This window comes from Hydrogenophaga sp. NFH-34, from assembly GCF_021401345.1.
In the GTDB taxonomy this organism is placed as follows: Bacteria; Pseudomonadota; Gammaproteobacteria; order Burkholderiales; family Burkholderiaceae_C; genus Hydrogenophaga; species Hydrogenophaga electricum.
The window spans coordinates 336,877-394,547 of sequence record NZ_JACBGE010000001.1; the positions used below are offsets into that span (position 1 = coordinate 336,877).

Annotated in this window: 49 protein-coding genes and 1 other RNA gene (2 of these 50 only partly in view); 41 read left to right on the forward strand and 9 right to left on the reverse strand. The window is 66.3% G+C overall.

Annotation, left to right across the window (positions count from 1 at the left end; genetic code table 11):
* Window positions 1–725, forward strand: the 3' portion of a protein-coding gene (gene phoB, locus L0977_RS01635) for a phosphate regulon transcriptional regulator PhoB (RefSeq protein ID WP_234262880.1). 7 nt of this gene lie to the left of the window's left edge; only the last 725 of its 732 coding nucleotides appear in the window; its start codon lies off the left edge, out of view; it ends in the stop codon at window positions 723–725.
* Window positions 722–2,041 carry a phosphate regulon sensor histidine kinase PhoR gene (gene phoR, locus L0977_RS01640; protein WP_234262881.1) on the forward strand — a complete coding sequence of 440 codons (1,320 nt, stop codon included), beginning with the start codon at window positions 722–724 and terminating at the stop codon, window positions 2,039–2,041. The genes phoB and phoR overlap by 4 nt, the downstream gene beginning before the upstream one ends.
* A gap of 43 nt (window positions 2,042–2,084) precedes the next feature.
* Here the strand turns inward: phoR and L0977_RS01645 are convergent, their stop codons facing one another.
* The 4 genes from L0977_RS01645 to trxA all read right to left on the reverse strand — a co-directional run bounded on the left by L0977_RS01645 (window position 2,085) and on the right by trxA (window position 6,185).
* On the reverse strand, window positions 2,085–3,785 hold the full coding sequence (locus tag L0977_RS01645; RefSeq protein WP_234262882.1) for a hypothetical protein: 1,701 nt from the start codon (window positions 3,783–3,785) through the stop codon (window positions 2,085–2,087).
* 163 nt (window positions 3,786–3,948) lie between these two features.
* Window positions 3,949–4,203 carry a type B 50S ribosomal protein L31 gene (locus L0977_RS01650; protein ID WP_234262884.1) on the reverse strand — a complete coding sequence of 85 codons (255 nt, stop codon included), beginning with the start codon at window positions 4,201–4,203 and terminating at the stop codon, window positions 3,949–3,951.
* 153 nt (window positions 4,204–4,356) lie between these two features.
* On the reverse strand, window positions 4,357–5,619 hold the full coding sequence (gene rho / locus L0977_RS01655; protein WP_234262885.1) for a transcription termination factor Rho: 1,263 nt from the start codon (window positions 5,617–5,619) through the stop codon (window positions 4,357–4,359).
* 230 nt (window positions 5,620–5,849) lie between these two features.
* Window positions 5,850–6,185, reverse strand: a complete 336-nt coding sequence (gene trxA, locus L0977_RS01660) for a thioredoxin TrxA (RefSeq protein ID WP_234262886.1) — start codon at window positions 6,183–6,185, stop codon at window positions 5,850–5,852.
* Window positions 6,186–6,295: 110 nt separating this feature from the next.
* Here trxA and L0977_RS01665 point away from each other — a divergent pair, with 110 nt between their 5' ends.
* The 30 genes from L0977_RS01665 (at window position 6,296) to L0977_RS01810 (ending at window position 42,241) form a co-directional block, all read left to right on the forward strand.
* A complete protein-coding gene (locus tag L0977_RS01665; protein ID WP_234262887.1) occupies window positions 6,296–9,028 on the forward strand; it encodes a PD-(D/E)XK nuclease family protein in 2,733 nt (910 codons plus the stop codon).
* Window positions 9,025–12,426, forward strand: coding sequence for a UvrD-helicase domain-containing protein (locus tag L0977_RS01670; RefSeq protein ID WP_234262888.1), 3,402 nt, complete (start codon window positions 9,025–9,027; stop codon window positions 12,424–12,426). The genes L0977_RS01665 and L0977_RS01670 overlap by 4 nt, the downstream gene beginning before the upstream one ends.
* The gene (locus L0977_RS01675) at window positions 12,423–13,751 is read left to right on the forward strand and encodes a TIGR03862 family flavoprotein (protein WP_234262889.1); all 1,329 of its coding nucleotides are present in this window, start codon (window positions 12,423–12,425) and stop codon (window positions 13,749–13,751) included. The genes L0977_RS01670 and L0977_RS01675 overlap by 4 nt, the downstream gene beginning before the upstream one ends.
* A gap of 125 nt (window positions 13,752–13,876) precedes the next feature.
* Complete coding sequence (locus L0977_RS01680) at window positions 13,877–14,887, forward strand: Bug family tripartite tricarboxylate transporter substrate binding protein (RefSeq protein ID WP_234262890.1); 1,011 nt, start codon at window positions 13,877–13,879, stop codon at window positions 14,885–14,887.
* Between the two features lie 192 nt (window positions 14,888–15,079).
* Window positions 15,080–16,027, forward strand: coding sequence for a lytic transglycosylase domain-containing protein (locus L0977_RS01685; protein ID WP_267966275.1), 948 nt, complete (start codon window positions 15,080–15,082; stop codon window positions 16,025–16,027).
* A 27-nt stretch (window positions 16,028–16,054) separates the two neighbouring features.
* Window positions 16,055–16,444, forward strand: coding sequence for a TrbC/VirB2 family protein (locus L0977_RS01690; RefSeq protein WP_234262892.1), 390 nt, complete (start codon window positions 16,055–16,057; stop codon window positions 16,442–16,444).
* Window positions 16,441–16,767, forward strand: a complete 327-nt coding sequence (locus tag L0977_RS01695; protein ID WP_284308740.1) for a type IV secretion system protein VirB3 — start codon at window positions 16,441–16,443, stop codon at window positions 16,765–16,767. The genes L0977_RS01690 and L0977_RS01695 overlap by 4 nt, the downstream gene beginning before the upstream one ends.
* A gap of 24 nt (window positions 16,768–16,791) precedes the next feature.
* A complete protein-coding gene (locus L0977_RS01700; RefSeq protein ID WP_234262895.1) occupies window positions 16,792–19,251 on the forward strand; it encodes a VirB4 family type IV secretion/conjugal transfer ATPase in 2,460 nt (819 codons plus the stop codon).
* 34 nt (window positions 19,252–19,285) lie between these two features.
* Window positions 19,286–19,690 (forward strand): hypothetical protein, encoded by a 405-nt coding sequence (locus tag L0977_RS01705; protein WP_234262897.1) that lies wholly within the window; start codon window positions 19,286–19,288, stop codon window positions 19,688–19,690.
* Between the two features lie 5 nt (window positions 19,691–19,695).
* A complete protein-coding gene (locus L0977_RS01710) occupies window positions 19,696–20,283 on the forward strand; it encodes a hypothetical protein (protein ID WP_234262898.1) in 588 nt (195 codons plus the stop codon).
* Window positions 20,280–21,974, forward strand: a complete 1,695-nt coding sequence (locus tag L0977_RS01715; RefSeq protein ID WP_234262899.1) for a DUF2235 domain-containing protein — start codon at window positions 20,280–20,282, stop codon at window positions 21,972–21,974. Before L0977_RS01710 ends, L0977_RS01715 begins: the two co-directional genes overlap by 4 nt.
* A gap of 42 nt (window positions 21,975–22,016) precedes the next feature.
* Complete coding sequence (locus L0977_RS01720; RefSeq protein WP_234262900.1) at window positions 22,017–22,412, forward strand: hypothetical protein; 396 nt, start codon at window positions 22,017–22,019, stop codon at window positions 22,410–22,412.
* Window positions 22,413–22,421: 9 nt separating this feature from the next.
* Window positions 22,422–22,898 (forward strand): hypothetical protein, encoded by a 477-nt coding sequence (locus L0977_RS01725; protein ID WP_234262901.1) that lies wholly within the window; start codon window positions 22,422–22,424, stop codon window positions 22,896–22,898.
* 225 nt (window positions 22,899–23,123) lie between these two features.
* Window positions 23,124–23,486 carry a hypothetical protein gene (locus tag L0977_RS01730; RefSeq protein ID WP_234262902.1) on the forward strand — a complete coding sequence of 121 codons (363 nt, stop codon included), beginning with the start codon at window positions 23,124–23,126 and terminating at the stop codon, window positions 23,484–23,486.
* 12 nt (window positions 23,487–23,498) lie between these two features.
* Complete coding sequence (locus L0977_RS01735; protein ID WP_234262903.1) at window positions 23,499–24,221, forward strand: hypothetical protein; 723 nt, start codon at window positions 23,499–23,501, stop codon at window positions 24,219–24,221.
* Window positions 24,222–24,322: 101 nt separating this feature from the next.
* Window positions 24,323–25,993: a type IV secretion system protein gene (locus tag L0977_RS01740; RefSeq protein WP_234262904.1), complete on the forward strand. Its 1,671-nt coding sequence runs from the start codon at window positions 24,323–24,325 to the stop codon at window positions 25,991–25,993.
* 44 nt (window positions 25,994–26,037) lie between these two features.
* On the forward strand, window positions 26,038–26,817 hold the full coding sequence (locus L0977_RS01745) for a hypothetical protein (protein ID WP_234262906.1): 780 nt from the start codon (window positions 26,038–26,040) through the stop codon (window positions 26,815–26,817).
* Between the two features lie 58 nt (window positions 26,818–26,875).
* A complete protein-coding gene (locus tag L0977_RS01750; RefSeq protein ID WP_234262908.1) occupies window positions 26,876–28,543 on the forward strand; it encodes a hypothetical protein in 1,668 nt (555 codons plus the stop codon).
* Between the two features lie 42 nt (window positions 28,544–28,585).
* Window positions 28,586–29,017, forward strand: coding sequence for a hypothetical protein (locus L0977_RS01755; RefSeq protein WP_234262909.1), 432 nt, complete (start codon window positions 28,586–28,588; stop codon window positions 29,015–29,017).
* Window positions 29,018–29,063: 46 nt separating this feature from the next.
* The gene (locus L0977_RS01760; RefSeq protein WP_234262910.1) at window positions 29,064–29,975 is read left to right on the forward strand and encodes a virB8 family protein; all 912 of its coding nucleotides are present in this window, start codon (window positions 29,064–29,066) and stop codon (window positions 29,973–29,975) included.
* 55 nt (window positions 29,976–30,030) lie between these two features.
* Window positions 30,031–30,789, forward strand: a complete 759-nt coding sequence (locus tag L0977_RS01765) for a TrbG/VirB9 family P-type conjugative transfer protein (RefSeq protein WP_234262911.1) — start codon at window positions 30,031–30,033, stop codon at window positions 30,787–30,789.
* On the forward strand, window positions 30,789–31,868 hold the full coding sequence (locus L0977_RS01770; protein ID WP_234262912.1) for a TrbI/VirB10 family protein: 1,080 nt from the start codon (window positions 30,789–30,791) through the stop codon (window positions 31,866–31,868). Before L0977_RS01765 ends, L0977_RS01770 begins: the two co-directional genes overlap by 1 nt.
* A 50-nt stretch (window positions 31,869–31,918) precedes the next feature.
* On the forward strand, window positions 31,919–33,115 hold the full coding sequence (locus L0977_RS01775; protein ID WP_234262913.1) for a hypothetical protein: 1,197 nt from the start codon (window positions 31,919–31,921) through the stop codon (window positions 33,113–33,115).
* A gap of 82 nt (window positions 33,116–33,197) precedes the next feature.
* A complete protein-coding gene (locus L0977_RS01780) occupies window positions 33,198–34,688 on the forward strand; it encodes a hypothetical protein (RefSeq protein ID WP_234262914.1) in 1,491 nt (496 codons plus the stop codon).
* A 13-nt stretch (window positions 34,689–34,701) separates the two neighbouring features.
* Complete coding sequence (gene virB11, locus L0977_RS01785) at window positions 34,702–35,745, forward strand: P-type DNA transfer ATPase VirB11 (RefSeq protein ID WP_234262916.1); 1,044 nt, start codon at window positions 34,702–34,704, stop codon at window positions 35,743–35,745.
* Between the two features lie 86 nt (window positions 35,746–35,831).
* On the forward strand, window positions 35,832–36,230 hold the full coding sequence (locus L0977_RS01790) for a hypothetical protein (protein WP_234262917.1): 399 nt from the start codon (window positions 35,832–35,834) through the stop codon (window positions 36,228–36,230).
* A 20-nt stretch (window positions 36,231–36,250) separates the two neighbouring features.
* The gene (locus tag L0977_RS01795) at window positions 36,251–37,234 is read left to right on the forward strand and encodes a hypothetical protein (protein ID WP_234262920.1); all 984 of its coding nucleotides are present in this window, start codon (window positions 36,251–36,253) and stop codon (window positions 37,232–37,234) included.
* A complete protein-coding gene (locus tag L0977_RS01800; protein WP_234262921.1) occupies window positions 37,231–39,225 on the forward strand; it encodes a type IV secretory system conjugative DNA transfer family protein in 1,995 nt (664 codons plus the stop codon). The genes L0977_RS01795 and L0977_RS01800 overlap by 4 nt, the downstream gene beginning before the upstream one ends.
* A 126-nt stretch (window positions 39,226–39,351) precedes the next feature.
* A complete protein-coding gene (locus L0977_RS01805) occupies window positions 39,352–39,876 on the forward strand; it encodes a hypothetical protein (RefSeq protein WP_234262923.1) in 525 nt (174 codons plus the stop codon).
* Window positions 39,877–39,988: 112 nt separating this feature from the next.
* A complete protein-coding gene (locus L0977_RS01810) occupies window positions 39,989–42,241 on the forward strand; it encodes a hypothetical protein (RefSeq protein ID WP_234262924.1) in 2,253 nt (750 codons plus the stop codon).
* A 218-nt stretch (window positions 42,242–42,459) separates the two neighbouring features.
* On the opposite strand, the gene ffs is transcribed toward L0977_RS01810, so the two are convergent.
* Window positions 42,460–42,556, reverse strand: an RNA gene (gene ffs / locus L0977_RS01815) — signal recognition particle sRNA small type.
* A gap of 87 nt (window positions 42,557–42,643) precedes the next feature.
* Between ffs and dnaX the strand changes: the two genes are divergently transcribed.
* From dnaX to L0977_RS01835, 4 genes are all read left to right on the forward strand, one after another.
* On the forward strand, window positions 42,644–44,779 hold the full coding sequence (gene dnaX, locus L0977_RS01820; RefSeq protein WP_234262925.1) for a DNA polymerase III subunit gamma/tau: 2,136 nt from the start codon (window positions 42,644–42,646) through the stop codon (window positions 44,777–44,779).
* A gap of 67 nt (window positions 44,780–44,846) precedes the next feature.
* Complete coding sequence (locus L0977_RS01825; protein WP_234262926.1) at window positions 44,847–45,179, forward strand: YbaB/EbfC family nucleoid-associated protein; 333 nt, start codon at window positions 44,847–44,849, stop codon at window positions 45,177–45,179.
* Window positions 45,180–45,234: 55 nt separating this feature from the next.
* A complete protein-coding gene (gene recR / locus L0977_RS01830; protein WP_234262927.1) occupies window positions 45,235–45,831 on the forward strand; it encodes a recombination mediator RecR in 597 nt (198 codons plus the stop codon).
* 311 nt (window positions 45,832–46,142) lie between these two features.
* On the forward strand, window positions 46,143–47,072 hold the full coding sequence (locus L0977_RS01835; protein ID WP_234262929.1) for an ABC transporter substrate-binding protein: 930 nt from the start codon (window positions 46,143–46,145) through the stop codon (window positions 47,070–47,072).
* Between the two features lie 20 nt (window positions 47,073–47,092).
* On the opposite strand, the gene L0977_RS01840 is transcribed toward L0977_RS01835, so the two are convergent.
* Together L0977_RS01840 and gloB are read right to left on the reverse strand one after the other, a co-directional pair.
* Window positions 47,093–48,682 carry a transglycosylase SLT domain-containing protein gene (locus tag L0977_RS01840; protein ID WP_234262930.1) on the reverse strand — a complete coding sequence of 530 codons (1,590 nt, stop codon included), beginning with the start codon at window positions 48,680–48,682 and terminating at the stop codon, window positions 47,093–47,095.
* 3 nt (window positions 48,683–48,685) lie between these two features.
* Window positions 48,686–49,459 carry a hydroxyacylglutathione hydrolase gene (gloB, locus tag L0977_RS01845; protein ID WP_234262931.1) on the reverse strand — a complete coding sequence of 258 codons (774 nt, stop codon included), beginning with the start codon at window positions 49,457–49,459 and terminating at the stop codon, window positions 48,686–48,688.
* A 127-nt stretch (window positions 49,460–49,586) separates the two neighbouring features.
* On the opposite strand from gloB, the gene L0977_RS01850 reads away from it, so the two are divergent.
* The 5 genes from L0977_RS01850 to L0977_RS01870 all read left to right on the forward strand — a co-directional run bounded on the left by L0977_RS01850 (window position 49,587) and on the right by L0977_RS01870 (window position 55,832).
* Entirely contained in the window at window positions 49,587–50,471 is an 885-nt protein-coding gene (locus L0977_RS01850; RefSeq protein ID WP_370465323.1) for a class I SAM-dependent methyltransferase, read from the forward strand.
* A gap of 24 nt (window positions 50,472–50,495) precedes the next feature.
* Complete coding sequence (rnhA, locus tag L0977_RS01855; RefSeq protein ID WP_234262958.1) at window positions 50,496–50,930, forward strand: ribonuclease HI; 435 nt, start codon at window positions 50,496–50,498, stop codon at window positions 50,928–50,930.
* 180 nt (window positions 50,931–51,110) lie between these two features.
* Window positions 51,111–52,319, forward strand: coding sequence for an efflux RND transporter periplasmic adaptor subunit (locus L0977_RS01860; RefSeq protein WP_234262933.1), 1,209 nt, complete (start codon window positions 51,111–51,113; stop codon window positions 52,317–52,319).
* Window positions 52,320–52,349: 30 nt separating this feature from the next.
* A complete protein-coding gene (locus L0977_RS01865) occupies window positions 52,350–55,442 on the forward strand; it encodes an efflux RND transporter permease subunit (protein WP_234262934.1) in 3,093 nt (1,030 codons plus the stop codon).
* Window positions 55,443–55,547: 105 nt separating this feature from the next.
* Window positions 55,548–55,832 (forward strand): hypothetical protein, encoded by a 285-nt coding sequence (locus L0977_RS01870; RefSeq protein WP_234262936.1) that lies wholly within the window; start codon window positions 55,548–55,550, stop codon window positions 55,830–55,832.
* Between the two features lie 22 nt (window positions 55,833–55,854).
* On the opposite strand, the gene moeA is transcribed toward L0977_RS01870, so the two are convergent.
* Together moeA and mobA are read right to left on the reverse strand one after the other, a co-directional pair.
* Window positions 55,855–57,150 carry a molybdopterin molybdotransferase MoeA gene (moeA, locus tag L0977_RS01875; RefSeq protein WP_234262937.1) on the reverse strand — a complete coding sequence of 432 codons (1,296 nt, stop codon included), beginning with the start codon at window positions 57,148–57,150 and terminating at the stop codon, window positions 55,855–55,857.
* Window positions 57,147–57,671, reverse strand: the 3' portion of a protein-coding gene (mobA, locus tag L0977_RS01880) for a molybdenum cofactor guanylyltransferase MobA (RefSeq protein WP_234262939.1). It continues 147 nt past the right edge of the window; only the last 525 of its 672 coding nucleotides appear in the window; its start codon lies off the right edge, out of view — the gene reads right to left on this strand; the stop codon is at window positions 57,147–57,149. Before mobA ends, moeA begins: the two co-directional genes overlap by 4 nt.

A 57,671-nucleotide genomic window follows, 5' to 3' on the forward strand; every position in this document is an offset into this window, starting at 1 on the left:
AGCTGCCTCGTGTGCTGGTGGTGGAGGACGAGCCGTCCATTGCCGAGCTGATCGCCGTCAACCTGCGCCACAACGGCTTTGCCCCCACGGTGGTGTTCGACGGTCAGGCCGCGCAGCGGGAAATCGACGCCGTGTTGCCCGACGTGATCCTGCTGGACTGGATGCTGCCCGGTGAAAGTGGGGCCGTGCTGGCGCGCCAGTGGCGCAAGCACGAGCGCACGCGCACCGTTCCCATTCTCATGCTGACGGCCCGCAGCGACGAGTCCGACAAGGTTCAGGGTTTGGACGCCGGTGCCGACGACTACATCACCAAGCCGTTCTCCACGCAGGAGTTGCTGGCCCGCATCCGCGCCGTGCTGCGCCGGCGCGCTCCGGAAGTCGTCAATGACTCGGTGCAGGTGGGCGAACTGGTCCTCGACGCGGCCACTTACCGCGTCAGTTTCCAGGGCCAGGAACTCAAGGTCGGACCGACCGAATTCAAGCTGCTGCACTATCTGATGAAACACGCGGAACGTGTGCACACCCGTGGTACGCTGCTCGACAGGATCTGGGGAGATCATGTCTTCATCGAGGAGCGCACCGTGGACGTGCATGTGAAACGCTTGAGAGAATCGCTGGGCGAGGCCGCCGTCATGGTGGAAACCGTGCGCGGAGCCGGCTATCGCCTGACTGCCCAGAATCCTTCCGCCCGCACGGCCCAGAATTCCCGCGTCGGCGCCGCATGATCCCGCGGCTGATCGGCCTGCTGCTCCTGGTATCGGTGGGGGCGGTCTGGGGCCTGTCCCACGAATCCGCCGTGTGGACGTTCGTCGGGGCGCTGGTGGGCGCGCTGGTCTGGAGCCTCTTCGACGGCTACCGGGCGCGGCGGCTGCTGCAGTGGCTGGGCAAGGGCGACCTGTCCCAGCTGCCGGGCCTGTCGGGCCTGTGGGCCGAGGTGCTCGAACGCAACCGCAAGCTCATCCGCAAACTCGAAAAGCGCGCCAGCAACAGCGATGCACGGCTGGAAGATTTCCTGGCAGCGATCCAGGCCTCGCCCAATGGCGTGGTGCTGCTCGATTCGGCCGGGCGCATCGAGTGGTGCAACCTCACAGCGGCCAACCACCTGGGGTTCGACCCGCAGAAAGACCTGGGGCAGTACGTGCGCAACCTGGTGCGCGCACCGGCCTTCAGCGCCTACATGGCGGCGGCCGATTTCCGGCAGGAGATCCAGGTCGACGGCCCGGGGCCGCGACCGACACAGCCGGCCAAGATTTCCCTGCAGGTGCACCCCTACGGCAAGAAGCGCAAGCTCATGATCTCGCGCGATGTCACGGCGGTGCAACTGGCCGAGGCGATGCGGCGCGACTTTGTGGCCAACGTCTCCCACGAGATCCGCACACCGCTGACCGTGCTGAGCGGTTTTGTCGAAACCATGCAGAGCATCGAGCTGGAAGAGGCCGATCGCATGCGCTACCTCGGGCTCATGAGCCAGCAGGCGCAGCGCATGCAGACGCTGGTGAGCGACCTGCTCACGCTCTCGCGCCTGGAAGGCAGCCCCGCTCCCGGCGCGGGCGAGTGGATCGACAGTGGCGAGCTGCTCACCCATGTGCTGCAGGAGGCCCAGGGCCTGTCGTCGGCCATCGCCGATCCGCCGCACGTCATTGAGGCCGATCCGGGCGCGGCGTTCTGGGTGTCGGGCGCAAAGACCGAACTGCTGAGCGCCATGTCCAACCTGCTGAGCAATGCGGTGCGCTACACGCCGGGCGGCGGTCGCATCCACGCCGGCTGGCACATCCGAGCCGACGGCTGCGGCGAGTTTTTTGTCACCGACACCGGCCCCGGCATTGCTGCCGAACACCTGCCCCGTCTGACCGAACGTTTCTACCGCGTCGACCGCAGCCGCTCGCGCGAAACCGGCGGGACCGGGCTCGGGCTGGCCATCGTCAAACACGTGGCGCAGCGCCATGGCGGGCAGGTCGAGGTGGACAGCACGCTGGGTGAAGGCTCGACCTTCCGCATCGTGTTGCCGTCTTCGCGCGTCCGGGCCCGGCCACGCGACTGAGCCACACCCACCACGGCTTCCGCGTCTGGTCTCGGGTGGGCCGTCAGTGGCGCACGCGCTGGTAGATCAGCAGGCTTTCTTTGCGGTCGGTCAGGCGCCGCACGGTGGCCCGAAATGCCCAGTCGGTCAGTTGCACGCGCTCATCGAGCGTGGGCTGGCTGTCGGGATCGACGACCAGCGTGCGACAGGCTTGGCCACTTTCCGCGCTGTCGGTGCGGACCAGCGTCAGGCGACCGTGATAGCCGAGTGCGGCGATCTGCGCCTGACTCAACCCGTCCACCAGCACGCAATTGCCCGGGGGCACCAGGGAGGCGATGCGCCGGCTGATCGGGCCGTAGCTGCGTGCATGGTCGAGCAGAGGCAGCCACAGGCTCATCAACAGCAACCAGCACAGCGTGCTGCCGGCGGCCGGCAGCACCAGACTCTTCCACAGAGCTTTGCGGTGCGCACCCACGCGCCACGCCACCAGAACCAGCCAGGCCCCGGTGGCCAGCGCGGCCACCAGCAACAGGCCGAAGGAGAACTCGGGCACGAAGCCTGGGGCGAGGCGGGCCACGTTGGCCGCGGGTTTGGCCGGCACCCCCGTCATCATGGAGAGCCAGACCACCCACACGATCAAGGCACAGCTGCTGAAGAACAGCAGGGTGAACCAGTCGATCAGGGCCGACATGCTGCGTCGCAAGGTGGGCAAGGCGAATGCGGCCAGGGCGGCCCAGGCGGGCAGCGACAGCAGCAAGGCCCGGTCGAAGCCCGGATTGAAGGCGCTGTCGAGAACAAGGCAGGCCACCACCCACAGGGGCAGCGCCAGATGCGGCGCGCGCCACTGGCGGCGCCAGCGCCAGAGCGTCCAGAGTGCCAGCGGCCAGGCGGGCCAGGCGAACCAGAGCAGCAAACGCGACCAGCGTTGCCAGCCGGCAAAAGTGGTATCGGTCAGCGCGAACCAGGACTGGGGCAGTGCCCAGACCCCCAGCCCGCACAGTACGGCAGCCGCCAGAAGCATGGCCATGCGCTGCAGACGGATCCGGCCGGCGGCAGCACCGGGGGGTTGCGGCGCGATCACGAGCAGCAGCGGCAGCACGGCACCGAGTGCGAGCGCCAGCCAGGGGGCGCCACTCGACACCAGGGCGCCCAATCCGAGCACCCAGCCCAGCCAGCCGGCGCCGGACCACAGGCCATCCGGCAGCGCCAGCCGGGCGGCGCCGTAGAGCACCGCCGCCGTGGCACACAGGCGCACCAGATCCGGGGTGGTTTCGTGGCCCAGTTGCGCCAGGCCCAGGCTCGCCATCAGGGCCAGCAGGCCGGCATCGGCCAGGGCGCGGGCGTAGTCGGTGGGATGGGCTTCGCCACCGAATGCCAGGGTCACCGGCTGGGCCGCCGGTTGCCGGGCGAGGTGGAAGACCGCGTACCAGGTCAGCGCCAGCGTCAGCGCGAGCAGGGCCGCGAACGCCAGACGCACCGCCAGATCGGGCGAGAGAAATGGCAGGGCCTGGATGGCTGCCGCCCCGAGCCAGAAGGGCAGGGGGCCGGTCTCGCCGAGCGGCACGCCGAGCACCTGCGGAATGCCGAGCCCAGAGCCGCTGGCCATGCCCAGCATGGCGCCGAAGGCTTCGACATCGTTCACCTTCCAGGGCTCGCGGCCCAGAAAGCCTGGCAGCACGTAAGCCAGGCAGAACATCAGCAGGATCAGGCGGGGCAGCCTGCGCACGGCCGACTGGGTGACGATGGCGGGGGTGGTGGCGTTCACTGCGCGTGACTATACAAGTCTGGAGAGGGTGGGCGGATGAACGGGCAGGGCAACGGCGCCCAGGGGGAGATGTGCGGCGGCTGGCGCCACAAAGCAAAACAGCCGGCGCTGGGGCCGGCTGTTGCGTGACTGCGGACAAGGGCGCCGGACAGGCCGGCACCGATCACTTGGCAGCGGTCTTGGCGTAGCGGTTGCGGAAGCGCTCGACGCGGCCACCCATGTTGTCCACGCTCTTTTGCGTGCCGGTGTAGAAGGGGTGCGACTCGCTGGAGGTATCCAGCTTGAACAGCGGGTATTCCTTGCCGTCGAACGTGTCGGTTTCCTTGGTCGGCACGCACGAGCGCGTCACGAACTTGAAACCGTTGGACAGATCCACGAACAGCACTTCGCGGTAATCGGGGTGAATGCCTTCTTTCATGGCAATTCCTTGGTTCAGGTGCGACAGCCGCGGAAGAACCGTTCTTCCGTACTTGCCACAAGTTGCAAAGCTTTCGATTGTACCACCCCTGTTGCGCACGACCCCTCAAAAGAGCGTGCCACGGGGGGAGGCCGCGTCAGCGGCACAGGGGACTTATCCCCCTCTGCGCATCATGTCGAAGAACTCGGAGTTGTTCTTTGTCGCCTTCATGCTCTTGAGCACCATTTCCATGGCCTCGATCTCGTCCATGTTGTACATGAACTGGCGCAGGATACGGGTCTTCTGCAGGATCTCGGGGGCCAGCAGCAGTTCCTCGCGGCGGGTGCCGCTGCGGTTGAGCTGGATCGAGGGGAAGACGCGCTTTTCGTACAGGCGGCGGTCGAGGTGGATTTCGCTGTTGCCGGTGCCCTTGAATTCTTCAAAGATCACTTCGTCCATGCGGCTGCCGGTGTCGACCAGCGCGGTGGCGATGATGGTCAGCGAACCGCCTTCTTCCACGTTGCGGGCGGCGCCGAAGAAGCGCTTGGGGCGCTGCAGGGCGTTGGCGTCGACACCGCCGGTCAGCACCTTGCCGGAGCTGGGCAGCACGTTGTTGTAGGCGCGGGCCAGTCGGGTGATGGAGTCCAGCAGGATCACCACGTCCTTCTTGAGCTCGACCAGACGCTTGGCGCGCTCGATCACCATTTCGGCCACGTGCACGTGGCGTGCCGCCGGCTCGTCGAAGGTGGAGGCGATCACGTCGCCGCGCACGGTGCGCTGCATTTCGGTCACTTCTTCCGGGCGCTCGTCCACCAGCAGCACCATCAGCTCCACCTCGGGGTGGTTGGCCGTGATGGCGTGGCAGATGTGCTGCATCATCACCGTCTTGCCGCTCTTGGGCGGGGCGACGATCAGCGCGCGCTGGCCCTTGCCGATGGGCGAGATGATGTCGATGACGCGGCCGGTGATGTTTTCTTCGCTCTTGATGTCGCGTTCCAGGCGCATCTGCTGCTTGGGAAACAGCGGCGTCAGGTTTTCGAACATCACCTTGTGCTTGTTCGCCTCGGGCGGCAGGCCGTTGATGGCGTCCAGCTTGTTGAGCGCGAAGTAGCGTTCGCCATCCTTGGGGATGCGCACTTCACCCTCGATCATGTCGCCGGTGTGCAGGTTGAAGCGGCGGATCTGGCTCGGCGAGATGTAGATGTCGTCGGTGGACGCCGTGAAGCTGGTGTCCATGTTGCGCAGGAAGCCGAAGCCGTCGGGCAGTACCTCCAGCACGCCGTCGGCGTTGACCTGCTCGCCGGCCTTGGCGCGCTTCTTGATGATGGCGAACATCAGCTCCTGCTTGCGCATGCGGCCGGTGTTCTCGATTTCCAGGGCTTCAGCCTGCTTGAGCACTTCGGACACGTGAAGTGCCTTGAGTTCGTTCAGGTGCATCAGAATCGCTCCGCAAAAGGAGTCTGGTGTGTCGAAATCAGGGGGAGGGGGCGCTTGGGTCCGGGAACCGGGACGTTGCGCTGATCAGAGAGGCTGGACCGCGAGGGTCAGCAATTGCGCGGATTATGACAGGAAAAACCGCTCCGGCTGGCGGGGAATCTTGCCAAAAAATGCCGCCAGCGGCGGCAGGCAAGCCAAACGGGCGGCCCAGGCCGCCCGCATCACGGCGCTCAGGCCGCCAGTTGCTGGTCCAGGAACGCGGTCAGCTGGGCTTTGCTCAGCGCGCCCACCTTGGTGGCGGCGACCTGGCCGTCCTTGAACAGGATCAGCGTGGGAATGCCGCGAATGCCGAACTTGGCGGGGATTTCGCGGTTTTCGTCCACATTGACCTTGGCGATCTGCAGCTTGCCGTCGTAGCTGCCGGCCACTTCGTCGAGGATCGGGGCGATCATCTTGCAGGGGCCGCACCATTCGGCCCAGAAATCCACCAGCACCGGCGCCTTGGCGCTCAGCACATCGGCCTGGAAAGTGGCATCGGAAACGTGTTTGATCAGATCGTTGGCCATGGTGGGTCCTACGCGTTTTTCTCAACAGGGGGGATGGGCACGGATCGTGGCAGGCATACTCGGCCGGCCAGCCGCAAAACAGGGTTGATTGTGACAGAAACGCTATTTCCATGACGCCGGCCAGCCCACCCATCCCTGACGCCGCCGGGGTCGGCAGACCCGGCCCGAACGACTGTCTTTTGCCGGTCGACGCCCAGTGGGACGCGCTGCTCCTGCGTGTGCGCCAGTGCATCGATGCCCACGGGGCCGACCCGGGCCGGGTGCTGGTGCTGGTGCCGTACGCCCAGATGATGGATGCCGGGCGCCGTGCCTGGGCCCGCCACCAGCCGCAGGGCTTTGCACCCCGCTTTGAATCCACCCGCAACTGGGCGGCCAGCCTGCAGCCCTTCTTGCCCGGTCCCACCGACATGGCCGCCGACGGCGCGCGCGACAGCCTGGTCGCAGCGAGCCTGCTGGATCGCGTGGCCGGTCGCCAGCTCGACCCTGGGCTGCGCGCCACGCTGGTGAGCCGCCTGGTCGACACCGCGCGCCAGCTCGCGCCGCTGGCCGCGGCCCGGGCGCCCGCCGACCGCGCGCGCTGGGAGGCGGAACTGCGCCCTCAGCTTGCCACCGGCAGCGCCCTGTTGCAGTGGGAAGGGCTGGTGGCCTCGGTGGCGCTGGCTTGGGCGGGCTTGTCGGGCTACGCCACCGATGCCTTGTGGAGCGACCAGGCCGCACCCGGTGTGGCGGCGGACCTGCTGCTGCTCTTGCCCGGCTTCCAGAACGATCCACTGGCCGAAGCCTTGCTTGCCCGTTGGGGGGGGCGGGGACTGTCTCTTGAATGGCCGGAGAGCCGCCCCGACCCAGTGGCCATCGGAGCCATCGCACCATGGCCCGAGCCCGTGTGCCTGCACGCCTGCGACGACGCCGAGGACGAGGCCGGCCGCGCCGCTGCGTGCGTGCTGGCCCACGTGCAGGCAGAGCGGCAGCCGGTGGCGCTGGTCGCCCTGGACCGGTTGCTCACGCGCCGCATCGGCGCGCTGCTGGCCGGGGCCGGCCTGAGCGTGCGTGACGAGACCGGCTGGAAGCTGTCCACCACGCACGCTGCGGCCCGCGTGATCAGCCTGTTGCGCGCGGCCGATCGCCATGCGCGTACCGACGCGGTGCTCGACTGGCTCAAGCAGGCGCAGCGCTGGCCGGATGCCGCGGTCGATCCGCTGGAGCGCCTGGTGCGCCTGCATGGCCTGCCGGCCTGGCGCAGTGTGCCGACCCATCCGGACACCATGGCCGCGGTGCCCGACGGCGTGGTCGACTTGCTGGCCGGTTTGCAGGCTGCGCGCCCGCTGCGCGCCTGGCTCGAAAACCTGGCGCAGGCGCTGCGTGACAGCGGTGACTGGGATGCGCTGGCGCAAGATGCCGCCGGCCAGCGTGTGATCGAGGTCCTGCGTCTGCAGGCGGGCGCGGCCCACGAACTGGCCGCGCTGACCGGCGATGCCGCCGAAGGCGATGGCCAGGCCCCGCCGCCGCGCCGCTGGTCACTGCCGGCGTTCACCGCCTGGGTGCGCGACGCGCTGGAGGCCGCCAGTTTCCTGCCCGAGCAGGCCGGGCGCCCGCAGGCCCAGGTGGTGGTGCTGCCACTGGCCCAGTTGCTGGGCCGGGCGTTTGCCGCCACGGTGGCGCCCGGTTGTGACGAGGCGCATCTGCCCGTCAGCCCCGAGCCTCCTGGCACCTGGCGGGCCGATCAGCGTGCCCTGCTGGGCCTGCCCGACCGGCCGGCCCTCGCGCAAGCCGCGGCCCAGGCCTGGGCCCATCTGCTCACCCAGCCCCGGCTGGATCTGCTCTGGCGCTGTCAGGACCAGGGCGATGCGGTGCTGCCCGCGGCCTGGGTGCGGGCCCTGGCCGGTCCCGCCAGCGGTGGTCGCACGGCGGTTGAGGCCACCGACCCGCGGACCGTGCGCACACTGCCGGCGGCGTTGCCGCCCGAGCCGCTTCCGGTTGCGGGCGACCTGCTGCCCGAGGCGCTTTCGGCCAGTGCCTACCAGGACTTGCGCGACTGCCCGTACCGTTTCTTCGCGCTGCGCCAGTTGCGCCTGCAAAGTGCCGACGAGATCGAGGCCGGCCCCGACAAGCGTGACATGGGCAACTGGCTTCACGCCGTGCTGCGCACCTTCCACGAAGGCCGCGAGTCCGACGACCCGGCCCGCAACGAGGCCAGCGACCGCACGCGCCTTGACAGCCTGGCGCTGGTGGAGGCCCGTCGCATGGGCCTGATGGCCGCCGAAGGCCAGCCCGCCAGCGACGACAGCGCGGCTTTTCTGCCGTTTCTGGCGTCGTGGCCCGCGCTGCGCGACGGGTACCTCGCCTGGCTGGCGGGCTACGAACAGGGCGGCAGCGGTCCGCGTTTTCACCAGGCCGAGCAGGCCATCACGCAGCCGCTCGGACCGTGGCGCCTGTACGGCAAGCTTGACCGTATCGACCGCGCTGCCACCGGCGAGGGGGCCGGCTTCGTGGTGCTCGACTACAAGACCGAGCCGCGTCTGCGCACCCAGGACCGGGTCAAGGAGCCGCTGGAGGACACGCAGATCGCCTTTTACGCCGCGCTGATGGGCGCTGCACCGGGCGATCTGCCGGTGCGCGGCGGCTACCTCAGCATCACCGACAGCCGCGACCCCGCAGAAGCCACGCGCTTTGTCGAGCAGACCGAGCTGGCCGTGGCGCGCGAACACCTGCTGCACGGCATTCGCCACGACCTCGAACGCATCGGCGCCGGGCATCCGCTGCCGCCGCTCGGCGAAGGCCGCGCTTGCGAACACTGTGCCGCACGCGGCCTGTGTCGGCGCGATTTCCGGGAGGGGCTGGCATGACGCATACCCCGAACACGGCCCAGGCCGCCTACCGCATCGATGGCGAACTGGTGGCGCGCCCGGCGTTCTACGCCGTGGCCTGCGATCCTGCGCGCAGCGTCGCCGTGGAAGCCTGCGCCGGTGCCGGCAAGACCTGGATGCTGGTCTCGCGCATCCTGCGCGCCTTGCTCGACGGTACCGAGCCGCAGGACATCCTGGCCATCACCTTCACCAAGAAGGCCGCGGGCGAGATGCGCGAGCGCCTGCAGGACTGGACGGCGGCTTTCGCCGGGCAACCCCAAGCCGCGCTGGCCACCGAGCTGCAATTGCGCGGCATGGCGGCGGCCGACGCGCAGCGCCGCGCTGCCGATCTGCAGGGCCTGCACCAGCGCCTGCTCGCCCATGGCCGGCCGGTACAGATCCGCACTTTCCACAGCTGGTTCGCATCGCTGTTGCGCAGCGCGCCGCTGGCGGTGCTGGACGAGCTGGAGCTGCCCGCCGAGCACGAACTGTTGGAGGACGATGCCCAGGCCGCCGAACTGGCCTGGCCGCGCTTTTACGCCAGCGTGGACGCCGACGCCGGCCTGCGGCAGGACTTCCTTGACAGCGTGGCCCTGCATGGTCGCAGCCAGACACTCAAGGCCCTGGCCAATGCCCTGGCCAAGCGGGTGGAGTTCGCCCTGGCCGACCGCGACGGCGTGGTGGACGGCTCTGTCGAGCCTTTCGCGCAGCGGTATCCGGCGCTGGCCGCCTTCGAGGTGCCGGCGCAGGCCTTGGCCGGCGAAGCCTGCCGTGCGCGCTGGCTGGGCTGGGCGCGCGAACTGGGTGTGGAAAAGAACAAGACCCCGCAAAAGGCCGGCGACGCCGTGGTCGATGCGTTTGCCGACGCGGACGACACCTCGGTGCCGGCCCTGGCGCGCCGCCTGCGGGCACTGCGCAAGGCCTTTTTTGTCGCCAGCGAAGACCGCCTCACCAACCACCTGGCCAAGTTCCCCGCCGCGCAGGCGGCTGAAGCCGAACTGCAAACCCTGCTGGCCGCCGACCGCCAGCACGCCGCCTGGCAGCACCAGCAGCGCATGGCCCGGCTCACGCGGGCGCTGATCGCCGCGTTTGCTGCGCTCAAGCGCGAGCGCGGCTGGGTCGACATGAACGATGTGGAGGGCGCCGCACGCCGTCTGCTCGCCGACGCCGAACTCTCGGGCTGGCTGCAGCAGCGGCTGGACGCCCGCGTGCGCCACCTGCTGATCGACGAGTTCCAGGACACCAACCCGCTGCAATGGCAGGCGCTCTATGGCTGGCTCTCGGCGTATGCCGGCGCAGGCAGTGGCGAGGCGCCGCGCGTGTTTCTGGTCGGGGACCCCAAGCAGTCCATCTACCGCTTCCGCCGTGCCGAACCCCAGGTGTTCAAAGCCGCCCAGCACTTCGTGGTGCACGGACTGGGTGGGGCGCTGCTCAGTTGCGACCACACCCGCCGCTGCGCCACCGGCGTGGTGGACGTGCTCAACACCGTGATGTTGGGTGCCGAGACCGACGCCGGCTATGCGGGCTTTCGCCCCCACACCACCGAAAGCGCCGAAGCCGGTGCGGCGCTGGCGCTGCCACCGATTGAGCGCCCCGAGCGCGGCCACGATGCTCCGGCGGCCGCCGACACCGGCGAGGGCCCCGCCTGGCGCGACAGCCTCGGCACGCCGCGGGTGGTGCCGGAGGAAAAGCTCAGCGCGCTTGAAGCGCGGCAGGCGGCCGACTGGCTGGCCGCGGAAATCGGCCAGGGCGTGTTGCAACCACAGGACGTGATGGTGCTCTCCCGCAAACGCGAGCGCCTGGGCTGGCTGCACGACGCTCTGGCCGAACGCGGCATTGCCGGCGAACAGCCCGAACGCCAGGACCTGGCCGACCACCCGGTGGCGCAAGACCTGATCGCGCTGCTCGACGCACTGGTATCGCCGGCGCACGACCTCAGCCTGGCGCGCGCGCTCAAGTCGCCCGTGTTCGGGCTCGACGACGCCGCGCTGGCCCGCATCGCCCGGCTGTGCCGACGCGCGGCGGCGAAACCGGCGGCTGGCGGTGGGGAATCCTCGCGCGCCGATTCCCCGCGTTGGTGGGCGGTGTTGCAGGCGCTGGCCAGCGGCGGGGAGGGCGCCTCGGACGATCCGGTGGTGGACGCTCCACTGGCCCAGGTGGCGCGCACCCTGGCGGGCTGGCGCGCGTGTCTGCAAACCCTGCCACCGCACGATGCCCTCTCGGTCATCTACCGCGAGGGCGATGTGTTCGCGCGCTACGCCAGTGCCGTGCCGCCGCGGCAGCGCGAGAGCGCGCGCCTGGCGCTGCAGGCCGTGCTGGCGCAGGCGCTCGCGCAGGATGGCGGGCGTTTTCTCACCGCCTACCGCTTCGTGCGCGCGCTCAAGGCGGGGGGCATCCGCCTGCCCCAGCCGGCCCGGCCGCAGGCGGTGCGCCTGCTCACCATCCACGGCGCCAAGGGCTTGGAGGCGCACACCGTGCTGCTGCTCGATACCGACGCACCGCCCCCGATGGCCGAGAGCATGGGCGTGCTGGTGGACTGGCCGGGCGAGGCGGCGGCGCCCACGCGCTTCGTGTTCCTGGCCAGCGAAAAGACCCCGCCCGCCTGCGCTGCCGATCTGCTCGCCCGTGAGCAGCAGGCGCGCGCGCTCGAAGAGCTCAACGCGCTGTACGTGGCGCTGACCCGCGCGGCCGACCGCCTGGTGATTTCCAGCGTGCAACCGCACCGGCGCGGCGATCTGCCCACCTGGCGCGCGCGCATCGAACCCCTGACGCAGCCCGTGCCCGTCGTGGCCGCCACTTCCCCCAACGCGGTCGCGGGCGTGCCGGTCGAGCCGGCGGTGGTGCGCGATCTGCCGGTCTGGAGCCCGGCCGAAACGGTCCCGCCTGCTGCGGCCAGCGCAGCGCCCGGCCAGCCCGCTCCGGTGCCGGAAGACGATGCCCGCACCCGCGTCGGGCTGGCTTTGCACCGCTTGCTGCAATGGGTGCCCACGCCAGCAACTGGTTTCCGCTGGGATGTGCTGCACCGCCAGGCGGTGGCGCGCGAATTCGGGCTCACGCCCGAACAGGCCGGCGAAGCGCTGCGCATGGCCGAGGCCGTGCTTGGCGGCGACGCGGCTTGGGCGTGGGACGCCAGCTTGCTCGCGCACTGGGGCAGCGAGGTGGACATCTGGGCCAACGGCCAGTTGCTGCGCATGGACCGTCTCGTGCGCCGTGCTGACACGGGCTGCTGGTGGGTGCTGGACTACAAGAGCGCCACCCACCCGGAACGGCAGGCCGCGCTGCGCGAGCAACTGCACGGCTACCATCGCGCGCTGTCCCAAGCCCGTCCCGGCGAACCGGTGCGGGTGGCCTTCGTCAACCCGAACGGCCAACTGATCGAAATTCCTGTGCCCGCATGACCGCCCCCACCTCCGAAGCTCCCGCCCCGCTGCTGTCCGAAGCCATCGTCATCGGTGGAGGCCCGGCCGGCCTCATGGCGGCCGAAGTGCTGTCGCGTGCCGGTGTCGCTGTCGATCTGTTCGATGCCATGCCTTCGGTCGGCCGCAAGTTCCTGCTGGCGGGCAAAGGCGGCATGAACCTCACGCACGCCGAGCCGTTCGACGCCTTCGCCGACCGCTATGGCGAGCGCTCGGCGGTGCTGCGCCTCTGGCTCGAAGCCTTCGGGCCGGCCCAGGTGCGCGACTGGGCCGCCAGCCTGGGCATCGACACCTTCGTGGGCAGTTCCCAGCGCGTGTTTCCGACCGACATGAAAGCCGCGCCCCTGCTGCGCGCCTGGCTGCAGCGCCTGCGCCACCCGGGCAACGGGGGCGTCCCGGTGCGCTTTCACATGCGCCACCGCTGCCTGGGGCCGACGCCGCAAACGGGTGGCGCCGCGGGCACGACCGCCTGGCGCTTCGACACCCCGCAGGGGCCGCGCACGGTGCCAGCCCGGGCCACCGTGCTGGCCCTGGGCGGGGGCAGTTGGGCCCGGCTCGGTTCGGACGGCGCCTGGCAAGGCTGGCTGTCCAGCGCGGCCGGTGCGCAGGCGGTGGCACCGCTGGTGCCGGCCAACTGCGGTTTCGACGTGCAGGGCTCGCCTGTGCACGGTGTGGCTGCCGGGTGGAGCCCGTTCTTCCGCGACCGTTTTGCCGGCCAGCCGTTCAAGTCGGTGGCGATCCGTTTCGAAGGCGATCACGGGCCGTCTTTCCACCGCAAAGGCGAATTCGTCGCTACCGCCACCGGGGTGGAGGGCAGCCTGATCTACGCCGTCTCGTCCGCCTTGCGCGAGCAGATCGCCCGCAGCGGCCGCGCCACCTTCTGGCTCGACCTTTTGCCCGATCGCAGCCCGGAACAGGTTCGCGCCCAGGTTGCGCACCCACGCGGCGCACGCAGCGTGTCGGCCCACCTCAAAAGCCGGCTGGGGATCGACGGCATCAAGATGGCGCTGCTCAACGAACTGCTGACCCGCGAACAACTGCACGATCCGCAAGCATTGGCCAGCGCCATCCAGGCATTGCCGGTCACGGTGGTGGGGCCGCGCCCCATCGACGAAGCGATCAGCAGCGCGGGCGGCGTGCGCTTTGAGTCGATGGATGAGCACGGCATGCTGACCGGGCTCCCCGGGTGCTTCTGCGCGGGCGAAATGCTCGACTGGGAAGCGCCCACGGGGGGCTATCTGCTCACCGCCTGCCTGGCCAGTGGCCAGCGGGCCGGGCAGGGGGCCTGGCAATATCTGCGCGGTTGACTGAAGCTGGCAGTCATGCAGAGGTCATGACAGCGCCTTGGGATGGTCACGCGTCTGTCACCGAAACCGGCCAACCTCTGCTTTTGGGCCTGACCGGTCTTCCCGTTGTCTTTCGGAGCTGTTTCATGTCGTCTGCTGTCTGCGGCCGCCGCCCTTTTCTGCAAGCCCTCATCACCACCGCACTGACCGGCACCACCTGGACGGTGCAGGCGCAGAGCGGGCCGTCTTCTGCCTGGCACGGCCAGCGCCCCATCCGCATCGTCGTGCCCTTTGCACCCGCTGCCGGGACCGACGCCATGGGGCGTCTGGTCGCCGGCAAACTGAGCGAGTTGCTGGGCACGAGCGTGGTGGTGGAGAACCGCACCGGCGCGTCGGGCGCCATCGGTGCGCAGGAGGTGGCGAAGGCCCCGTCCGATGGCCACAGCTTGCTGCTGGCGGCAGCGCCGTTCACCACCGTGCCCGCCGCCTTGCCCACCGCCGGCTATGACCCCATCGCCAGCTTTGCGCCCGTTGGCATGATTGCCCACGGACCGCTGGTCTGGGTGGCCAACCAAGACGTGCCGGCGAGCACACTGCCCGAGCTCGTGGCCTGGGCCCGGCAGCGGCCCGGCACGCTCAATTACGGCTCGGCCGGGGTGGGCGGTATCAACCATCTGCTGCTCGAATCGCTCGAAGCGCGCACCGGCGTCTTAATCACCCATATTCCGTACCGCGGTATCGCCCCGGCCACGCTCGACGCTGTCGCCGGGCAGGTGCAACTGCTCACCGGCACCATTCCCGCACTCGCCCCATACATTCGTGACGGCAAGCTCAAGGCACTGGCGGTCACCAGCCCTGAGCGAAGCCCGGCGTTGCCCCAGGTGCCGGGCATGAAAGAGGCTGGCATGGCCGACTTCAATGTGCTCAATTACTTTGCCCTGGTGGCGCCCAAAGGCACGCCCGAGGCTGTGGTGCAACAGATCAACGCAGCATTGGCCAAAGTGGTGGACATGCCCGATGTGAAGGAGCGGCTGGGCCGCGATGCCCTGACCGCAGCCGTGGGCCGCCCCGATGAGCTGGGCCGCTTTTTGCAGCGCGATTACGAGAGTTGGAAGGCTGTTGTCAGGAAGCAGGGGCTGAAAATCGAGGCGTTTTGATGGGTTGATCAAAACGGAAACATTTATACGCATTTTGTTTCGGAAGAAGCGGTGTTTTGTGAGGAGTTCAGCTTTTTTACTTAATTTGTAAGCTAAGATAGTCGAGCTGTCGCAACTATCAGGAGGAGGAGGCCGCAGCCCCGCACCGCAGGTTTATGGGTGCCGTGGGCATGCAGGCCCCATGCGGTCACCATGCTTGACTGTCCGGATCTCGCCGTGCCGAGAGAGGTGATGCAACACGTCGTGCACGTGGAGTCATCACGCAATCCATTTGCCATCGGGGTGGTTGGCGGGTATCTGGCCCGCCAACCCCGAAGCCTGGACGACGCTCTTGAGGCTGTGCAAACCCTCAAGGACGAGGGTTACAACTTTTCCGTCGGCATCGCGCAGGTCAACCGCTACAACCTGGCCAAGTACGGCCTCCAGACCTACGCCCAGGCCTTCGAGGTCTGTCCCAATCTCCAGGCCGGTGCGCGCATTCTTCGTGAGTGCTACGACCGTGCCCGCGACTGGGGCAAGGCCTTCAGCTGCTACTACTCCGGCAATTTCGTCACCGGCTTCGAGCACGGCTACGTGCAGAAGATTTTTGCGTCCATGCGCAAGGCGCAGGACCAGGCGGTGCAGACCGCCGAAGTCCGCATCATTCCCTACAACAACGCCCAACCGCGCAAGCCTGCGCGCGACGATGGCGTGCCATTGCGCGCCGGTGAAGGGGCGTCGCCCATGGCGGCGGCGGTTGCGCCAGCACAACCGGCCGCACCCGCCAACAGCCCTTCACCGGGGATGACCATGCCGCCCACCGGCGCGGGTGCCGGGCGCGGCCTGGCGGGCATTCCTTTGCAGGTGGTGGGGGGCGATGGCAATCCCTACCAGACCCGCATCGTGCCCGCGGCACCGCAGCCCGGGCCTGTCGCCACAGTGCCGGGCGCCCAACTGCCCATGCCCCATCCCGATGCTCCCCTGGCTGCCCGGCCCGCGTCTCGGCGTGTGGTGTCCCGGGAGGCCAAGGGGGGCGCCTTGCTCCACATCCCAGAGTCTTCAGGTTTGCCTGAGAACCGGGCCGGCCGTTCGCCGGACGGTGCCCGTGAGCCGGCTTCGCCGGCGGACGCTTCGCCGTCCGACAAGTCGTTCGTTTTTTGATCTTCCTGCCAACAAGAAAGGTGATTTATGCAAGGTAACAAGCCACTGATTTCCCGCCTGGAGCTCCAGACCCTGGCATTCATGGTCGCTGGATTCGCGCTGCTGGCGGCCGCGCCGGAGGCCTGGGCGGCTGGCGACGAGGGCTTTGCCGCTGCCTGCAACAAAGTCGACAAGTTCTTCAAGAACTTCGAAGTCATTCTGAAGGTGATTTCCATCACCGTGGTGACCATCGCCGTGGTGTTTGCCGGCTACCAGATTGCCTTCGCCCACAAGCGCATGTCGGACGTGGCCCCGATCCTGATCGGGGGGCTGCTGATCGGTGGTGCCGGCACCATTGCCGGCTGGTTCGTCAGCGGTTGGGGCTCTTCCGATTGCACCGAAGTGACGCTGCTGGCCGTGCAACGGCTTTTCGCGTGAAGAAGGACGTCCTTTTTCGCGGATGTACCCGGCCCCCGATGATCTTCGGGGTGCCTTACGTGCCGTTTCTCGTGGGCGTCGGCGTTCCGCTGCTGCTGGCGATGTACGTGTCGCTCTACATCCTCCTGGTCATTCCCTTTGTCATCGTGGTGATGCGCCTGATGGCCAAGAAGGATGAGCTGATCTTCAGGCTGATCGGCCTGAACCTTGTGTTTCGTTTCCTTCCCCGCAACCCCGCCATCTACGGTGCCTCGTGGGTATTTGGTCCGTCCCGGTACCGCAAAGACGCCCACCGTCTGGACGGCTACCGGGAATGGATGTAACGGGGCGCAGCCGCCCAAAGAAGCATGTTCACCGCTGACGCCAACTACAGCAACTTCGTCCCGTTCAGCACGCACGTCGATTCGCACGTCGTGAAGACGCGCGAGGGTGACTACCTCATCACCTGGCTGCTCAGCGGGTTCCCTTTCGTGGGGCGTGAAGACTGGGAGCTCGAACACCGGCACCGTACCTTCAACAGCCTGCTGCAAAGCCTGCGCGCGCCGGACTTCGAAAACCTCGCGTTCTGGGCGCACGACATCCGTCGGCGGCGCAGGATCAACGCCGACGCGAAGTTCCCGTACCGCTTCAGCCAGGACCTGCACGACCGGTACATGGAGCGCCTCTCCACGAAGCGCCTCATGCAGAACGAGCTGTACCTGACCATGATCTACCGGCCCGTGGTCAGCGGCAAACGCTTCACGGCCATGGCGCGTGACGTCAACGTCCTGCGGCAGGAAGAAAAAGCCTGCCTCGAAAAAATCTACGAACTGGCTGGCAACGTCGAGGTGCTGCTGGCCGACTACGCCCCCTACCGGCTCGGGCTGTACGAAAGCGTGCACAAGCAGGTGTTTTCCGAGAACCTGGAGTTCTACGGCTACCTGCTCAACCACACCGACGAGCCCGTGCCCGTGCTCCCGGCGCCCATCTACAGCTACCTGCCCACCAGCCGCCACATGTTCAACCCGGGCAGTGGCGACTATGCCATTCGCACCAGCGATGGCGACAACCACTTCGGCGCCATTCTGAACATCAAGGAATACGCCGACAGCAGCTGGCCGGGCATTCTCAACGGCCTCAAGTACCTGGAGTTCGAGTACGTCGTCACGCACTCGTTCACGCCCATGAGCCGGTACGACTCCATGAAGGCCTTGCAGCGCACCAAGGGCGCCATGCTGTCGTCCGAAGACAAGGCCGTCAGCCAGATCGTCGAGCTCGACTTTGCGATGGACCAACTCGCGTCCGGCAACTTCGTGCTGGGCCAGTACCACTTCAACATGGCGATCTACGCCGCCAACCAGGACGACCTCTACCTCAACGTGGCCCAGGCACGTGCGCAACTTTCGGGGGCGAGTTTTGTCACCGTCAAGGAAGACGTGGCGGTGGCCGCCGCCTACTACGCGCAACTGCCTTGCAACTGGCGCTTCCGCCCGCGCATGGCCAACCTGAGCTCGCTCAACTTCCTGGGGCTGTGCCCGCTGCACAACTTCGCCACCGGCAAACCCAATTTCAACCCTTGGGGCTCGTCCGTCAGCGTGCTGCAGACGCTGAACAATCAGGCCTATCACTTCAATTTCCACGCCACCAAACCGAACGAATACTCCCTTGGCGAAAAAGCCGTGGCCAACACCATGGTGATCGGCAAGTCCGGCACCGGCAAGACCGCGCTCATCAACTTCCTGCTGGCGCAGATCCAGAAGTTGCAGCCCGAGCCCACGGTCTTCTTTTTCGACAAGGACAAGGGCGCGCAGATCTTCATCCAGGCCTGCGGGGGGCGTTACTTCTCGCTGGAAAAGGGCAAGCCCACGGGCTTCAACCCTTTGCAATGCGCCAACACGCCCGAGAACGAGCAGTTCCTGATCGAACTCGTGCAAACGCTGTGCGGCAAGGAAAAGTACACCGCCACCGAACAGGACGACCTCATCCGCGCGGTGCGGGCCATCCTCGACACGCCCGTGCACCTGCGCACCATGACCAACCTGCGCAAGAGCCTGCCCAACATGGGGGAAGGCAGCCTCTATGAATCGCTGTCCATCTGGTGCAAGGGCGGTCCCTCGGCCTGGGTGTTCGACAACCCGACCGACAACATCGAGTTCGGCAACGCCAACATCATCGGCTTCGACTACACCGAAGTCATCGAAGACAGCAAGACGCGCGAGCCCATCATCCAGTACCTGCTGCACCGGATGGAAAGCCTCATTGACGGCCGCCCCTTCATCTACGTGATGGACGAATTCTGGAAAGTGCTCGAAGGCAAAGGCGGCCTCAAGGACTTCGCCAAGAACAAGCAGAAGACCATCCGCAAGCAGAACGGTCTGGGCATCTTCGCCACCCAGAGCCCGCAGGACGCCATCAACAGCGACATCTCGGCCGCCCTCATCGAGCAGACGGCCACCATGATCCTGCTGCCCAACCCCAACGCCGACCCGCGCGACTACATGGACGGCCTCAAGCTCACCCGGGCCGAATTCGACCTTGTGGTCGGGCTGGACGAGCGCAGCCGGTGCTTTCTGGTCAAGCAGGGCCACAACGCCGTGCTGTGCCAGCTCAACCTCAACGGCATGGACGACGAACTGGCGGTGCTTTCAGGCTCCAGCGACAACGTCGAAATCCTCAACGAACTGCTGGCCAGCCATCCCACGCCGGAACTGCCCGACACCTGGCTGTCCGAATTCCACGCCCGCCGCAAAGGCCTCAAGCGGCAGCGGGATACCCACATGGCCAACCACCACGAGTTCTTGCGCCACGCCGAAACGTCGGACGCCTGAACCAGAAAAACCGCGCGAACAGGGAGAAGAACAGATGCATGCCAAGAACAAGACACACAAGACACGAGCTTTACTAGCGGCCTTGGCGCTGATGGCCTTGCAGGGTGGGGCATGGGCGTCCAAGTGCGACGGTGTGAATGCGCACGGGCAGACCGGCGGGGCGTACTTCAGCCGGGGTGTTCCCTACGAAGAGGACGTGTTTTCTTTTTGCACCATCGGTGTCCCGGAACATTGCTGGGCCCCCACAGGTCCTGGCACCTGGACGCAGATCTGCCAATACCTCAACACGAAGTGGATCCCCAAGTTCGAGGAGGTTTGTGTGCACGGCAAAACCATGGGCGCCTGGAAGGCTGAAAGCGGTCGCCAGCCCTTGAGCACCAAAGGCCAGCCCGGCGCGCCCGACGGCATGACCGACTGCGAACACGGCGACGATTTCTGAGCGCCATGAGCACTGCCATGCACCGCCTCTGGGTTCTTTTGATGGTGAGCCTCGTCATGAGCACACAACCCGCTTGCAGCGAAGACCGGGTGGTCTTTCACGGCCTTGATTACAACTTTGCCGTGAACAGCCCTGGTGTCGAACTTCTCGATTGCCTGTACGGTGAAATGCTGGGCAAGCACACGCGCCAAGAGGTGGAGTCTGGGCGGGCGCGGCGCGGCGAGTGCTTCAACGGCGCGGGCACCATGCTCTTGGGCGACTTCCTGTACGTGAAGTGGCGGGACGAAGCCACGGGCCAGGTTTATGAAGACCGTGTCGATCTCAAGAGCCGGCTGCCATCGGCCAAGGAAATGCAGGGGCAGACGGTTTACTTTCTGGTAGATAGCAACCAGTTGTACGTCTACCTGATCCCGGACAGAGATTGGGACACCAAGCGCAATCACCTCCCGCCGGGTAAACCGGCCAACGGGCCGGATATCTATGCGTATCTTGATGTCAAGACGCTGTATCCGGACAACGCACCACCCAAGGTGCGCGGTGGCCGACCAAATGCCCGAGCCGCACGCGAAGCTGCGGAAAGGGCAAAGCCATGACCGAGGTCATCAAACACCTGAGCGCGGCTGAACGCGAGCAGATGTCCGCGCAGGCCCGGCGCATCGCCGAAACGCCTGCGGCGCAGGTGGATGCCCGCAGTGGCGAGAAATTCGTTTTCGTGGCGCACTTTGACGGCACGAACAACGACAAGGGCAACATCAAGCTCTCTGGCAATCCGCACCAGACCAACGTGGCTGATCTGCACGACCAGATGGCGCCGCAGATGCGGGGAAACGACAACTTCCGGTCGGCCTACTATCCCGGCGTAGGCACGGATGCTGGCGTGAAGGGCTATCGCGATGTGCTGCTGCCCTCCGAGGAGATGCGCAGTACAGCGGTTCGCGCTTACAACGAGTTCAATGATCAAGCTGCTGAGTGGCTGCGCGAACACCCCCAAGCCGACCCCATCACCTCCCTGCAAGTCATGGCCACGGGTTTCAGCCGTGGCGGCGGCACGGCGGCGGTGTTCAGCCAGTTGCTGTACGAAAACGGGCTGACCGATCCCAAAACCGGGCAGCAACTCGTGCCCCCCGGTCAGCTTGGCTTGGCGGGCGCCCTGATCCTTGATCCCGTCACCACCGGCTACGGCGGCAACGTGGCGTTCTCTCCCGCCTCGAAGAACATCACCGTCGTGCGTGCGCAGAACGAATACCGGGAATGGTTCAAGGGGGTCGACCACAGTGCGCACCCTGGGGTAACCACTGTCGAAGTGATGGGCAACCACTGCAACATCGGCGGCGGTTATGACCGGGGCATCTCTGCCCGTGTGCTCGAAGGCGCTACCGAATGGTTTCGTCGCGGTGGCGTGCCCATCCGTGACGTACTGCCCGAGAAGCGCCACGACGGCACGGCCGCCGTCTACCACGAACGCGACATTCCCAAGACCGATCAGATCGCGCAAGCCAGCCGCAGCACCATCGCCCGCGCCATGTGGCCGGCGGGCAGCCTCATGGTGGAAGGCGCTGCCGAGGCGGCTGACTACCCCGTCACCCACGACCCGCGCCAAGGCCTGCATGCGCAACGGCAGCTCGACCCGGTGGCCCGGCCCGAAACGCATGTGCACGACGGTTGGCGCCGTTTCCAGGGGGCCGAAGCCACGGTCTGGCGCAAGGCCTACCCCTTGCCCAATGGCCAGACAGCCACCACCGTCATGGTCGAGCGTGACTTCCCCGGCCGCGATCGCGACCGCATCGACATGCACCTGCTGCAGACCGACGAACAGGGCCAAACCCGGGAACTGCTGCACCGCCGCGCACCCCTTGGACAAGGCAACGACCTGCGCCACCAACTCGACGCGGCCATGCCTGGGGCCGAGCCACGCCGCTTGAGCCCGGCGCAGGAATCCGGCGCACAGAAGTTCCGCGAGCAGTTGGGTCTGCAGTTGCGGCAGTTGGGCATGAACGAACAGCAGGTCGATGCGCTGGCGGCCGCTGCCATGAAGGAACAGATGCGGCATCTGGGCCAAGGTGCAAACAGCCAATTCCTGCTCAGCCGCGACGGCAGCACGATCGGGTTTTTGCGGCCCTACGGGCTGGCCCATGAATTCAGCATTGCCCAGGCACTGGGCCAAAGTGAGCAAGCGCATTGGCGCGAGGCAGCCGATTGGGAGCGGCACGGCCTTGCCCAGGGCAATGGGGAGCCAATCATGGAATTGCAGAAGTCGGCGCATGGCGCCATGCGCAGAGCGTGATTTTGGGTTTGTTTTTATTTAAATTTCAAAGGGGAATTGATTGTGAAAAAATACCTTGGCAATTCGGTGGAAAAGCTGAGCCGGCGGCAGGTGGTGGCGGGTTCTGTATTGGGTGGCGTGGCAATGTTTTTTAGCGCCTGCGGGGGTGGCGGCGGTAGTAATGACGGCGATTCTTCAGAGTATATTGATCTGGAGGCTGCTTATGAGCGTATTACGGCGTGCATGGATTATGACGAAATACTGAAGGCTGTAGGTGCCAAGCCAAATTATTATGATTCCAAGAATACGCTTAGATGGAATTATGGGGACCTGTGGTTGCGTGTCCAGACGCAGAACATCGGTGAGGTCGGCGAAGGGCGGTGGGTTGTAGATGACAAGGAATTGCTGCGTGGCATTCAGAGGTTGAAAAGATATGCCTTTCCGGGTTATTGCTCTTGAGGGGGTTAGATGAAGGGTGTATTTCTTTTATTCTTTGTTTTTCCTCAGATTGTTTTTGCACAGTGGGCTGTTTATGATGACAAGGTGCATGAGCAGCTCACTTATATAAATATGATTGGGGGAATTGATAAAGAAGATTTAAAGAGGCTCGATCAACACTACAAAAGCCAACTGGGCGAAGGTGGTGATAAAGGCTCTGACCTGACGCTGGGCGACGGTGACAGCAAAACCGTGCTCAAAGGCTTGGACACCAAGTTCGACGAACTGAGCGATCTGACGGACGAGGACAAAAAGAAGTACGTCGGCACGCTGCAGGACTGCGGGGATGACCAGGTCAACCCGGCGCATTACCAGGCCTGTGTCGGGCTGCGCAACCTGCGCTTGCAGACCTTGAAGCAGAGCCAGGGCATGCTCAAGACGCTGAAATTCCGGCGCGAGCAGGCGTATGCGACGCAGATGAATGGGCGGTGGGGCCTTTTGGCCTGACCAACTTGGCTGGGTGATGGTTCTTTTTTGAAGGTTTAATGCTTATTTTCAAAACCTTGCCGAGAGTTTGAAAATTGGTTTTGTGATTGGCAATGCGAGCGTGAGAATTTTTGAGTGCTTGCGAGGATCGAGCCGCCAGGGTTGTTTTTGGTTTTGGTGAGCGCGAGTTGGTTGATTGTTTGATATGGTTTTGTGCTTATTTGTTTTTTTAGAGAGGAATTGATCGTGAAAAAATACCTTGGCAATTCGGTTGAGAAGCTGACCCGTCGGCAGATGGTGGCGGGTTCTGTATTGGGTGGTGTGGCAATGATTGTGAGTGCTTGTGGTGGTGGCGGCGGTGGTGGCTCTTCTAACGATGAAATTGACTTGGTGGCAGCTTACGATCGTGTGCTCGGATGCATGAGTTATGAGGATGTTGTCAAGGCTGTTGGCGTAAAACCGAACTTATACGATGCAGGAAATACTTTGAAGTGGAAGTATGGTGATTATGTGTTGTATGTGGGGTTGTTGAGTAATCTGACTCAAGACAAGGAACTTTTTAAAGGATTGGAGAAATTGAAGCGGCATGGCTTTACAGAAGATTGCTGAAAAGGTGCTGTGATGAAGGTTGTTCTGCTTCTATTTTTTGCATTGATTTCTTCGCAGGCGATGGCGCAGTGGGCTGTTTATGACGAGAAAGTTCATGAGCAGCTTACCTATATTAATAAGATTGAGAAAATTGGCAAAACCGATTTGACAAAGCTGGATCAACACTACAAAAGCCAATTGGGCGAAGGTGGTGATAAGGGCTCCGATCTGACGTTGGGCGACGGCGAAAGCAAAACCGTGCTCAAAGGGCTGGATACCAAATTCGACGAGTTGAGCGATCTGACGGACGAGGACAAAAAGAAGTACGTCGGCACGCTGCAGGACTGCGGGGATGACCAGGTCAACCCGGCGCATTACCAGGCCTGTGTCGGGCTGCGCAACTTGCGCTTGCAGACCTTGAAGCAGAGCCAGGGCATGCTCAAAACGCTCAAATTCAGGCGCGAGCAGATCGTGAAACTGGTTGAGGAATCTCGAAACCTGGGAGTCAACGGACAAGAACCCAAAGCCGGTCAACTGCAGCGTTACCAATTCGAGCTTCAGGCGCAGCAGGCCCTGCTGCAAACCGACGCCCTGCAGTTGCAGATCCTGATGGATGGCTACAAGCAGCGCGAGCAGACGTACGCGATGCAGATGAACGAGGCGCGCCGCTCCAGCGACCGAGGGGCGCTGGACCCCAAGGCCGGCCGCCCGCGCAACAAGGCGGTGCCTTTCGTGTCACCGAAGATTTTCAATTGATGGTGGTGGTGAGGCGGGGATGAAAGATCAACAAAAATGGCCATCAAGGGGGGCGTATGTCGTCTGCGTGTGAAGCCGCCGGGCTGGTGATGCCCAAGCTGTTGGACGCGGCGCTGGCGGCCATTGCAAGCCCGTCGGTGCGCGGCGTGATCGACGACGCCTTGTTTTATTGCGGCGTGCGCGAGTTCGTGATCGACGAGATCGTGGTGGGGCCGTACCGCGAACTGGTGGCGGTGAAGCTGGCCAAGGCCCTGAGCGCGCTGTCGATGGTGATCGTCACCTTGTGGGTGGCGATCCAGGGGTTCAACTTCATTTCCGGTCAGGGCAAGCAGGCGGTGCTGCCCGCGCTGTACCAGACGGGCAAGCTGGTGCTGGTGCTGTCGCTGGTGTCGCTGCTGGCGAAGGAGTCGCCTTTTGTCATCGAGGCTGTCGAGAACTTCAAGAACCTGATCTCGCACGCGGTGGCCGATGGGTCCAGCGTGACGACGCTGATCGACGTGAACCTGGGTATCACGGCCATGCTCAGTTCCATCAACGATGGGATCCGTTCCGTCGAGTCGCAGCGCGACCCGAACCTGATCACGTCGACGGTCGGGCTGTTGGGGCAGAGTGGCCCGGCGATGCTGACGGGCACGTTGCTGCTGCTGACTGAACTTTCGGTGACGCTGGCCATCATGCTGGCGCCGCTGTTCATCTTTTTCCTGATCTTTCAGCAGACGGCCCAGTTGTTCTGGTCGTGGGCCAAGTTTCTGTTGGGGGCGCTGTTCTCCCTGGCGACGCTGACGCTGGTGGCATCGCTCGCGCTGCAGGCCACGGCGCTGTACGGTGCAACGGTGGTGGCGGCGTTCTATACCAACAGTGGTGACGGGTTGGGCGGCATGATCAATGCCTTCGCGGGCGGTCCGTTCGACATCAATGCCAGTTCCTTGCGGCTGGCGGCGCTGGGCACGCTGATGACAGCCATCATCGTGTCGGTGCCGCCGGTGATCATGGGGTTCTTTGGCGGCGCGGCGGCGTTCACCACGGGGGCCATGGTGTCGATGGGCGGGGCTGGCATGCTGGCCCAGCAAATGGGGGCCGGCAAGAGCGCCGGAACGGGGGCGCCGGCCCTGGGTCAGTCGGCGGGCGCCTCGGGCGGTGGCGGGGGTGCAGGGGCTTCCGCCGCATCGGGCGGTGCCTTGTCGCCAGCCCAGCAGAGCCCGGCCGGGCTGGAAGCGCGGGGCTCGAGGGCGTTTTCTGTGGGGGATGAGGCGCCTTCGTCGTCGCAGCATACGCTTCGGCATGTGGGCAACCGCATGGGCCCGGTGGACGACGTGACCGACGCCGGGACCAAGCAGGACGGATCAACGCCGCCGGAGGGGGGCCGTGTGGGGTTGGCGCCGCAGTTGGCCGGTGCGGACCGTCCGGATGCACCGGGCGGTCTGGGTTGGGTCCAGGCACGGCAGCATGAACTGCTTCAAGCGCAGGAGCTGAATTTCAATCGCGAGACAGGTGTGTATGAAGCGTCCACCAGCCACGCCGCATTGAAAGACGCTAACAGCCCCCTGGGACGCGGAGGAAAACTGCACGTTAGTGGCAGCCATGGCGCCAACGGAGCAAGCGCCGATGGTCCGTCAGGTAGAGGGCCCGCCGCTTCAGGCGTGGGCGGCGACGCAGTCTCACGCCACGCGAACATGGCCAAGGGAGGCCAGCGCTTAGCCGCCTCGGTAGGAGCCACGGAACGGCCCGTGCCGCAGCAGGGCCGGGGAAACAACCGGCCAGACCAGGCCTGAAGATCGGTTTCGATGCCATGAGCCCACAAGAAGGAGTGACTCCCATGTCCGTTGGAATTTTCAACACCGCCGAGGCCATGGACTCCATGGGGGATGCCGTGAAGTGGCCGGGTGTTTTCATGACCGGCTTGAGCCCGCGCCTGGTGTGGCTGCGTTGCCTGTGGGCGGTGCTGGTTCTGGGCGCATTGAGCGCGTGCATGGCACCGGCGTACGTGGCGACCAAGATCGAGAACCTGGGCAATGACCGTGCGCTCACGAAGGGCACGGACAGGCTGCAGCAGTACATCGCCAAGCTGCAGGCCGAGGGCGACCCGCAAGGCGACTACTACTACGCACTGGGCAATTCCGACGGGTGGATCGAAGACGTGAAAGACCCGAAGGCCATCACCCAGTTGTTCGAACAGGCGGCGGCCAAGGGGTCGATGGATGCGCGGATTCTGCTGGCGCTGCAAGAGGCGATGGGGCAGGAAAAACCGGGCGAGTTGAGGTTCGCCCTGTCGCCTCGAGAAGATCTGCAAGGTTGGGCGCCGGGCCTGGCGAAGTTACTGCCTTTGCTGAATGAGCAGTGTTATGCGAGGCGGCTGGTGATCGATGCGGGCCGGCCGAAGGTGGACCACTACTCGATCGCCTACAAGGTTTGGCCGCATTTCAGGGATGGCTATTACCGGCGCAACGCGGATGGCACACGCACGCTGCTCAAGGATGCCGAGCGCCAGAAGCTGTGGGAAGACCTGGACGAGCAATGTCCGAGCCGGATGCCTCAGCGTATGTTTTTGAATGAGGATTTGGAAATGGTCTTGGGTGTCAGCGGGATGGGTTTCTAGGCGATTGCCGGAACAAAAGCTGGAATCAGCGTGTGATCAACAGGGTAGGTGAATCATCATGAGCGACGAGAGCAGGGGTGTTGGCCCGTCCAATCCGCTGGCACGACTGGATGCGCGGGTGGCGCTGGCGCTGGCGTTCTGGGCGTACCCCTATGAGGATCGGGTCAAAGCAGAGAAGGTCATTCTTTATCCGGAGCCGTGGGAACAAGCCATTGCTGGCAAGCATTTGCCTGCCGACTGGCCTGTGGCCCAGTTCGACGCCCAGGGCAAGCTGATTCGCGACGGCTGGAACACCCAGCACAACACCGAGGGCAAGCTGGAAAACCAGTTCCAGGTCTCGATCAACCGGCGAACGAAGCAGATCACATTCGATTTCAAGGGCTCGGACGCCTGGAGCAACTGGGTGTCCGACCTGTCCAACGCCGGGGGCAGCGAATTCGCCAAGATCCAGGCCAAGGCGCAGGCAGCGTATGAAACCCTGAAGAACGATGAGCGGTATCAGGGCTTTCAGTTCGCTGCCAGCGGCCACAGCCTTGGCGGCGGCATGGCGCAGAGCTTTGCGTTGAAAAACAACGTGGACGCCTACGTCTACAACAGCCTGCCCATTGCCCGCGAAACGATTCGGGGCGACTACTTCAAGGACGTGGGCGGTTTCGATGCGGCCATGGCGCGGTACCAGGCGTCCGGGCGGCAGGTGCACGACGTGCGCACGCCCAACGACATCGCCACGTTCTATTACGAAGGGGTTCTGCAGAACCAGTACCTGAGCCGGCAAACCGGGCAGGCGCCGACCATGCTGCCAGGCCCGGCCATGCCCGATCTCCTCAAGAGCGCGCTGCTGTTGAGCAAGGTGGGCACGCTGCCCGCCGCCGCCCTGATGGGCAAGGACCACATGCTGGGCGCTGCCGTCGATGCCCAACAAGGCTTGGGCATTGGGCCCGATGGGCGCTACGTGGTGCCCGAGGGACGGCGCGACTTTGCGCAGGTGCCGGTGGAGGCGCGCCGACGTTTTGCGCTGCTGAGCAGTTCTGCGGTGACCAAGGCCGCGCAGATCGGGACGGCGGACGATGGCCACCCGTGGAACCGTTTCCTGATCGAGCGCGCAGACGGCAGCCGGCAGTTCCTGAGCAGCAACCCGCGCACCGGGGATGTGGAAATCGAGCACTACGGCGCCGACGGGAAGCGCCTGCGGGTTGAGCTCAATGAGCGACGCCGCCAGGGGGCGACCTTCATCGAACAGGATGCGCAGGGGCAGCCCGTGCACCGCACCCAATTGACGCTGCATGTGCCCGAAGCGGGGGAGTGGCAGGAGACTGTGGCCGCGGTGGCACCCTCTGCAGAAGGCCCCTCTTCGCTGACCAGGCTGGGCGCACAGCAGCAGGTGCAGTGGGCACAGGCCAAACGGGAGCTGACCGAACCGTTGCTCGCAGCCGGCCTGGGCGAGACGCAGGTCGATCAGGTGTGCGCGGCGGTGCTGAGCCATTGCGCCCGGCATGCCAGCCTGGGGTCTCCGGACCGCTTCATGCTCAGTGGCGATCAGCGTCATGTGGGGGTGCTGCACAACCAGGGGCTGCACCTGAGCGAGATGCCCGTTGATGAGGCGCTGCGGCAAGGCGCAGACACACACCTGGCCGAGGCGGCCAGGCAGCAGGAGCGATGGCAGGGGGCGGGCCGTTCGGTGCTGCCTGCGCAGGAGATGGCGGGCGCGGCGCACGCCCATGTTTGAAACCGCCGAATGACTGAATGACCAATGAGGATGGATACACGTATGACAGGGAAGAATGAGTGCAGGGTTTGGCCGGGGCGCTGGGTCGGGGTTTCGGTGGTGCTGATGGCCTTGCAGGCCTGCCAGACCCCACCGCCCAAACCGCCGGAATTTGGCGACGACTGGAAGCCAGTCAATACCCTGGCCGAGGAGCCCATGCGCATTCCACTCAAGGAAGAGCAGGCGATGTGGACTTACCAGATGCTGCCGACCGATGCGACGCTGCGCGGCATGCTGGAGCGTTGGGCCACAGAGCACGGGGGCAAGCTGGACTGGCAATACCCCACAGATCTCACGCTGGTCAGTTCGTTGTCGTCGGTCAAGGACAACAACATCCAGAAGGCGCTGAACGTGGTGCGACGCACCTACGCCGAACAGCGGCTGCGTGTGCAGGTGCTCGGCAACAAGAACTTGCTGGTGACGCGGCTGCCCTGAGGGCTGCCATGCCGGTGGCCGAAAACAGACAGGTCAGAAAGAAAACATGGGTTTGTTCAAACGCGAGATTTCAGAAGCCTCGCAGGAAGTCATCCGCCAGTCGATGGACTTCGAGTCCAGTGTCATTGCCATGGTCAAGCGCAGCGAGCGCCGGGCCTGGATCGTGGCCTTCTGCGCGGTGTTCATCACGGTGTGCCTGGTGGCGGCCATCGTCTACATGCTGCCGCTCAAGGAAAAGGTGCCTTATCTGGTCACCGTGGATCTGCGGCGCAGCACCAGCACGCTGACGCATCTGCGCGAAGACATGGCCTATTCGGGCATCTATTCGAGCGAGGCGCTCAACCGCAGCCACGTAGCGCGGTTCGTTCAGGCGCGTGAGGGGTACGACTGGGACACGATCAACGAACACGACTGGGAGTTCGTGGCCTCGATGTCGAACGACGAAGTCAAGCGCTTGTTCGTCCGGCAGTTCGATGGCGGCCCGCAGGCGCCTGACAAGCGCTGGGGACGCAATGTGGCGATCCGGGTCAAGGTCAACAGCATCGTGTTCCATGGTCTCGACGAAGAAAAGGGCATCCGGCCTTCGGGGGCGACCGTCCGTTTCGAGAAGTGGCGCTTCGACAAGACCTCGGGCAAGAGCGAATACCTCAGCAGCCATGTGGCCACGCTGAGCTATCAGTTCAAGAACAACCTGCGCATGAGCGACAACCTGCGCCTGCGCAATCCGCTCGGGTTCCAGGTGAGGGCCTACAAGGTGGACGACGAGTTCAACGCGCCCACGTTCAAACGCGAGGAAATGACGCAGGGCATTCCGCTCATTGGCGAAGACGAAGGTCAGCTCAACCGCGGTGCCGGCTCGGAGTTATCGACTTCGTTACCCGCCAAGGGCGATGCCGGCACACCCGCTGGCGTGACGGTGCTGCCGGGCGCGCCGGCGACACCGGATGGCAACCAGTGAGCACCACACCACCACGCCCACCGGTTGGGGATTTGAAGCAAGGGGAAATCAGAACATGACACGACAGTACAACGACTGGAAACCGATGGCCGCCGCAGCGCTGGTGCTGGGGGTGGCCGTGCAGGGATCGGCGCTGGCGCAGCAGGAAGTGCGCGAGGTGCCGTACCGCACCGACCAGGTGGTGCGTGTGAACACGGGGTTGGGCATTGCGACCCAGATCGAGATCAGCCCGCAGGAACAGGTCAAGGACTTTGGCACGGGCTTCAGCGACGGTTGGGAACTGGTGCGGCGCGACAACGTGTTCTACATCCGGCCGAAGAATGTCGACGTGGACACCAATATGTACATCCGCACCAACATGCGGTCGTACCTGCTGGATCTGCGCGTGTCGGCCACCCGGTGGAAGACGCTGGAAGAGGCCAAGAACGCGGGCGTGTATTACAAGATCCGCTTTGTCTATCCCGCCGACGGGCCGGACAAGGGCAGCCCGATGGCCGGGGCCAACGCGGTGCTGTCGCCCACGAGCACGCAGCTCAATTCGCAGTCGGATTACCACCTCAATTACGACTACGCCACGCTGTCAAGCGCGTCCACCATCGTGCCGGTGCGGGTGTACGACAACCAACAGTTCACCTATCTGCACATGCCGCCGCTGGCGAGCTTTCCGGCGGTGTTCGGCCGCAACGAGCGCACGGGTGAGGAGTTTCTCGTCAATACCAAGAGCGAGAGGAACGTGATCATCGTTCACGGCGTGTATCCGTATCTGGTGCTCCGGCTCGGGGCGGACGTGGTGGGTCTCAGGAGGAATCAATGATGAACATGAAGTTTCCCGGCGGCGGCAGCGCTCAGCCGCAGGTGTCGGACAACATGCCCAAGCTCTCGGGGGGGCTGTCTCGCGGGCTCAACAAGATGGCGCTGGCCTATGTGGCGGTGGTGGCGGTGGCCGTCATCGGTATGACCATGTGGGTGGCCAACAACGCCTTTTCGGCCGACGACGAGAAAAACAAGCGGGTGGCTTTCGAGGACGTTTCGGTGCCTGAAAAACCCATGCTCGTGGCGGCCGCAGCGCCCGCGATGGCGCCGCCGCCGCTGCCTGAACTGGCGTCGCAGGCCGGCCCGGCGGCCAGGCCGGCCGCCGGGCCGGAGCGTGATGACCTGCTGGAGCGGCGCATGGCGAACCAGAACAACCTGATTGCCGCGGCCGATCCGAACAAGGCGCGCAACCCGTTCTTCGAAGATGAGTATTCGTCCGTCAAACGCGGCGCGGTGCAGGCGTTGGCCAATGCGGACTTTGTCCTGACGCGCGGTACCTTCATCCGCTGCACCCTGGAAACCAAGGTGGTTTCCACGCTACCGGGCATGACCTCGTGCATCGTGACCGAGCCGATTTACTCGGCCAACGGTCGTCGGCTGCTGATCGACAAAGGCTCCAAGGTCACGGGCGAATACAAGTATGCGGACGAGAACTACGACCGCATCGGCATCGTCTGGACGCGCGTGCTGACCACCACCGGCCTGGACGTGCGCATCGACAGCCAGGGCACGGACGCCTTGGGCGGCACCGGCGTTCCTGGGCACTACGACGGGCACTGGGGCGAGCGCATCGGCGCCGCCATGCTGGTCAGCCTGCTGGCAGATGCCGTTGATGCAGGCGCACAGAAGTTCGCCAACGATCAGGAACTGCGCGGCCGCAGCACCACCATTTACGGCGGGGGTTATGTGGCCGAACGGGTGGACCCCTGGCAGTCGGCCACGGCTGACACGGCCAAAAAAGCGGCCACCGAAATGTTGGCCCGCTCGGCCAACCGCAAAGCGACGGTGACGGTGCTCAACGGCACGGTGATCAGCATCTTTGCGGCGCGGGATGTGGATTTTTCGTCGGTGATGCAATGAACCTGGGCACTCGGCGGGCCGCTGTCTGTCCGGGACGCAGGACGCCAGGAATGCTGCTGATGCTGGCCAGCCTGGCGCTGCCGGCATGTGCGCCGCGCTTCGGCAACTACGGCGGGCCACCCGGAACGCCTGGGCGTGCTCCCGAGGTGGCCGACCGCTGCGCCAGCGACCAACCGGAGGGCATCTGCTGGACGCCGGTACAGGCGCGCTTCCATCCGGACGGCCAGCGCATGGTGGTCAACCTGTGCAGCAACCGGCGCAACGCCAATTACTACTGCCGGATGGTGGAGTACCGCATGGCGGAGCAAAGCTGGCACCTGATACCGGGGCAGGAGGAAGGCAAAAGCTACCTCTACCCGAGTTATTCGAACGACGGCAAAACACTGGCATTCGGCGTGGCGCAGTGCGCGCAACCGTACTGTGCAGGTGAGCGGGGTTACGGGCAGTTGGCCACCAAGAGTGTGGACGCCAAGCCGGGCAAGGTGGCGGGTTACGGGCCGCCGAAGCTGTGGCCGGTGATGGGCATGAGCCGGCCCAGCTTCACAGGCGACGACCAGCGCGTGCTGTACTGGCGCAGCCACTACAGCGCCCGGCTGGCCAGTGGCCGCAGCATCGGCAGCATATCGGTGTTTGCCTACCGCTTTGCCACCGACGAGGAAACGCACCTCATCGAGAGCCTGTACAGCGGCCAGAAGACGGTGCGCTTCATCGACGCCTGGACCTCGCCGCGCTATTCGCTGGACGGCAAGGTGCTGCGCTTCAGCGGGATGGTGGACAACCTGATCAGCTCGCCTGATCGACTCTGGATCGATGGGGGCACGCCCGATGTCGAATACCGGGGGGCGGAGCAAGCGCTGATCCATCGGTGGACAGACCGTGTGATGGATGGTTTGGGGCGGGTATACGCCGAACACCCCAAGCGGGGCATCCTGGCCGGCCCCGGTAATCTGAGGCTGGTGGATCCGACGACTCAGGCCATTCGTGTTGTGCTTGTCCAGCCGCAGCGATATCAGGTTGCCGACGCCACCATGGATCGCGGGGGGCGCTGGGTGGCAGGGGTGCTAGGTGTGCGTGCATTGACCAATGGCAATCATTCGCCCAAATGGAACCCGTGGTTGCAGGAGCGTGATCTCAAAACGGCCAACGGCATGAAGAACGACGTGCCGGTGCTGCCGCTGGTCAACCTCGAAACCGGCGCGGTGCAGGCCCTGTCATGGCCCAACGTGGAAATGCTGAACACACCTTGAGGGAGGTGCCTTGATGAGCGATGAATACAGCGGTGCGCGACCAACCGCCCCAGGCCCTGGCGGCTGGGTGCCGCGTTTTGGTATGTTCGCCGGCCCTGGCTACACCGGGGGCAGGGTCTGGGGTTCGGGTCAGGTGCCCGACGCTCAGGCTTGGGAGGTGCGGCCCACCGGGTTTCTGGATGACGTCACGCGCACGCACGACATCAACTACACCTACATCGAGCAGACCTACAGCGGCAACGATGCGGCGACCGAGGCGGCTCGGGCCCAGGCGCACTGGCAGGCCGACAAGGAGATGCTGGCCAACATGCTGGCCTATCAACCCCAGAACTGGCTGGAGGCGCAGTACCGGAAAGCGGGCATTCTGGCCTTCGTTGCAAAGGCCGACGTGTCCTATGCAAAACACGTGGACGTGGTGGGCGAATGGAACCGTGACCTGGCTGGCATCGATCCGGATTTCCCGGCGATGCCGGTGGCGCCCCATGGCCGGGCCACCTGGAGCGTACCGAGTCTGGTGCATGCCGGGGCCACCTACACCAGCACCGGGATGGAGGCGCTCGCCACCAGCGGGGTCAATGTACAGGTGGCCATGCTGTTCAACCCCCACATCCAGCCGGGCAACATCGCGGCCCAGAAAGTGTCGCAACAGGGAGAGACCAGCGACCCGCAGGCCGAACTGGACTACAGCCGCCGCATCATGGTGCCGCAGCGTGATCCACAGAATCTGGATGTCTTCACGGCGGAAGGTTATGTGGATGGCAAGTGGGTGACGGTCTGGTACGACTCGGACAAAAACGATCTGGTCCGTGCGGTTTTCAATGCGGGTCAAAAAGAGTCCGAGACTTTCTACCATGGCGCACAGGACCGCGGATTCGCTGGCAAAAAATACGACCACGCCAACTTCACCGTCACCCGCCAAAACTATTTGAATGGCGAACCGGCGGGTGATCCGGAGGCGCTGCCGCCGGTCAAGGCCGACGAGCTGCCCGCGCTGGCCGAGAGCCGCCACACCCAGACGATCAAGGGCCTGGTCACCCAGGGTGAGGCAGCGGTCTACCCACCGGCGCCGACGGCAGAAGACCGCGCTTGGCAAGACGGGCGGGGTTCCTTGTTCCCCGCGCCGGCCCCGTCCGCTGCGCGCGATGCTGGCGAGGTTGTGCCACCAACGCCAATGCCAGCGGTGCCGGCCAGCGCCGAGCACGCTCCTGCGCTGGCGCCTGAGCTGGCGGCCCGTTTGAACCACGTGCGGCAGGATCTTGGCGAGGTGCTGCGTTCAGCGGGCTTCAGCACCGAGCAAACGCAGCAGGTGTGTGCGGCCACGCTGAACCACTACACGCGACACGCCATCCTGGGGGCGCCGGATCGCTTCATGCTCAGCCGCGATCAGCAGCATGTGGGGGTTCTCCACAACCACGGCTTGCACCTGAGTGAAATGCCGATCGAAGTGGCGTGGCGCCAGAGCGAGGGGGCTCATCTGGCCGAAGCGGTGCGGGTGCAGGGGCGCACCGAGGGCTATGCGCCAGGCGTGGCGCCCGAACAAGCTGGGGCGCCGTTGGCGCCGGCACGTGTTTGAAGAAGGGCAGGAAGTGACACTGGACGAACCGATCGCGAACATTTCCACCGAGTTTCTCGAGTACCAGTACGAGGTGCTGGGCATCACGCCGTTTCTGAACGATCCGACGGTCACGGAAATCTGCATCAACCGCCCGGGGCAGGTGTTTCTGGAAACCACCCGTGGCTGGCAGATGCTGCCCGTGCCGGGGCTGACCTTTGACCGTGCCCGGCAGTTCTGCACTACCGTGGTCAACGAGAGTCGGACCGGGCAGCGCATCACCACGGTGGACCCGGTGGTCTCGCTCACCTTCCCGACCGGGCAGCGGGCGCAGTTCGTGTTGCCGCCCGCCGTGCCTGCCGAAACGGTGTCCATCACCATCCGGTTGCCGTCGCGCTATACCAAGACGCTGGACGAGTACCAGCAGGACGGCTTTTTCTCGGAAATCCTGGACAACGCCGACGACATTGGTGAACTCGACCGCGAACTGCTGGCGCTCAAGCAGGCGCACGACTACCACGCCTTCTTCAGCAAGGCGGTGCACTACCGCAAGAACATCGTGGTGTCGGGGGCGACGGGCAGCGGCAAGACGACGTTCATGAAGTCCCTGGTGACCCACATTCCCGAAGACGAACGGCTGATCACCATCGAGGATGCGCGCGAGTTGTTCATCAGTCAGCCCAATTCGGTGCACCTGATCTATTCGCGCGGCGGCCAGGGCACGGCCAACGTGACGGCCAAGGGCTGCATGGAGGCCTGCCTGCGCATGAAGCCCGACCGCATCATCCTGGCCGAAATCCGTGGGGATGAATCGTTTTACTACATCCGCAACTGCGCATCGGGCCACCCGGGATCGATCACCAGCTGCCATGCCGGCAGCACGGACCAGACCTGGGACCAGATGGCGTTGATGGTCAAGGCCTCGCCCGAAGGGGCAGGGCTCGCCTTCAACGAGATCAAGCGGCTGCTGATGCTGACCATTGACGTGGTCGTGCACATCAAGGCCCACGCCGGGCGCCGCTACATCACGGGGATTGACTTCGATCCGCAACGCAAACTGAAGATGGCCGCGGTCTGAGCGCAGCCATCCATATCTTGAAAAAGGGGGAAAACATGCTTGCAAAATTTCAGAAAATTACCGTCCGCTTGCTCTTGGCCAGCGCCGTGTCCGTGCCTGCTCTCGCCGCAGGGCCTGCGGTATCGCCGCAGGCCCTGCGCGGTGTCTGGTTCGAAGACACCGAACTGGGACGGCACCACTGCCTGCAATACAGCCTGCGCCAGACCGGCGAGCTGATTCCCGGCACGTTGGTGGTCGCGGACACGCAGATCGCCGAGGCTCAGCAAGGGGTGCAGGAAACCTTGCTTTTCCTCACGCAGGTGGCTGCCCAGGGTGAAGATGCCTGGCAGGTGTCTGGCCTGTCCGATGCCTATCCGTACCAGGCCATCAAGGAGCTGCAAATCTACGGTTTCTCGCTGCGCAACCAGCGGCTCTACCGTTCCATGAAGCAGGTGCAGGACGGCAAGGAATTCCTGCGCACGCAGGTGTACGCGCGGTGCGTGTGAGGGTGGGGCGGGAGGCTTTCATGGATGGTTCAAACAAGACGGGCGCCGGCCGGCTGCTCGCTGCGGGGGTGTGTGTGGCGCTGCTGGCAGGGTGTGGCGCGCTCGGTGGGGGCGGTCGTGGCGGCCAGGACCCTTCGGTGGTCGGGCTGGAAACCCAGTCGGTGGTGTTGGGGGAAGGCGGGGCCAGCCTGCGCGTCGACTTTGTGCTGGGCGACGGCGCTGGCGCTGACGAAGGCCGTTTCGGGCCCGGCTTCATCGTGGTGTCGCAGGCCGAGGCAGAGCTGCAGGCGATCGAGCACCACTTCACGGTACCGCGGTCGCAGATCGACGCGAAGGGGTGGCTGCGCTTCGAAGACTTCAACGGCGACGGTTGGCAGGATTTTGTGGTGACGCATGGGACTTCGGCGGCATCGGGCCTGCCGGTGATGTCGCTGTACCAGTTCGACCCGCGTCAGCGCCGCTTCGTGCCGGTGGCACCGGTCTCGAAGCGGGGCGAGCTGCAGGCTGCGGGCCCGGGTTGCGTGGCGCTGCGGTATGCCGAGGATGGTCGCCAGCCCGAGCAGGAGCGCTTCTGTTTTTCGGCCCAGGCCGGGCGCTGGGTCCAGCAGGTGGCCGCGCCGGGCGCATTGACGAACGCGGAGGTCGCTGGCCCGTGTGAGGGTGGCACACCCGATCTTGCGCGCTGCCGCCAGGCGCGGGTGGCGCTGGACAAGTCGCTGCAGGCGCAATGGGGCGGCTACCGCAATGCCATGGGCCAGCTGCTCACCCGCAGCAACGGCAAGCAGCACGCCACGCAGTTCATGCGTCACAGCCAGGCGTCGCACGCGGCCTGGCTGCAATACCGTGAGGCGTTTTGTGCCACCCACGTGCGCGAACAGGCTTTGCCGGCCCGGTGGTTCCATTCCGGCATCGAGTCCTGCAAGTACGACATGGCCCGGCAGCAGTTGCAGCAATACGAAACCCAGCGACTGCGTTTGCAGGCGCCAGGCGAGGGCGAACGATGAAGGGTCTCAAGGTGGCTGTGGCGATCGCGGTATTGCTCGTGGCCTTGCTGCTGGGGGCCTACCTCAGCGGTTTTTTGCTGTTCTGGCGCATCGATCTGCCACTCGATCAGGTGGGCCTGCTCAGCTACCTGCAGTACGCCTGGGCCTACCACGCGCACCCGCAGTTCGGCGCCGTCGTCCGCAGCAGCGGGCTGGTCGGCATGGGCTTGCCGGTGCTGCTGGCCGCTGGTGCAGCGTTGGCGCTGTGGCTGCGTCGCCCGGCCAACCTGTATGGCGACGCACGTTTTGCCAGCCTGAGCGATTTGCGCCAACGCCAGATGCTCGACGCGCAGGACACCGCCATCGTGGTCGGCCGCAAGGACGGCCGCTACGTTTACTTCAACGGCCAGCAATTTGCCCTGCTGGCGGCGCCGACGCGTTCGGGCAAAGGGGTGGGGGTGGTGATCCCCAACCTGCTGAGCTACCAGGGGTCGGTGGTGGTTCTGGACATCAAGCAGGAGAACTTTGACCTGACCAGCGGATTCCGTGCGCGGCATGGTCAGGAGGTCTACCTCTTCAACCCCTTCGCCGAAGACTTGCGCACGCACCGGTGGAACCCGCTGGCCTACGTGTCCAGCGATCCCAACTTCCGGGTCAGCGACGTGCAGAGCATCGCGGCCATGCTGTATCCGGTGTCCGAACAGGTGAAAGACCCGTTCTGGGCGAACCAGGCCCAGAACGCTTTTGTGGCCTTCGCGCTCTACGCCTTCGAGCAGGCCGCCTATCTGCCCAAGAGCTACCCGGGTGCTGTGGCGCAGACGCCCACCATCGGGGGGCTGTACCGCCTGGCCTCCGGGGCCGGCACGGGCCAGAGCCTTCGCGACTATCTGGGTACCCTGGCCGGCTGGCCCCTGCTGAGCCCAAGCGCCAAGGCCGCCTTCGCCACCCTGATGGGGCAGGCCAACGAGACCTTCGCCAGCATCATGGGGACCTTCAAGGAGCCGCTGAACCCCTGGCTCAACCCCGTGGTCGACGCTGCCACCAGCGCAAACGACTTCGATCTGCGCGACGTGCGCCGCAAGAAGATGAGCATCTACGTGGCCATCCAGCCCAACAAGCTGGCAGAAAGCCGCCTGATCCTCAACCTGTTCTTCAGCCAGCTCATCAACCAGAACACGCGCGAACTGCCCCAGGCCAATCCCGCGCTCAAGCACCAGTGCCTGCTGTTGATGGACGAGTTCACCAGCATAGGCCGCGTGGATATCATCGCCAGTGCGGTCAGCTTCATGGCCGGCTACAACCTGCGCCTGCTGCCTATCATCCAGAGCCTGTCGCAACTGGAGGCCACCTACGGCAAAGAGCAGGCCCGCACCATCGTGACCAACCACGCGCTGCAGATCGTTTTTGCGCCCCGCGAGCAGCGCGATGCCAACGAATACAGCGAAATGCTGGGCTACACCAGTGTCACCAAGGACAGCGTGAGCCGCAGCCGCTCGCGCGAAAGCAGCACCACCCGCAGCGAGAGCGAGGAGCGGCGTGCCCTGATGCTGCCGCAGGAGCTCAAGGCCATGGGCGACGACAAGGAAATCCTGCTGGTGGAGGGCATGGCGAATCCGGTCATGACCGACAAGATCCGGTACTACCAGGACCCGGCTTTCAAGCAGCGCCTGTTGCCCAAGGTGGACGTGCCACGCCTGGACCTCGATGCCCATGCGGAAGTGATCCGACTGCGCGAAGCGCTGGCATCGGGCCGGGGGCTGGCTGCAGCCAGTGAACCGGCCACCGAGCCCGCGCATGCCCAGGCAGCTTCCACTTCGGCGGCCGAACGTGTCGCGATGGCCTTGGACGGCACTCAGGCCGCCGTCGCCGTGCAAGACCAGGAAGCGCGCCATCGCGCTGCCGAACCCCAGCCGCCGCGCGAATACACCGGCCTCAGCGGTATCCCGGCGGAATTCGGGAGCGCTGTGTCCCAGTTCGAGCGCCCATCCGGGGGGTACCCGTCGACGGTGTAGACGGCATCGGCCCGCTCTGGTGGTCTCTGACGTTGCCCTACAGCCGCGTCAGGCCAAGCGCCACAATGGGTCCAACCCCGACAAAGACCTTTACCGCACACGGTGACAGCACTCAGGAGGAGCTCCATGGCTTATCTGGTCGACGACATCCGGCAACCCACTGCTTTCGTGGAAGAGGAAATTCCGCAGTCTTTCAAAGACAGCTTCGATCCGACTCGGTTGTACACGCCGCTGGGATTCCGGCGTTGGCCGGACGACCGCTGGGTGATCGACCATGCGCGCAAGGTGGCGCTGATCGGTGGCGGAACGAACAGCAAGGCGGCGTCGGATGAGGGCGTTCCGGTGACGTGCTGGATGACCTTGTTGGTAGATGGAATGCCGGTGGGGTTTGTGTTCAATGATGGTGTTGAATTGCTGGGCGAGACGGATCCGGGAACTGGTCGGCGCTACGTTATTGACAAGCTGATCAACGTCCATCTGTACCTGCCGGCGGAGCTATATGGTCGCAAGGACGAAATCGTAGGCTTGGCGGAGGAAGCGTATTACGCCTACAACGATGGGCCAATATTGCCCTGGGTACGGGGCGTGGTAATCGAAGTGGCCGCGGCGCACCTGGAGACCGAATACCGGAGCTCGCGCCATGTCCTCTGATCATTCGCTGAGGCCTGAACAACAAGCCGTCATCGATTGGCTTAAATCGGTCCGGAGTGCTGGCGGCGTTTCGACATATAAAGGTGGTGCCGAGCAATTCCGGCATGACTTGATGCAGCGGCTCGACGCGCTGCCGGTGCGCGTTCCGGGCCAGACTGCCGATGCCGTGACGTTGCTGTACAGCGGCCCGCTGGGCGATCAAGTGCAGGGTGGTTGGGAGATTGCCGAGAGCATCGGCCACCAATCGAACGGTCGGGTGGTCACGATTGGCGAGACGCCACTGGGGTCTCTGCAGAACGACTTCCGATTCGACAGAGCATTGCTGGGCGCTGTTGGCAAGGAGAATCCCCATCTCCACAAAGAACTCTTGGACGGCATCCGCCCCGACGGCAGCCGTGTCGAAAGCGTCTGGGATCGCGCCAGCCGCCGCCTGGCGATGGCCGCCGAAGGCGATGTGCGCACGCTCACGCCGGCGGCGCTCGATAGCAAGGTGTTTGCCCAGGTGGAACTGCCCCAGTTGCTCAAGAACCCCAGCGTCACGCACATCAACGGTGTGCCGTTGTCGGTGTACCAGCAGATCCACGACCGGGCTCCCGGGCCGCCATCGGCCAAGCTCAGCGCGGTGAACCAGGCGGTGCAGGCCAGCGCGTACGAGCTCACGCGCGAGATGCGCTGGCGCGAGGTGCCCGACGCGCCCAGAGGGCCGGGGCACTTCGATGTCGACCCGGGGCGCCTGTTCGAGGGTACGCCGTACCGACCCGCGTTGCGGCTGCCCGCCGGTACCACCGGCTTCGACATGCGCAACGGGCCTGACCCGGGTATCACCCCCGAGCAGCGCAGCCGCATCGCTCATGGTCACCACGAGATCCATGAGGGGTTGAAAGCGCTGCCGCGCCCTCTCGGAAGGCTGGGGGATGTCCCCGAGATTCGGGCCGGCACGGTGCTCAAAGGGCTCGGCATGGCCGGCACCGCTTATGGCCTCTACGAAGGCTACGGCGAGTTCCGCGATGCCTTGGACGGCGCCCGTTCCACGCGCGATCTGCACATCCGGGGTGCCGAAGCCGCCACCGACATGGCGGTGCGAGGCGGGGTGTCCGGCACGGCAGCCGTGGTGGGCGGAGCAGGGGGCTCGCTCGTGGCACCGGGGCCAGGGACGGTCGGTGGCGCGATCGTGGGCGGTGGTGTGGCGGCCTACGGCGCGGAACGCGCCTATGAAGAATCCCGCGTGCAGCAGTGGGCCAAGGCGCTGGGCCGCGAAGTGGGTGAAATCAGCTACGACCATTTTTCCCAAGAAGGCCGCCTGCTGCGGCGCTTGCAGGGCTTGCAGGCCGAGCTGGCCGAGCTGGCCGAAGCCAACTCGCCCGCTGAACGCCAGCGCCTGCAGCGAGAGCTGGGCACCGTGGGCAGTGCTTTCAAAGCCGAGGCCGATCGCAACAACGCCTATTTCGACGGCCGGGGCCAGATCGATGCCACCTGGGAGGAACTGTCTGCCCGCTTTCCAGCCCTTGAAAAGGGTGACGTCGTGAGGGCCTACGACCGGAGGTTCGAAACCGGAAAGATCGCCACCGATCAGGCAGTGAAGGGCGCCTACAGCGACGCGGTGCACGACGAGGTCCAGGCCCGGGCCCTGCCATATGTGCCTGATGTCGACTACCGCCGCATGGATGAACGCGGTTTGCAGCAGGCCTGGCGCACCTATGCGGGCGAAGCGTCGCGCGGGCAACACGCCATCGCTGATCTGGAGCGCAGCGGCCCGACGTCCGTCAACGTGCCTCTGCTGGGGGGCTGGCTCGGACAGCGCCGGCACGACGACACCCTCGAAACCCTGCGCAACCAACATTGGCGCGACGGCGGCCACCAATCGGCCATCGAGACCGCGATGCGTGAGCGGGGCCTGGAGGTGCCAGGGGCGAAGCGTGATCAGGGGAGTGCACGCTCGATCATGGGCAATGGACCCAGCGCGGCGCCGGTGCCCAGCCCGGCGCCGCTGTCATTGGGCGCGGTGAGCCGCCAACTGGTGGCAGACAGCACCCAGGCCGTGTTCGACGTGGCCAACCGCCATGGCCTGCCATGGGACCAGGGCATGACCAACACCGTCTATGCCGTGGCCGCTGGTGCGCGGGAGGCTGGATTGGCCCGGATTAACCTGTTCAACGCAGCCGGCGGAGTGATTCGCGCGGGTGAATACAACGGCGTGATGCTGCGCGAAGTCACACTGGATGCGACCACCGCCGCCAACACGCCTCAGGCGCAATCCCAGCAGACCTTGCAGGCGTGGGATCGACACAAGGACCCGATGCCAGTGGATGCCGTTGCGCAGGCGCAGGGGTGGCATGAACAGCAAGGGGCCCGGTTGGTGGGGTGAGGGGGCGCTGTCGTGACCAGCATGGACGCAGCAATGATCTGAGTTGCCTGTGCGGCAGCGAATGAATCGGTATTGGCCCGCCTGGAGTGCAGGACCGATTTGAGATCGTCCGCCTTGATGTCTGGGGGCAAATCGGTCAAGTCGGATTTGCCGGAAAACAAAAAAGGCCGCTGCTGCGGCCTTTGTCTGCAAGCGCCCTGGCGGCGCTGAATGAATAAGGTGACGAGCCTTGACCCCGGCACTGACTCCACAGTTAGGGCTGCTTGGTTCCCCACCTGACCCGGTTGGCCGCTTCACCATGCGGGAAGGCCCGTCAGGGTCGATTGTAGTCGCTTGTTCGGGGGCTTGCCGTCTTGGGGCATTGCCGGGGGTTGGATGGGGCGCCGCTTAGAATCCCTGCCCATGTCTTATGTTGTTCTGGCCCGCAAGTACCGCCCGCGCCGCTTCACCGAAATGGTGGGGCAGGAACATGTGGTGCAGGCGCTGGTCAATGCGCTGACGACGCAGCGCTTGCACCATGCATACCTGTTCACGGGCACGCGGGGTGTGGGCAAGACCACGGTCTCGCGCATCCTGGCCAAGTCGCTCAACTGCGTGGGGGCGGACGGGCAGGGCGGCATCACGGCCGAGCCCTGTGGCGTGTGCCAGGCCTGTACCGACATCGATGCCGGCCGCTTCGTCGATTACACCGAGCTGGACGCCGCATCCAACCGCGGTGTGGACGAGGTGCAGGCCCTGCTGGAGCAGGCGGTCTACAAACCGGTGCAGGGGCGCTTCAAGGTCTTCATGATCGACGAAGTGCACATGCTCACGAACACCGCGTTCAACGCGATGCTCAAGACGCTGGAAGAGCCACCCGAATACCTCAAGTTCGTGCTGGCCACCACCGATCCTCAGAAGGTACCGGTCACGGTGCTGTCGCGCTGTCTGCAGTTCAATCTGCGGCCCATGGCGCCCGAGACGGTGCACGAGCACCTGGTGCGGGTGCTGGAGGCCGAGCAGGTGCCGGCCGACGCACAGGCGCTGCGCCTGCTTTCGCGTGCCGCGCGCGGCTCCATGCGCGATGCGCTGAGCCTGACCGACCAGGCCATTGCTTTTGGCGGCGGCCAGTTGCAGGAGGCCGCCGTGCGCCAGATGCTGGGCGCAGTGGACCGCAGCTACGTGCTGCGCCTGATCGACGCGCTGGCCCGCACCGACGGTGCCACTGTGGTGGACACGGTGGATGCCTTGCGCGTGAACGGCCTGAATGCGGCGTCCACACTGGAAGAAATGACCGCGGTGCTGCAGCGCATGGCCGTGCTGCAGGCCGTGCCGGCGCGGGCGGCCACCGCAGCCGGCGGGGTGGAAGACCCCGACGACGCCGAGATTGCCCGGCTCGCGCAGGCCCTGCCGGCCGACGAGACGCAATTGCTCTACAGCCTGTGCCTGCATGGGCGCGGCGAACTGGGCCTGGCACCCGACGAATACGCGGCGCTGACCATGGTGTTGCTGCGCTTGCTGGCGTTCAAGCCCAGCGGCACGGCGGAAAAAAAAACACTGAAAACGGCGCCTGAGGCGCCGGCTGCCCTGGTTTCCGCATCGCCGGGCCCGGCGGCGCTCCCCGCCGTTGCGGCGGCGGCTGCGCCGACAGCCCCTGCAGCGCCTGTCTCAGGCAAGCCGGTGCCGGCCACTGCGAACTCTGTTCCCGCGCCCGCCAGACCGGCAGCAATGCCTCCGGAGCCCTCGGTCGACGCACCGTTTGCGGCTGCCGCGCCGAGGCCGACGGCGCCAGCACAGCCGGTCCCCGAACCCGCGCGCCCATTCGCCACGGGGCAGGAGCCACCGGCGGCGAGCGTGCACCAGGCACCGGCTCCCGCCGTGGCGGAGCACCGCCCGGCGCGCCTGCCGGTGCCGGACATGCCGGTCATCGACGATGACGAGCCCGACGACCTGCCACCCTGGGCCGATGAAGCCATGGCACCGCCGCCGCCTGCGCCCGCCGAGCGCCCGCGTGGCGTGGTGGCCATTCCGGTGCGCGACCCGGGGCCGCCCTCGTCGCGGCTGGAGCAGCGGCGCGATCCGGGCGAGCCGCGCACCCCGGCGGTCGAACTGCAGCCCACGCCCGAGGGTGACTTCTGGTTCGCCACGGTGCAGCAACTCATCAAGGCCGAAGCCATCACCGCGCTGGTGCGCGAGCTGGGCCTGCAGTCGCAACTGGTGGCGCGCGACAGCGACCAGTGGATGTTGCGCATCGAGCGGGAGTCGCTCAACCAGGGCAGCACGCGCGAACGGCTGACCAATGCGCTGCGCACACTGGGGCACGAAGTGCGCCTGGTGGTGGAGATCGCCCCCGTCAACGACTCGCCGTCGCTGCGCCTGGCGGCCGAAGCGGTGCGCCGCCAGCGCGAGGCCGAGCGCGTGATGCTCGACGACCCCTTCGTGCAGCAAATGATGCGCGACTTTGGCGGCAAAATCGTGCCCGGCACGCTCAAGCCCGTGGACCCACTCTCCCCGCCGCTGCGCGGGTCGTTGTCCCCGGCGGGGGCCGACCCGGTGTAGCCGGGCCCGCTGCCGGATCGCCGATCTGCGCGCTTTTGAATTTTTTACCGAACCGACAAGGAACACCATGTTCAACAAAGGACAACTCGCCGGCCTGATGAAGCAGGCCCAGGCCATGCAGGACAACCTCAAGAAGGCGCAGGAGGAATTGGGCCATATCGAGGTGACCGGCGAGTCTGGGGCCGGTCTGGTCAAGGTGCTCATGACCTGCAAGCACGACGTCAAGCGCGTCACCATCGATCCGAGCCTGCTGGCCGACGACAAGGACATGCTCGAAGACCTGGTGGCCGCTGCCTTCAACGCCGCCGTGCGCAAAGCCGAAGAGACTTCGCAGGAAAAGATGGGCAAGCTCACCGCCGGCATGCCAGGCCTGCCCGGTGGCATGAAGTTCCCGTTCTGATCGCACAGGCACCTGCTCGCCGCTCCGCGCGGCGCAGCGGGGGCCGCCGCCCGCCATGGCCGACAACCATTCGCTCGATCAGCTCGTGCAGGCGCTGCGCTGCCTGCCCGGTGTGGGCGTGAAGTCGGCGCAGCGCATGGCCTTCCATCTGCTGCAGCACGACCACGAAGGCGCTCAGCGCCTGGCGCGTGCGCTGCAGCACGCCACCGAGCAGGTGCGCCATTGCGCGCTGTGCCACACCTTCACCGAAGGCGAGATATGCGCCACCTGCCAGGACCCGCGGCGCGACGCCTCGCTGCTGTGTGTGGTGGAAACCCCGGCCGATCAGGCGGCCATGGAGCGCACGGGGGCCTACAAGGGCCTGTACTTCGTGCTCATGGGCAAGCTCAGCCCGCTCGATGGCGTGGGTCCGCGCGAAATCGGGTTGCAGAAGCTGTTCGACCGCATTGACGCGCCCGATGCCGTTATCCGCGAGGTGATCCTCGCCACCAACTTCACCGCCGAAGGCGAGACCACCGCCCATGTGATCGCCCAGGGCCTGAAGACGCGCGGCGTGCAGGTCACCCGGCTGGCGCGGGGCGTGCCCGTGGGCAGCGAACTCGAATACGTGGACCTGGGCACCATTGCCCACGCGCTGGTCGACCGCCGCTGAAAGCAGGCTGCAGTCCTGCGCGGCGCTACCGCTGCCCACCACCTTTACACCTGCTTGCAAAACAGCGCCCGACTGTCGGTGGAAACCCGCTCGGGACTCGTCCCGATGCCGGCTGAGCGGCCTTTGCCTATGCTGAATGTTCATCACGCACCGGTATCGGGCAGGGACAGGACATGTGGCATCGGCGGGACTGGATGCGCCATGGCATTCGCTGGGGCGCCTTGGCAGGTTGGAGCAGTCTGGCGGGACCAGGCTGGCCGCAGCCCCAAACGCCATCGGACCCGGCCGTACCAGCGCAGGCACCACGCGCCTTGCTCGCCATTGACCGGCGCGAAAACTTCGCTTATCTGCCCCTGACCCTGGCCGATCGCCTCGGGTATTTCGCTGAAGAAGGGCTGGAGGTGCACATCCGCGATTGGGGCACGCCCTCTGCCGCGCTGCAGGCCGTGCAGGCCGGTGCCAGTGATGTGCTGGTCGGCGCGTACGACGCTGTGCTGCAGACCGCCGGCCGGGCCAGTGCACTCTCGGCTTTTGTGGTGCTCAGCCGCGCGCCGCAGTTGGTGCTGGGCGTGGCGCGGGGGATGACGCACTACCGCAGTTTCCGGGATCTGCGCGGCAAACGGGTCGGCGTGACGGGCCTGGGCTCACCCAGCCATCGGCTTACCCGCCTGTTGCTGTCGCGGGCGGGCATTGCCGCGAACGAGGTGCAGTACGACGTGCTTTCGGCCAATGGCGGTGCGCTCACGGCGCTGCGTGCCGGGCATGTGGACGCCGTCTGCTACACCGACCCGACCATCACGCTGCTGGAGCAGGGCGGTGACCTGCGCGTGGTGGCCGATACGCGCACGGTGCGGGGTTGTCAGGACGCCTTCGGCGGGCCGCTGCCATCGGTCTGCCTCGCGGCATCCGGGGATTTTCTGGCGACGCATGCCGGTGTGGCCCAGTCGCTGACGCACGCCCTGGTGCGGGCCCTGAAGTGGTTGCAGACGGCCGGGCCTTCAGACCTGATCAAGGCGGTTCCCGAAGCCTATTTCCAGGGCGACCGCGCGGTGTATCTGGCCGCGCTCAGCCGTGGCCAGGAAGCCTGGGTGCCCGACGGGTTGATGCCGGAAGGAGGGCCGCTCACCGTGGCCCGCGCGCTGACACAGCTGGACGGCACACCCATGCCGTCGTCTGCCGAACTGGAGCGCAGCTTCACGAACACCCTGGCCCGCAAGGCCAAGGCGCGGTTTCGGGCTTGAGCCGCGGGCTGTGTGCCAGCTCAGTTGCGCGGGGCGGTTTTGCCTTGGGCCAGCTTGGTGTTCTTGCGGGTGGCCGCGGTGCTGCGCTTGGCCGGCGGTTTGGCCGCGGCCTGGGCGCGGGCCTTGGTGGACGCCTTGGTTTTCGACTTGGACGAAGAGGCCACGCTGACCTGGCGCGGCAGCATGAGTGTCAGGCGCTGGCCGGTCTTGAGCTTGGCATTGACGGAAAGCTTGTTCCAGTCGGCCACACTGACCGCGCTGACACCATAGCGCCCGGCCAGTTTGGCCAGGTTGTCGCCCTTGCGGGCCCGCACCGTGGTCTTGCGCAGGATCACCTCCGGGGCCAGGCTGAGGTGGCCGTTGTCGGCCACGTGCACCGGCACGTCGGCATCGCGGCGCTCGCTGCGCGGCACCAGCAGGCTGGAGCCGGCGCGCAGCTTCATGCGCGGCGGGATGTTGTTGACGCTGCGCAGCTCGCTCTCGCTCATGCCCACGCGGCTGGCGGCCTGGGCCACGGTCATGGTGCTGGGCACCACCCACGCGGTCCAGCTGGCCAGCGGGCCCTGATGGGTCTGCAGGTTGCGCAGGAACGTGGTGGCGTTGTCCCAGGGCAGCAGGATGTTGGGCGTGCCGGCGGCCATGACCAGCGGCTGTTTGAGCGAAGGGTTGAGCGCGCGGAAGTCGCGCTCGCTGACATCGGCCAGGCGCGCGATCAGCGCCACGTCCATGTCGCGCTCGAGCGTGACGGTTTCGAAGAACGGGTGGTTGCCGATGTCGGGCAGGGTGGCGCCGAAGGCCTGGGGCCGCGCCACGATGTTCTTGACCGCCTGCAGCTTGGGCACGTAGTAGCGTGTCTCCGTGGGCATGTTCAGGTCGTTGTAGCCCGTGGCCATGCCGGCGTTCTGGTTGCGGGTGATGGCCCGGTTGACGTTGCCCTGGCCCCAGTTGTAGGCCGCCAGCGCGAGGTGCCAGTCGCCGAAGCGGTCGTGGAGCTGCTGGAGGTAGTCCAGCGCGGCGCGCGTGGAGGCCAGCACGTCGCGCCGGTCGTCGCGGAACATGTTCTGCTTGAGGTCGAACGACTGGCCCGTGGCCGGCATGAACTGCCACATGCCAGCGGCCCGCGCACTGGAAACCGCTTGCGGGTTGAAGGCGCTTTCGATGAAGGGCAACAGGGCCAGCTCGGACGGCATGCCGCGGCGTTCGAGCTCCTCGACGATGTGGAACAGGTAGCGGCTGGAGCGCTCGGTCATGCGCTGGATGTAGTCGGGCCGCGTCGCGTACCACTGCTCGCGGTCGCGCACCAGTTCGGTGTCGAGGTCGGGCATGGAAAAGCCGCGGCGGATGCGGTCCCAGAGGTCGACTGGTGCGGTCAGCGTGGCCACGGCCGGCAGCTCGGTGGCCCGGGCGGCCACGATGGGGCCCAGCGTCACGTTCGACGGCGTGTAGGCGGGGGCAGCATCGGGCTGAGGGGCGGGGGCGGGAGTGCTGGCCTGTCCCCAGGCGCCGCCGCGCGGCGGGGTCGGGGACGAGGCGCAGCCGGCGAGCAGGGCCAGCGTGGCCAGCAGGCCGGCGAAGCGGCGCGTCAGGCGGGAGAGGTGGTCAGTGGACATGGCTCAGCGGAAATCGTTTTTCCATTCACGCAGGGCGGCAAAGCAGCCGACCGCGTCGTCGGGGGTGTCGGGGGCGTGGGCCATCACCGCCTGGCGCACGGCGGGCAGCCGCGAGCGCAGGAAGGGGTTGATGGCGGTTTCGGTGGCCAGGGTGCTGGGCAGCGTGGGTTCAAGCCGCTCGCGCAGGGCCTGGCATTGGTCCGCATGATGGATCAGCGCTGCGTTGCCAGGTTCCACCGCCAGCGCGAAACGCAGGTTAGACAGCGTGTATTCGTGCGTACAGCACACCCGCGTGGCACCGGGCAGCGCGGCCAGCCGCTCCAGCGAGTCGAGCATCTGGGCCGGTGTGCCTTCAAAAAGGCGGCCGCAGCCGGCTGAAAACAGGGTGTCGCCACAGAACAGCAGCGGGGCGCCATCCACCGCGTCGGCGTACCAGGCGATGTGGCCGGCTGTGTGGCCAGGCACGTCGATGACCTGAAAGGGAATCCCCAGCACCGCCACCGTCTGGCCGCCCTGCACACGTTCCACCGGTTCGGGCAGTGCTTCGAGCGCGGGGCCGAGCACGCGCGCACCCGTGCGTTCGCGCAGGGCCGCCACGCCGCCAACGTGGTCGCCGTGGTGGTGGGTGATCAGGATGGTGTCGAGCTGAAGCGAGCGCTGCGCCAGCCAGGCCAGCACGCCTTCGGATTCACCCGGGTCCACCACCAGGGCACGCTGCCCGTCGTGCAGGATCCAGATGTAGTTGTCCGAGAGGGCTGGCAGGGGAAAGAGCGTCATGCGTCGGCGGGCGTCTGGGGGCAAAAGGCCGGGATGGGCGAAGGCACCGGGGTGCGTGTAGAGTTCGCAGCAGCCTGACTGGGCCGGCCCGAAGGCCGCCGGCGGGCGACGAACCCGAACACGATTCATGCCGCCTGCGATTATAAGTTTGCCCCTCTGGTTCCAGACCCCTCCCGGGCGCTATCTGCTGGCCTGGGAGCAGGCGCAGTTTGACCGGGCGGTGGCCGACATTTTTGGTTTCAATGCCTTGCAGCTGGGCCTGCCCCAGCTCGACGCGCTGGCGGCCAATCGCATGCCGCACCGCTGGCGGGCCTTGCCCGAAGAGGCGCTGACGCCGACCCCGCCTCCCGGCGGTTTGCAGACCCAGGAGGGCGGACGGCGCGTGGATGGCGCAGACAGCGGCCACGCCGGCGTGGCCTGGGGCGGCGTGGCCGATCCCGATGGCGCCCTGCCTCAGGTGGCGCTGGTGACCGACGCTGCCGCACTGCCGTTTCCGGAGGCCAGTCTCGACCTCGTGGCGCTGCCGCACACGCTGGAGCTCAGCGCCGATCCGCACCAGGTGCTGCGCGAAGTCGAGCGCGTGCTGCGCCCCGAAGGCCGTGTGGTGGTGTGCGGGCTCAACCCGGCCAGCCTCTGGGGCATGCGGCAGGCGCGGGCCCGCTGGGCGCGCGGCCTCGGGATTTCCGCCTTCGGCCTGGGCCATCCCTACCTGCCGGAGACGGGGGATTTCATCGGCCCCTGGCGTTTGCGCGACTGGTTGCGGCTGATGGGCTTCGAGGTTGAGCACGAGCGTTTTGGCGGCTACCGTCCCGGTGTGCGCACCGACAAGTGGTTGCAGCGCTGGGCCTGGATGGACGGCGCGGGCGGGCGCTGGTGGCCGATCTTCGGCGCGTTCTATTGTGTGGTCGCGGTCAAGCGCGTGCGCGGCATGCGCCTGCTGGGCCCGGCCTGGAAACCCCGCCGGGTGCCGGCGGCGGCGCCCGTGTCCGTGGCCAATCGCGACACGGTCTGATTTTTTCTGGAGTGTTTTTTGAGTCTGAATCACGTGGTGATGTACACCGATGGCGCCTGCAAGGGCAACCCCGGCCCCGGCGGCTGGGGGGTCTACCTGAAGGCCGGCGCGCATGAAAAGGAGCTGTGGGGGGGGGAGCGGGTGACGACCAACAACCGCATGGAGCTGATGGCGGTGATTGAAGGCCTCTCGGCGCTCAAGCGGCCGTGCCAGGTGGCGCTCTACCTCGACAGCCAATACGTGCGCAAGGGCATCACCGAGTGGATTCACGGCTGGAAGAAAAAAGGCTGGCTCACGGCCGACAAGAAGCCGGTGAAGAACGCCGATCTCTGGCAGCGCCTGGACGCCCTGGTGCACGACGGCGTGCACCACATTGAATGGCACTGGGTCAAGGGCCACGCCGGTGATCCCGGCAACGAGCGGGCCGACGCGCTGGCCAACCGCGGCGTGCCGGCGTAGCGGCTTTCGCGCCACCAGTGCCGCCGTGGAGGGGAACCGTTGGGAGGCCAGTGGGGCAGCGCGGTGGCGGGGCATTGAACTTGTCATGCCGAATCTGTATCAGCGCTGATACATTGCACCGTTGCTGCCGCGGCCGAATGGGCCGTGCTCGCCACTTTCCCACCGCCATTTCCCCACACCATGGCCAGAAAAACCACCTACACCTGGGTCGCCGTCGGCGGCATCGCTATCGCTTCCGCCGCTGCCTGGTGGTTCCAGCAGCAGCCCGCGGATGCCCGCAAGGGCGCGGTTGGTGCGCCTGCGGCGGCGGGACCGGCCGCAGGCGGTGGCGGGTTGCCCGGCGTCGAGGTGGCCCGGGTGCAGACGGTCAGTCTGCGTGACGACGCGCAGTCGGTGGGCACGCTGCGATCGCGCCAGAGCGTCACGCTGCGGCCCGAGGTCGCCGGGCGCATTGCCGCCATCGCCTTCACCGAAGGCGCGCGCGTGCGCAAGGGCCAGACGCTGGTGCAGCTCGACGACGTGCTTCAGCGGGCCGAGCTGACCCAGGCCCAGGCGCAGCTGTCGATTGCCCAGGCCAACCTCAAGCGCAACGAGGAACTGGTGGCTCAGGCCTTCGTGGCCCAGCGCGTGCTGGACGAAAGCCGCGCCGCGCTGCAGGTGGCGCAAGCGCAGGTGGCCCTGGCCCAGGCCCGCCTGGCGCGCATGCGCATCGCCGCGCCCTTCGATGGCACGGTGGGGCTGCGCAACATCAACCTGGGCGAGTACGTCAAGGATGGGGCCGACCTGGTGAACATCGAGGACACCTCGCAGCTCACGGTGGACTTCCGCCTGCCCGAGCGCTACCAGACCCGCATCGCGCCCGGCCAGGCGGTGCAGGTGCAGGTGGACGCCTTGCCGGGGCGCGCCTTCGACGCGCGCGTGCAGGCGGTGGACCCGCTGCTCGATGCCAATGGCCGGTCGCTGCTGGTGCGCGCCACCATGCCACCGGCCCCCGGCGGCGAACTGCGCCCCGGTATGTTTGCGCGCGTGACGACGGTGTTTTCGGTCAACGAGGCGGCGCTGGTGGTGCCCGAAGAGGCCATCGTGCCGCAGGGCGGCAAGCAGTACGTGATCAAGCTGGTCCGGGAGGGCGAGGGCGATGCGAGCAAGCTGGTGTCCCAGCGTGCGGAGGTGCTGATCGGCGTGCGGCGCGGCGCGCAGGTGGAAATCACGCGGGGCCTGGGAGAAGGCGACACCGTGGTCGTGGCCGGGCAGCAGCGCCTGCAGCGCGACGGCACCGCCGTGCGGGTGGTGGACATGAACCGCCCGGGCGGAGCGCCCGCTGGCCAGGGTACCGATGCCGCCAAACCCGCTGCTCCGCAAGGGGCCAAGGCCCCGGCTGCGGGCTGATACCGAACGACCCGTCCAGGAGACCGCCCCATGCAGTTGCCCGAACTGTCGATCCGTCGCCCGGTGTTCGCCAGCGTGCTGTCGATGCTGATCCTGCTGGTGGGCCTGGTGGCCTTCCAGGGGCTCACCGTGCGCGAGTACCCGAAGATCGACGAACCCACCGTCACCGTCAGCACCACCTTCAGCGGCGCCTCCAGCGAGGTGGTGGAGTCGCAGGTCACCAAACCGCTGGAGGATTCCATCGCCGGCATCGAAGGGGTGGACCTCATCACCTCGATCAGCCGCCAGGAACGCAGCCAGATCACGGTGCGTTTTGCGCTCTCGCGCGACCCCGATTCGGCCGCGGCCGATGTGCGCGACAAGGTCAGCCGGGTGCGCCAGCGCCTGCCGCAGGGCATTGACGAGCCGGTGATCGCCAAGGTCGAGGCCGACGCCTTTCCGGTGATCTGGCTCGCGCTGACCTCCGACACCCACAGCGCCTTGCAGCTGTCCGACCTGGCCAACCGCATTGCCAAACCGGTGCTGCAGACCGCGCCCGGCGCGGCCGAAGTGCGGGTGTATGGCGAGCGCAAGTATTCGATGCGCGTGTGGATCGATCCGGACCGGCTGGCCGCCTACGCGCTTACGGTGCAGGACGTGGAGGACGCGCTGCGCCGCTCCAACCTTGAAGTGCCGGCCGGGCGCATCGAGAGCAGCCAGCGCGAATTCAACGTGACCGCCGCGACCGACCTGCGCACGCCCGAGCAGTTCCGCGACATGACCATCCGCACCGTCAACGGCTTGCCGGTGCGGCTCGGCGATGTGGCCCGGGTGGAGCAAGGGCCACAGGACGAGCGCAGTTCGGTCCGCCTCAATGGGCGCGATTCGGTGTCGCTGGGCGTGATCCGCCAGGCCACGGCCAACCCGCTGGAGCTGTCGGCGGGCGTGCGCACCCTGCTGGAGAAGGTCAAGGCCGACCTGCCGCCGGGCATCGGCGTGGACATCGCCAACGACAACTCGGTCTTCATCGACCGTTCGATCAAGGCGGTCTACACCACCATCGCCGAGGCGGTGGTGCTGGTGGCCCTGGTGATCTTCGTGTTCCTGCGCACGCTGCGCGCCTCCATCATTCCGCTGGTGACCATCCCCATCAGCCTGATCGGCGCCTTCGCGCTGATGGCGCTGTTCGGCTTTTCCATCAACACGCTCACGCTGCTGGCCCTGGTGCTCGCCATCGGGCTGGTGGTGGACGACGCCATCGTGGTGCTGGAGAACATCTACCGCCACATCGAAGAAGGCATGAAGCCCTTTGAAGCCGCCATCCAGGGCGGTCGCGAAATCGGCTTTGCCGTGATCGCGATGACCCTGACGCTGGCCGCGGTGTACGCGCCGCTGGCGTTCACGCCGGGGCGCACCGGGCGGCTGTTCGCCGAATTTGCGCTGGCCCTGGCCGGCGCGGTGGTGGTGTCGGGCTTCGTGGCGCTGACGCTCTCGCCCATGCTGTGTTCCAAACTGCTGCGCCACAACCCGAAGCCGAACGCTTTCGACCGCGGCATGGAGCGGGTGCTGGTGGCCATCACCAATGTATACAGCGCCGCGCTGGCCGCCAGCCTGAAGGTGCGCTGGCTGGTGGTGGGCGTGATGGTGGCGAGTGCGGTGGGCAGCTGGTGGCTGTTGCAGCACACGCGCCAGGAGCTGGCGCCCATCGAGGACCGCGGCGTGATCCTGGCCAACATCAACGGCCCCGATGGCGCCACCCTGGCCTACACGCGGCGCTATGCCGAAGCGATCGAACGCATCGGTCAGGACTATCCCGAGTTCGACCGCATCTTTGCCAACATCGGCAACCCGACCGTGGCCCAGGGCTCGGTCTTCCTGCGTGCCAAGCCCTGGGAGGAGCGCGACCGCTCCATGCAGGAGATCGCGCGCGAGATCGCGCCGCGCATGGCGGCGCTGCCGGGCATCAGCGCCTTTCCGATCACGCCACCGTCGCTCGGGCAGGGCTTCCGCGAGCGCCCCATCAACTACGTGATCGTCACCTCCGACAGCTACGACAACCTTTCGCGCGTGGTGCGCCGCTTCCAGGACGAAATGGCCAAGCACCCGGGCTTCGTGCAGGTGGACACCGACCTGCGGCTGAACAAGCCCGAGATCCGCATGGACGTGGACCGCGAGCGCGCGGCCGACATGGGCGTGAGCGTGGACGCCATCGCCCGCACCGTGGAAACCCTGCTGGGCGGGCGCACCGTCACCCGCTACAAGCAGGGCGGCGAGCAGTACGACGTGGTGGTGCAGACCGACAGCCTGCAGCGCAGCGCGCCGGAAGACATCGACCGCCTGTTCGTGCGCGGCCGCAACGACGCCATGATTCCGCTGGCCTCGCTGGTGAAGGTCAGCGAGGTGGTGGTGCCGCGCGAACTCAACCACTTCGGCCAGCGTCGCAGTGCGTCCATCACCGCCAACCTCGGGCCCGAGCTGGCGCTGGGCGACGCGCTCAACATCATGGACGGCATCGCGCGCGACGTGCTCCCGCCCGGCTACACCACCGACGTCAATGGCCAGAGCCGCGAGTTCCGCAACTCGTCGGGCTCGCTGGCGCTGGTGTTCGCGCTCTCGCTGCTTTTCATCTACCTGGTGCTGGCCGCGCAGTTCGAGAGTTTTGTCGACCCTTTCATCATCATGCTCAGCGTGCCGCTGTCCATGCTGGGGGCGCTGCTGGCGCTCAAGTTCGCGGGGGGGACGCTCAACGTGTTCAGCCAGATCGGGCTCATCACCCTGGTGGGCCTGATCACCAAACACGGCATCCTGATCGTGGAGTTTTCCAACCAACTTCGTGAGCAGGGGCGCTCCAAGCTGGCGGCGGTGCAGGAGGCGGCGGCCCTGCGCCTGCGCCCGATCCTGATGACCACCGGGGCCATGGTGCTGGGGGCGATCCCGCTCGCGCTGGCCAGTGGCGCCGGCGCGGAAAGCCGCCAGCAGATCGGCTGGGTGATCGTGGGGGGCATGTCGCTGGGCACGCTGCTGACGGTGTTCGTGGTGCCCACCATGTACATGCTGCTGGCGCGCGACCGGCACACCTCGCGGGTCCTGCCCGACGCGCCGGCCGCCAGTGCCAGCGGGCACGACGTGCTGGTGGCCAAATGATCTGACGCCGGTGCCACGGGCGCCGCGGGCTCGCCACAGCCGGTGGCTTCAGGGCAGAATCCGGAGGGTGTGCTGTTTGCTGGCGGCAGAGGAGGCGCCACGACCATGATCACCATCCGCATCCGGCGCTTTTCGCCCCACCAGAACGCCAAGGTGTTCGCCGTGCTGTCCACCGTGGGCGTCGCCATCTTCGTGTGGCCGTTCTGGCTCTTCCTGGGCAGTTCGGCCCCGTGGGAAGCGCAGCACCTGCACTGGTTTGTGTGGCTGGCGCCGCTGTTCTATTTCGTGATGACCTACCTGACTGTGTTCATCGGCTGCCTGGTCTTCAACCTGTTCAGTTCGTTCACCGGCGGGATCGAGGTCGGGGTGACCGAGCTGCCGTCTTCCTGAGGCCCGGCGCGGGCCGGGCACGTCAGAGCAGGCCGTCGAACAGCAGCACGTCGACGCTGTCGCCGGCGGCCACGGGGCCCTGGTCATGGGCCAGCACGATCAGCGCGTTGGCTTCGAGCATGGAGCGCAGCACCCCCGATCCCTGGTGCTCGGCCGGGGTGGCGGTCAGGCGGCCGTCGGTCTGGCGCTGGACCAGCGCGCGCAGGTACTCGGTGCGGCCAGGCCGCTTTTTCAGCGCGGCGGTGCAGTGTGCCGGCACCGGCAGTGGCACCTGGGGCGTTGCGCCCATGAGGCGCTGCAGCGCCGGGCGCACGATCATCAGAAAACTCACCATGGCCGCCACCGGGTTGCCCGGCAGGCCGAACAGACAGGTCGGGGTGCGCGCGGTGGCGGTGTCTCCGGCGGGCAGTACGCCGGCGGCGAACGGCCGGCCGGGCCGCATGGCCAGGTGGCAGAAGGCGACCTGGCCCAGGCGCTGCATCAGTTGCCGCGTGTGGTCGGCATCGCCGGCACCGACACCGCCGCTGGTGAGGATTGCGTCGGCCTCGTTGGCGGCGCGGCGGAAGGCGGCTTCGATGGCGGCCGGCTCGTCGGGCACGACGCCGAGGTCGATCACCTCCGCACCCAGGCGGGTGAGCAGCGCCCGCAGGGTGTGGCGGTTGCTGTCGTAGATGGTGCCCGGGTGCGCGGGCGCGCCGGGCTCCAGCAGTTCGTTGCCGGTGGACAGGCAGGCCACCCGCAGCCGGCGTACCACCGGCACGCGGTTCAGGCCCAGGCTGGCCAGCAGGCCCAGCGCGGCGGGCCCGATCGTCAGGCCCGCGGGCAGGGCGCTGTGGCCGGCGCGCAGGTCTTCCCCGCGGCAGCGGCGGTGGCTGCCCGGTGCCACGGTGTCGGCCGGCAGGTGCAGGGTGTTGCCTTCGATCTGCACCCGTTCATGGGGCACGACGGTGTCGGCCCCTTCGGGCATCACCGCGCCGGTCATGATGCGCACGCATTCGCCCGCGCCCAGGCGCGCGGCGGCGGGGCCGCCGGCCAGCACCGTGTGCGGCACCACCCGCAGGCGCAGGGCTTCGCCGGGCCGCAGGGCGGCGCCAGCGAACGCATAGCCGTCCATGGCCGCGTTGTCGTGCGGTGGCACGTCGACCGGGGACACCACGTCCTCGGCCAGCACACGCCCGAGTGCCTGCACCAGGCGCACCTGCTCGCGCTCGGTCAGCGGTTGCACGCATTGCAGCAGCGCTTCGCGCACGGCGGGCACGGGCAGATCGGCGAGGTGGGCGGCCAGCAGGGCTTGCAGCGGCCGGTCGGTCGGGGTCATGGATGGCGCGTGTGTTCCAGGGCCTGCAGCTCGGCCAGGGTGTTGAGGTTGGTGAAGGCTTGCGGTGGGGTGTCGCCGGGGCCAAAGACCTGCGTGCGGGTGTCCAGGCCCGCCAGCCAGAGGCCGACTTTGCGCCCGCCCGCCTGCAGGAAACGGCTCAGATTGTCGCGCAGCCCGGGGTCGGCCGCGTGCAGCAGGCCGAAGGTGGGTTGCAGGCGGGGCGGGGCGGCCGGGTCGTCGGCAGCGGCACGCAGCGTGATCGCGGCGGGCATGGGGGCGTGGGCCAGGGCCGCCAGCCGCATGGCCAGGTTCAGCGGAAACGCCGGCACGTCGCAGGGCACGACCAGCAGCCAGGGCGTGGTGCAGTGCGCCAGGCCGGCCAGGAAGCCGGCCAGCGGGCCGGGATGCGCCGGCACGCCTTCGGGCAAAGCGTCGGGCCAGACCGGGTGTCCCCAGGCCGCGTAGTCCGGCAGGTGCCGGTTGGCGTTCAGCGCCACGGGCCCGATCAGGCCGCCTTGTTG

Excerpts from the sequence above, each read along its gene's own strand:
- phoR (WP_234262881.1), top strand. The coding sequence starts at position 722 with ATGATCCCGCGGCTGATCGGCCTGCTGCTCCTGGTATCGGTGGGGGCG.
- L0977_RS01650 (WP_234262884.1), bottom strand. The coding sequence starts at position 4,203 with ATGAAAGAAGGCATTCACCCCGATTACCGCGAAGTGCTGTTCGTGGAT.
- rho (WP_234262885.1), bottom strand. The coding sequence starts at position 5,619 with ATGCACCTGAACGAACTCAAGGCACTTCACGTGTCCGAAGTGCTCAAG.
- trxA (WP_234262886.1), bottom strand. The coding sequence starts at position 6,185 with ATGGCCAACGATCTGATCAAACACGTTTCCGATGCCACTTTCCAGGCC.
- L0977_RS01665 (WP_234262887.1), top strand. The coding sequence starts at position 6,296 with ATGACGCCGGCCAGCCCACCCATCCCTGACGCCGCCGGGGTCGGCAGA.
- L0977_RS01670 (WP_234262888.1), top strand. The coding sequence starts at position 9,025 with ATGACGCATACCCCGAACACGGCCCAGGCCGCCTACCGCATCGATGGC.
- L0977_RS01675 (WP_234262889.1), top strand. The coding sequence starts at position 12,423 with ATGACCGCCCCCACCTCCGAAGCTCCCGCCCCGCTGCTGTCCGAAGCC.
- L0977_RS01680 (WP_234262890.1), top strand. The coding sequence starts at position 13,877 with ATGTCGTCTGCTGTCTGCGGCCGCCGCCCTTTTCTGCAAGCCCTCATC.
- L0977_RS01685 (WP_267966275.1), top strand. The coding sequence starts at position 15,080 with ATGCTTGACTGTCCGGATCTCGCCGTGCCGAGAGAGGTGATGCAACAC.
- L0977_RS01690 (WP_234262892.1), top strand. The coding sequence starts at position 16,055 with ATGCAAGGTAACAAGCCACTGATTTCCCGCCTGGAGCTCCAGACCCTG.
- L0977_RS01700 (WP_234262895.1), top strand. The coding sequence starts at position 16,792 with ATGTTCACCGCTGACGCCAACTACAGCAACTTCGTCCCGTTCAGCACG.
- L0977_RS01705 (WP_234262897.1), top strand. The coding sequence starts at position 19,286 with ATGCATGCCAAGAACAAGACACACAAGACACGAGCTTTACTAGCGGCC.
- L0977_RS01710 (WP_234262898.1), top strand. The coding sequence starts at position 19,696 with ATGAGCACTGCCATGCACCGCCTCTGGGTTCTTTTGATGGTGAGCCTC.
- L0977_RS01715 (WP_234262899.1), top strand. The coding sequence starts at position 20,280 with ATGACCGAGGTCATCAAACACCTGAGCGCGGCTGAACGCGAGCAGATG.
- L0977_RS01725 (WP_234262901.1), top strand. The coding sequence starts at position 22,422 with ATGAAGGGTGTATTTCTTTTATTCTTTGTTTTTCCTCAGATTGTTTTT.
- L0977_RS01735 (WP_234262903.1), top strand. The coding sequence starts at position 23,499 with ATGAAGGTTGTTCTGCTTCTATTTTTTGCATTGATTTCTTCGCAGGCG.
- L0977_RS01745 (WP_234262906.1), top strand. The coding sequence starts at position 26,038 with ATGTCCGTTGGAATTTTCAACACCGCCGAGGCCATGGACTCCATGGGG.
- L0977_RS01750 (WP_234262908.1), top strand. The coding sequence starts at position 26,876 with ATGAGCGACGAGAGCAGGGGTGTTGGCCCGTCCAATCCGCTGGCACGA.
- L0977_RS01755 (WP_234262909.1), top strand. The coding sequence starts at position 28,586 with ATGACAGGGAAGAATGAGTGCAGGGTTTGGCCGGGGCGCTGGGTCGGG.
- L0977_RS01760 (WP_234262910.1), top strand. The coding sequence starts at position 29,064 with ATGGGTTTGTTCAAACGCGAGATTTCAGAAGCCTCGCAGGAAGTCATC.
- L0977_RS01765 (WP_234262911.1), top strand. The coding sequence starts at position 30,031 with ATGACACGACAGTACAACGACTGGAAACCGATGGCCGCCGCAGCGCTG.
- L0977_RS01770 (WP_234262912.1), top strand. The coding sequence starts at position 30,789 with ATGAACATGAAGTTTCCCGGCGGCGGCAGCGCTCAGCCGCAGGTGTCG.
- L0977_RS01775 (WP_234262913.1), top strand. The coding sequence starts at position 31,919 with ATGCTGCTGATGCTGGCCAGCCTGGCGCTGCCGGCATGTGCGCCGCGC.
- L0977_RS01780 (WP_234262914.1), top strand. The coding sequence starts at position 33,198 with ATGTTCGCCGGCCCTGGCTACACCGGGGGCAGGGTCTGGGGTTCGGGT.
- L0977_RS01795 (WP_234262920.1), top strand. The coding sequence starts at position 36,251 with ATGGATGGTTCAAACAAGACGGGCGCCGGCCGGCTGCTCGCTGCGGGG.
- L0977_RS01800 (WP_234262921.1), top strand. The coding sequence starts at position 37,231 with ATGAAGGGTCTCAAGGTGGCTGTGGCGATCGCGGTATTGCTCGTGGCC.
- L0977_RS01805 (WP_234262923.1), top strand. The coding sequence starts at position 39,352 with ATGGCTTATCTGGTCGACGACATCCGGCAACCCACTGCTTTCGTGGAA.
- L0977_RS01810 (WP_234262924.1), top strand. The coding sequence starts at position 39,989 with ATGCAGCGGCTCGACGCGCTGCCGGTGCGCGTTCCGGGCCAGACTGCC.
- dnaX (WP_234262925.1), top strand. The coding sequence starts at position 42,644 with ATGTCTTATGTTGTTCTGGCCCGCAAGTACCGCCCGCGCCGCTTCACC.
- L0977_RS01825 (WP_234262926.1), top strand. The coding sequence starts at position 44,847 with ATGTTCAACAAAGGACAACTCGCCGGCCTGATGAAGCAGGCCCAGGCC.
- recR (WP_234262927.1), top strand. The coding sequence starts at position 45,235 with ATGGCCGACAACCATTCGCTCGATCAGCTCGTGCAGGCGCTGCGCTGC.
- L0977_RS01840 (WP_234262930.1), bottom strand. The coding sequence starts at position 48,682 with ATGTCCACTGACCACCTCTCCCGCCTGACGCGCCGCTTCGCCGGCCTG.
- gloB (WP_234262931.1), bottom strand. The coding sequence starts at position 49,459 with ATGACGCTCTTTCCCCTGCCAGCCCTCTCGGACAACTACATCTGGATC.
- L0977_RS01850 (WP_370465323.1), top strand. The coding sequence starts at position 49,587 with ATGCCGCCTGCGATTATAAGTTTGCCCCTCTGGTTCCAGACCCCTCCC.
- L0977_RS01860 (WP_234262933.1), top strand. The coding sequence starts at position 51,111 with ATGGCCAGAAAAACCACCTACACCTGGGTCGCCGTCGGCGGCATCGCT.
- L0977_RS01865 (WP_234262934.1), top strand. The coding sequence starts at position 52,350 with ATGCAGTTGCCCGAACTGTCGATCCGTCGCCCGGTGTTCGCCAGCGTG.
- L0977_RS01870 (WP_234262936.1), top strand. The coding sequence starts at position 55,548 with ATGATCACCATCCGCATCCGGCGCTTTTCGCCCCACCAGAACGCCAAG.
- moeA (WP_234262937.1), bottom strand. The coding sequence starts at position 57,150 with ATGACCCCGACCGACCGGCCGCTGCAAGCCCTGCTGGCCGCCCACCTC.